Below are 56,034 nucleotides of genomic sequence, written 5' to 3'. Positions count from 1 at the left end.
CATCGACCGTTCGACCTTCCTGTTCAATTCGGACGGCAAGCTGTTCCGCAGTTGGCGGCGGGTGAAGGTACCGGGGCATGCGGTGGACGTGCTCGAATCGGTTCGGGCGATGATCGCGGCATGAAACTCCTCCCCGGAACGGGGAGGGGGACCGCCGCCGAAGGCGGTGGTGGAGGGGGCCCATCTAACCTCAGGCGAGGCGCTCGCGGATGGTGGGCCCCCTCCACCAGCCTGCGGCTGGTCCCCCTCCCCGTTCCGGGGAGGATTTGATGCACTCGATTGCCACCGCCTGCCGCCAGGTCCTGAAGACCCCGGACCCCCGCGCCAAGGTCATGGCCGCCCGCGCCGCTGCGCGCGACTGGCGCCTCGGCCGCCTCGCCCATGTCTTCGACACCTCCATGCCCGATCGCCCCGCGCGTCCGGCCGCGCCCGAGCTGCTGCCTCCCAACCGCATGCCCAAGCGCGGCAAGGGTGGCTCCGAGCGCGGCCGCATCGCCCTCATACACGCGCTCGCGCATATCGAATTCGCCGCGATCGACCTGGCCTTCGACATGGCAGGCCGATTCGGGGACCAGTTCCCGCGCGCGTTCGTCGACGATTGGCTCAAGGTCGGCGCCGACGAGGCAATGCATTTCGCGTTGCTCGACCGGCGCCTGCGCCAGCTCGGCAGCCATTATGGCGCGATGCCCGCGCATGACGGCCTGTGGGACGCCGCCGCCGCGACCGCGCACGATGTGCTCGCCCGATTGGCGGTCGTCCCGATGGTGCTCGAGGCCCGCGGGCTCGACATCACCCCGATCACGATCGAGCGCTTCGCGGCGGCGAAGGATGGCACGACCGTTTCGATCCTCACACGAATTCTGAAGGACGAGGTGCAGCACGTCCGCGCCGGGACATTTTGGTTCGAATCGGCCTGTGCACGCGACAGTTTCGAACCCGAAACCACCTGGGGGGCGCTCGTGAATCGCTATTTCCGGGGAATGATTAAGCCGCCGTTCAACGACTCGGCGCGCGACTCAGCCGGTCTGACGCGGGATTATTACCAAGCCCTTGCCGAGTCCTGACAAGTTAAGTCACACATCATCACGCGTCACGGCGCGGAGGGGCTGCTGTCGGGACATTAGGTAAAGGCAAGCGCCGGGGCTTCCCCGGTGGGCGTCTTTTTGGTTTTGCCGGGGATTCATGGCTAACGCTTCGAACACCAAGAACGCGACGCTGGGCGCCCGGTTCCGCAAATTTTTCACTGACCGCGATTTTATCTTCCATGACGGCCGTGACCTGCGCCGCTTCAGCGTCGCGGGCCGCACCCAGGCCGTCGTCGCGTGCGTCGCTGCGCTCACCGTCGCCTTTTCGGGCTATGGCGTCGTCCAGGCCGCGATGGGCGCCGTGGTCGTCACCGGCGTCGCCGGCAAGGACAGCTCGCCCGAGGCCCAGATGGCCGCGATGCGCCAGCAGGTCGATCAGATGCACAGCGATGTGCTCGCCGCCAAGGAAGCCGCCCGTATCCACGCCGCGCGCGTCGAAAAGCAGCAGGCGACAATCCAGGCCGCGATGGGCGGTGCCGTCGATCGCGCCAAGATCAATCAGCCGATCCCCGCCATCAACGACAAGACCAGCGCGATCACCGACGAAGTGATCGAGCCGCTCCGCCGCCTCGAGGCGCGCCAGGTCGCGATGGCCGGCCAGGCCCGCGCCGCCGCCGAGGCCCGCTACGAACAGACCGCCGCGCAGATCCGCCGCCTGGGTCTCAGCCCCGAGCGTTATGTCGGCGCAGGCGTCGTCGAGGGCGGCATGGGCGGTCCCTATGAAGCCGCCGACGACAATGACGAGGCGGGCAGCACCGCCGAGGCCGACGCCCAGTTCCGCTCGCTCTTCGTCACCTGGCAGCGGCTCGACAATCTCGAGCAGACCGTGGTCTCGATCCCGTCGATGCAGCCGGTCGACAATATCCAGTTCACCAGCACCTTCGGCGTCCGCTCGGATCCGTTCCGCGGCACCGCTGCGATGCACGCCGGCGTCGATATCCCCGGCGCGATCGGCACCCCGATCTATGCGACCGCCGACGGCGTGGTCAGCCATGCGGGCCGCCAGGGCGGCTATGGCAACATGATCCAGATCGATCACGGCCGCGGCATCCAGACCCGCTACGGCCATCTCTCGAAGATCCTGGTTCCCGAGAATACCCGGGTGAAGCGCGGCCAGCTGATCGGCCTGATGGGCTCGACCGGCCGCTCGACCGGCAGCCACCTCCATTACGAGGTCCGCGTCGACGGCAAGGCGGTCAACCCGATCCCCTTCCTGCAGAGCGGCGACTATCTCGTCCAGATCCAGGACCGCCAGACCGGCGCGCAGGGCGGACCCGCGACGGCCAACTGAGTTTCAGAGTCGGAGAGGAGAGGGGCTGCCTACTAAGGCGGCCCCCTTTCTCTTTTTGCTCCCCTCCCTGCAAGGGAGGGGCTGGGGGTGGGTTGCGAGCGTAGCGAGCCTCCTCCAGCCGAATACATCGCGACCCTGCGGGCCGCGCACCCACCCCCGACCCCTCCCTTGCAGGGAGGGGAGAAGAGAGGGCCGGTTGCCCTCACCCCTCGGCCCCACTATCTCCCCTTCATGGCCACCGCGCTCCAGCCCGAAATCAGCCTCACCCAAGCCGCCGCGGCGCGTGTGGCTGCCATTGCGGCCAAGACCGGCAAGCCCGCGATCCTGCGCCTTTCGGTCGAGGGCGGCGGCTGTTCGGGCTTCCAGTACAAGTTCGGCTTCGCGGACAGCGTCGCCGCGGAGGACAGCATCGCGGAGACCGACGGCGTGAAGCTCGTCGTTGACGATATCAGCCTCGATCTCGTCCGCGGCTGCAGTGTCGATTTCATCGACAATCTCGGCGGCGCCCATTTCACCGTGCAAAATCCCAACGCAGCCTCGGGCTGCGGCTGCGGCACCAGCTTCTCGGTCTGATCTTGCCCAAAATCGTCACCTACAACGTCAACGGCATCAAGGCGCGTCTCGAGCGTCTCGTCGAATATCTGAACGAGCAAAAGCCCGACATCGTCTGTCTCCAGGAGCTCAAATCCTCGGACGAGACGCTGCCGCTCAAGGAGATCGAGGCCGCGGGCTATGGCGGCGTCTGGCACGGGCAGAAGGGCTTCAACGGCGTCGCGGTGCTTGCGCGTGGGGCACAGCCCATCGAGCGGCAAAAGGGCCTCGCGGGCGATCCCGAGGACGAGCATAGCCGCTATGTCGAATGCGAGATCGGCGACCTGATCGTCGCCTCCATCTATCTCCCCAACGGCAATCCGCAGCCGGGGCCGAAATTCGATTTCAAGCTCAAATGGATGGAGCGCCTCGCCGACCGCGCCCGGGACCTGCTCGCCGAGGAGCGGACGGTGGTGCTCGCGGGCGATTACAACGTCATCCCCAATGACGACGATGTCTTCTCGGTCCGTGCCATGGCCGAGGACGCGCTGATGCAGCCCGAGAGCCGCCAGCGTTACCGGTCGCTGGTCGCCCAGGGCTGGACCGATGCCTTGCGCACGCGCTTCCCCGCGGGCGGCGTCTGGACCTTCTGGGACTATCAGGCGGGCGCGTGGCAGCGCGACGCGGGCTTCCGCATCGATCACCTCCTCCTCAGCCCGATCGCCGCCGACCGCATGACCGGCGCCGGGGTCGACAAGGATTATCGCGGCCGCGAAAAGGCCAGCGACCATGCGCCCACCTGGGTGACGCTGCGCTGATCCCTATCGGGCGGGGGCGCTCGCATTGGTAGCAATTGCCAGCGTGTCGATGACCGCCGAGAACAACGCGTCGCTCAGCGCCTGGTAGCGTGCCTGGTCTTCGCCTTCGAACCAGACATCGTTCCACGACCCCATCCCGCCGAAGACCCAAGCCTTGCCGGCGCATGCGAAGAGCTGACGCCAGGTCAGCGGCATCAGCGCCTCGGGGATCATGTCGGCGAAATAGAAGCCGGCAAGCGGGTCAGGGCCGTCCAGCGCCGCGCGAGCGGTTTGCAGGGTTTCGGTAAATCCCATCCCATGGTCGTCGCTGAATTGCGCCGCATCCTCGATCGCGGCCTGAAGCCTGTCGCGCACGCTCCCGTCCGATCGGGTAGGGATATCCGGGATGGCTACCGGAACGTTCCGATAGATCACCGACCATATCCGGCGTTCGGGATCATTCTCGCGCGTAACCTCCCACCCGCCATACGAGGATTCGGCCTCGGTCCCGATGATCGAGGCCAGGCACACGGGTCCGCCTCCGGTGAAGCCGACACTTTCCCGATCCGAGATGTTGGGATCGTTTCGCGGAAGTAGGGTGAGCTGCGCCCTTTGCGTCCCGGCAGGCAAGGTTTCCAGCCATTGATTGGGATCGCCGATGGTAAGCGGCCTTCCGAGGCCGAAAAGACGCCTGTCCTTGCGCCCCTCGAAACGCACCTCATTGCAGAAAACATAGGCGGAGCCTTCAGGCCAGCGGGGAAGGGCGATCCCGCGCAGGCGGGCGTTGACAGCCAGCACCAGTCCGATGGTTTGCGCGATTCCACCCTGCATTCGTAAAGCCCCATTCCCCCGGGCCGTCATGCTACATCAACAGGGCCTCTTGGGCACCCACTCGTCCCAATCTGCTCGATATTGCGTTTCGCAACATATGCCAACACTTGGTGTGTATTACTACACTATAGCACTCGTCTCGTTCCGCTACTGATCATAAGCTATTGAAATAAATGGATTCATGAAACTGGCACGCTCGATGCAATCGAAAAGGGGCGGGTGAAAGCCTGCCCCTAGTCAGGAAGCAGAGGAGTATCAGGGTATGAAGAATTTCCGGGCCAGCGGCGCTGCCGCCGTCGCCGCCGCGATCGCGCTGATCGCGACCTCCGCCATTCCGGCCGCCGCCGCCACGCGCGATCCCACCACCGATGCGCCCGCCAAGCAGGAGCGCGTCGCCCCCAAGCCCGCGCAGAAATATTGCATCAAGGACGACGTCACCGGCAGCCGCGTGCCCCGCACCGTGTGCAAGACCCGCGCGGACTGGATCGCCGAAGACGGTTTCGATCCGCTCGCCCAACGCTGAGCCCCAACCCGGTCCGCGGCGCCAGTCGCGTTCGCGCCGCGGACCGGCGTCCAGGTTCAAGTGATCGGCCAACGCCGATGGACGGCGCCGGTTCGCTCTGGCTGGGAGGCGGAGCGAGGCGGCGCCGTTTTTGCGTTAAATCCTCCCCCGGAGGGGGAGGGGGACCGGCCGTAGCTTTAGCGAAGGCTGGTGGAGGGGTAGTTTCCACAGGCGAACGACGGCGTTTGGGGCAACTACCCCTCCGTCAGCGCTGCGCGCTGCCACCTCCCCCTCCGGGGGAGGATTTCAGGCGTCCCTAAAGCCCCTTCTCATAGATGTTGTACTGCCGGTTCACCTTGCTCTCGATCGCATCGGCGATCGCGACCATTCCCTGGTTATCCTCCAGCACCCAGCCCACTTCGCCGCGCTGCGCACCATATTCGTCGACCGAGGCCGCGCGGATATATTCGATCATCATGAAGGCCAGCTGGCTCGCCAGCCGCGATCCCTGGAGCCGCTTCACCACCCCCATCAGCGGCACGCGCGCGCCCTTGGTCTTGGGCCTGCGCAGCCATAGCAGCAGCTTGAGCCAACCGAAGGGGAAGAGATTGCCCTTGAGCGGCATCAGCGCGTCGTTGAGATCGGGCAGCGCGATCATGAAGGCGACCGGCTCGCCCTCATATTCGGCGATGCGGATCATCTCGGTATAGACGAGCGGCTTGAGCTTGGTGCTGACATCGTCGAGCTCGGGCTGGGTCAGCGGCACGAAGCCCCAATTGTCGCTCCACGCATCGTTGAGGATATCGACGATGATCTTGGCCTCGCGCGCGAACTGGCTCTTGTCGACCTCGCGGACATGGATCTTGGGATTGCGCTCGCCCATCGCGACGATGCGCTGGATCAGCTCGGGGAAGGGCTTCGCGACGTTCAGGTCATAGGTGTAGAGCTTCTTGATCACGCCATAGCCCATCGCCTCGATCCAGCCCTGATATTCGGGCAGATGATGCCCCATCAGCACCATCGGCGGATGGTCGTGGCCCTTCACCAGCAGCCCGGGCTCTTCCCAGATCGACAGGCTCACCGGCCCGAGCGCGCGGGTCATCCCCTTGTTGCGCAGCCATTGCTCGGCGGCGTTGACCAGCGCCTTGGCGACATTCTCGTCCTCGGCTTCGAAAAAGCCCCAGAAGCCCGTGCCGGGGCCGAAGCCCTGTTCGGGCGGCTGTTCGAGCGCGAGGAAGTCGATATGCGCGCTGATCCGCCCCACCGGCCGCCCGCCCCGCTCGGCGAGGAACAGCTGCCCCTCGGCATGGCTGAACCAGCCATTCTTCTTGGGATCGATCGTCGAGGCGACGTCACTCTTGAGCGGCGGCACCCAGTTCGGGTCGCGCGCATTGAGGCGATAGGCGAGGTCGATGAACTTCTTGATGTCGCCCTTTGACGAATGCGAGATCGGGCGGATGGCGAGGGAAGACATGGGTGGCGCGCCTTTCTGGCGGACGGTGTGCGGGTGGTGAAGTCCCGCCTGGGCGGCATCCTGTCAAGCTGTTCCTAAGGGGGATTGCGGATGGCGGCGCACCTCGAAATGCCACCATCTAGCCACTATCTGTGTGCAAGGAAAAATGATGCAAAGCACAATTGCTCTTGAACGGCGCGATGCCGAAGGCGCGCCTGGTGCTGCCCGTCGCGCCGAAAAGATCGCCGACGACAAGGCGATGCTACGCGTCGCGGCCGAGATGGCGCGCGATCTCGCCGCGCATCGGCCGGGCGTCTATTGGGCCGATCTGCTCGCCTCGGTGATCGTCGGCTATGGCGCGCTGGCGTTGACGATCGTCTCGCAGAACCTGGCGGTTGAGCTGGCCGCCGGCCTGGTCGCGGCGCTCGCTTTGTATCGCGCGGTGAGCTTCATCCACGAGATTTCGCACATGAAGCCGGGCAATGTCCCGGGCTTCCGTATCGGCTGGAACCTTCTCGTCGGTATCCCGCTGATGGTGCCCTCGTTCATGTACGAGGACGTCCATGTCCATCACCATGCCCGGACGAAATACGGCACGATCGAGGACCCCGAATATCTCCCGCTCGCGCTGATGAAGCCCTGGACGCTGCCGATGTTCGTGCTCGTCGCGGTGCTCGCCCCGATCGGCCTGCTGATCCGCTATGGCGTGCTGACGCCGCTCTCGCTGGTCATCCCGCCGCTGCGCAAGGCAGTGATCGAGCGCTATTCGGGCCTCGTCATCAACCCCGCCTACCGCCGCCGTATGCCCGAGGGGCGTTTCCGCACCGAATGGCTGGCGATGGAGGCGGGCGCGAGCCTCTGGGCGATCACGCTGATCGCGCTGCTCGCGACCGGCACGATCCCGCTCAAGGCGTTCCTGATCTTCCTCGGCGTGGTCTCGGTCACCACCGTGATCAACCAGATCCGCACCCTTGTCGCGCATCTCTGGGAGAATGAAGGCGAGCCGATGACGGTGACCGCGCAATATCTCGACAGCGTCAACGTGCCCCCGCCTGCGCTGCTGCCCGCGCTCTGGGCGCCGGTGGGGCTGCGCTACCATGCGCTGCATCACCTGCTGCCGAGCGTGCCGTACCACAATCTCGGCGCCGCGCACCGCAAGCTGATCGCCACGCTCGATGCGGACTCGCCCTATCACAAGGGCAATTACACGGGGCTGCCGGGCTTGGTCGGCCGCCTTGCGCGGAGCACGATGTTGCCGCGCTGAGCATTGCCCGCGTGCCGGGCGCGTGATATAATGTCACATGCGTTTGCGTCTTGCCGTTTTGCTGCTCGCCGGTTGCTCCGGGGGCTGTTCGCAGCCGACCGCCGAGCAGAACGCCATCGCCGCCGATATCGAGGCGCGCGTAGTGCTGCCCAAGGGCGCGGGCAATCTCAAATGCTATGAGCGCTACTACGCCTTCGCGGGCGACGCCGACCAGAAGCGTCTGCTGAACTTCAATCTGCCCGGCAAGCGCGTGGTGTTCGGCAGCTATGTCGTTGGCAAGAAGCCTGGCGTGCACTGGGTCGCCAGCATCGACGATTTCCCGGATCTGCAGGACGCCGGATGCGACAAGCTCAACGTCTTCTACATTGAAGGGGACAAGACTCTGCCCATCGAGGCGAGCTGCTCGTTCACCTTCGCCGGGACCATCGATAATGCCGTGGAACCAGCCGTCACTTGCTGAGCAGGACCGCTACTCCTCGGTCCGGATCAGCACCGCCTCGCCGATCGCGAGGAACAGCAGGAACGGCCCCCCCGCGGCGAGCCAGGGCGGGTAGGCGCCCAGATTGCCCATCGCCAGCGCGAAATTGTCCGCGACGAAATAGAGGAAGCCCAGGGCCATCCCGATCACCGCGCGGATGAAGAGCTTGCCCGATCGCGCCAGCCCGAATGCCGCGACCGATCCGAGCAGGGGCATCAGGATGGAGGAGAGCGGCGCCGCCAGCTTGTGCCACAGCGACCCCTCGAGCGCCTTGGTCGGCCGGCCCGCCTCCTTCAGATCGTCGATCGCCTGCGCCAGCGCGAAGAAATCGAGCCCATCGGCATCGACCTTGGCCAGGGTGAACTGATCGGGCCGCACCCCGTCGCCGATATGCGCGGTGCCCAGATCGACCTGCTTGCCGCTCGCCACGTCGAAGCGCCGCGCGCCCGTCACCCGCCAGCCCTGGCCCTCGCGCGTTCCGCGCACGCCGGTGACGATCGAGACGAGCCGCTGCTGATTGTCGCGCTCGTGCACGGTCACGCCGTCGAGCACCGCGGCATTGCCGCGCCCGCTGATCAGTTCGACCTCGATCAGATTGTCGCCGGTGCGCACCCAGACGTTGCGGCGATTGCCGTTATCGGTGGGGACGTGGCGGTATTCGGCCTTCTTCCATGCGTCGAGCGACGCGGTCGCGCGCGCGACGATCCGCTCGTTGAAGGTGAACGAGATCGCCGCGACCGCGAACCCGGCCACAACCAAGGGCGCGAGCACCTGGTGCGCCGACAGTCCCGACGCCTTGAGCGAGATCACCTCGCTGTTCTGGTTGAGCTGCGAAAGGGTGATGATCGTCCCCATCAGCACCGAAAAGGGCAGGAAGGTCTGCACGATCTGCGGCAGCCGCAGCCCGACATATTGCCATATCTCGGCATCGCCGTTGCCCGGAATCGCCAGGATCTTGCCCGATTCGCTGAGCAGGTCAAGCGACTGGAGCACGACCATGAAGGTCGCGAGCACCGCGAAGGTGCGGATGATGAACATCTTGCCCATGTAGAGCGAGATCGTCCGGGACGGGAAGAATGCCAGCAGGTTCATGCCACGTCCTCGGCGCGCTTGCGCTTGAGCCCGGGGATGAGGCTCGCCACGGCCTTGACCGCCTTCGAGAACCATTTCTCCAGCGCCCCGATCGGCTGCCCGCCGGGGACATTGGCGACCTGATGGTACATCCAGAAGACGAGCCCCGCGAAGATCGCGAAGGGCACCCACATCGCGATGATCGGATCGATCTTGCCGAGGCTGCCAATCGATTGGCCGTACTCGTTGATCTTGTGATAGGTCACGATCATCACGATCGACAGGAATACGCCCAGCGCCGAGGTCGATCGCTTCGGCGGAATCCCCAGCGCCGCCGCGAGGAGGGGCAGCAGGAACATCGAGGCGATCTCGACGATGCGGTAATGGAACGCCGCGCGGCTGGTGATGCGCAATTCGGGCTTCTGCGCGCGGTCTCCCCCTATTCGGGCGAGTTCGGGCAGGGTCAGCTCGAGGTTGCGGCCTCCCCGAACCCGGAACGGCTCATATTTGGGTAGCGGAATCGGCAGGTTATGCGTGCTGAAGGTCAGCACCCGGGGAACGGGCGAATCCTTGCTCTTCTGGATCAGCGTGCCGTTGGTCAGCTGGAAGATGATCTCGTCGGGATTGTCGGTGCGCAGGAAGGTGCCGCGCTGCGCCGAGACCGAATACCAGCCGTCCTTGGTCGTCATATGGACGAAGATGCCGGAGAGCTCGCGCCCGCTGTTTCGGCTGTCCTCGATGCGCAGCGTCATGCGGTCGCCGAAATTGGTGAACTCGCCGACCTTGATCGAGGCGCCGAGCGCGCCGGTGCGCAGCTCGAAGCGCAATTGCTCGTAATTGTAGCGCGCCCAGGGCTGGAGGAAGCCGACAATGGCGAGGTTCAGCAGCGCCAGCGCGACGGCGTACATGAAGGGCACGCGCAGGAGCCTTGTGTAGCTCAGGCCGACGGCGCGCAGCACGTCGAGTTCGGACGAGGTGGCGAGGCGGCGGAAGGCGAGCAGGATGCCGAGCATCAGCCCGATCGGAATGCCCAGCCCCAGATATTCGGGGAGCAGGTTGGCGAGCATCCGCCACACCGCGCTGATCGGCCCGCCCTCGGTCGCGACGAACTCGAACAGGCGCAGCATGCGGTCGAGCACCAGCAGCATCGCCGAGATCACCAGGGTGGAGATCAGCGGCACCGCGATCAGCCGCGCCATATAGCGATCGATCGAATTCATGGCGCGCGCGCGGTGACCTTTATCATTCTTGCCGGCGGCGACCTGCCGCGGAGGGTAAGCGCAGCCGCTATACCGGTGGTTCCCGACTCCGTCACCGGCAAAGTTGCGGTCTGCATACGCTCAGCGACCGAGTCCGCATGTTCCCCGGCGAAGACCCGGGCCCAGTATCGGTGAACTCGCCCAAGGAGCGAGATCCGGGGAGCTTTCCCAACTGGGCCCCGGCCTTCGCCGAGGAACACCGGGCATGGAACCCGCTTCCTGGAACGCCAAGGTTTCCAATCGAACCAATTCCGTCATCCCGGCGAAAGCCGGGACCCAGGGCCAAGCAGCGCGTCGCCCGTGGCTCTGGGTCCCGGCTTTCGCCGGGATGACGATTCAACTTCAAACTGTCCTGCCCTGGAGGCGAAATTGACCTCAGGCGCGCGCGCCCTCCACCGCCTTTGCCAGCGCCGCCATGGTGAAGGGCTTGCGTAGCACCGGATAGCCGCCGAGCGCGTTCGCATCGGCCTCGCCGGCAAAGCCGGTCACGAACAGCACGCCGACCCCATCGAGCCGATGCGCGAGCGCGGTGATCATCTCGGGGCCGGTCTGGCCGGGCATGAGCACGTCGGAGACGATCAGGTCGAGCGCCTCGAGCCCGTCGATCAGCGCGGGGGCGGCGAGGGGATCGTCGCACGCCACCGGACGATGCCCCAGCTCGGTCAGCGCGCCGACGGTGGCGTTGAGCACGCGCGGGTCATCCTCGACCACGAGGATGTCGAGCGCGCGGACGGGCGCGTCCCCGGCGGGCGCCTCCGCATCGGTCACGGCCTCCGCCTCGCCGATATGGCGCGGCAGGAAAAGGGTGACGGTGGTGCCTTCGCCGACGACCGTGTCGATCGCGATCTCGCCGCCCGATTGGCGGACGAAGCCGAACAGCTGCGACAGCCCCAGCCCGGTACCCTTGCCGACCGGCTTGGTGGTGAAGAAGGGCTCGAACACGCGCTCGAGCACCTCGGGCGCCATGCCGCACCCGGTATCGCCCACCGCGATGCTGACATAGTCGCCCGCCGCGCACTCGCCGATCTCATTTGCGGCGAGCGCCCTGCCGCCTGTCGCGAAGCTCAGCGTGCCCCGCGCGTTCATCGCGTCGCGCGCGTTCACCGCGAGGTTGAGCAGCGCATTCTCCAGCTGGTGCCGGTCGGCCCAGATCACCCAGCCGAGCCCGTCGTCGCGCGTCTCCACCGTCACCGCGCCGCCCAGGGTGCGGTCGAGCAGGTTCGCCATCCCCTCGATCACCGCATGCGCCTCGATCGCGCTGGGCAGCAGCGCCTCTTCGCGCGAGAATGCGAGCAGCCGCCGGGTGAGCGCCGCGGCGCGGTTGGCGCCCTCCATCGCATTCTCGATATGCTTCTGCGCATCGGCGCCGCCGGTGTGGAGCCGCCGCTTGGCGAGTTCGAGTCCGCCAAGCACGACGGCCAGCATATTATTGAAATCATGCGCGATCCCGCCGGTGAGCTGGCCCACGGCGTCCATCTTCTGCGCCTGGCGGAGCTGTGCCTGGGCGGCCTCGCGCTCGCGCATCTCGGCGCGAAGCTGGGCGGTGGCGGCATCGACCGCCTCGGCCAGTTCGGCGGCGCGCAGCCGCTCGGCATCGGCATCGGCGTCCGCCAGCGCCTGCCCGCCGATCGCCTGCACGGTCATGTAGCCGAGCATCACCGCGCCGATCACCACGATCAGGCCGAAGATGCCGAGCACCCGCGTCGCGGTGCGCGAGCGGTCGGCGAGCGCCGCGGAGTCGCCCTTGCGTTCGAGCAGCAGCTTGCGCTGGTCGTCGATCACCCGCTGCACCATCGCCTCGGTCTCGGCGCGGGCGGGGGTGGCGCGGACCTGATAATAGCGGCCCAGCGCATCGCGGTCGCGCTTGAACACCGAATAGAGCGCGGTGTCGGTGAGTTCCTTGCCGCGCGCCTCGAACGCGGTCCGGAGCCGCTTGAGCGTCGCCTGCTGGCGCGGATCGCTGCGGGTCAGCGCCTCCAGCCGGGCGAGATGGTTCGCCGCCTCGCCCCATTGGTCGGAGAATTGCTGGCCTAGTTCCTTGTCGTCATTGCCGCTGACGACATAGCGGCCGAGCGACGCCTCCGCCTGCGCCATCGTCCCCGAGAGCAGGCCCGCGCGGATGATCACCTCATAGGTCTTCGCCTGCCGCTCCAGCGCGGCGTCGCGCTCGCGGTCGGTCGAGGTCTGGAGGTTGAGCAGCAGCACCAGCACGCCGACGCCCACCAATGCGAGCACGGCGAGCAGGATCATGCGCCAGTCGCGGTCGCGGACTGGGGCCTCGGGGCCGGGTTCCTCGCTCATGCGTAACGATTAGGCCAGCCGGGCCCCGCTGAGAAGATCAGGCGATCACTCCGACCGCCTTGCCCACGGCACGGAACATCTCTGTGACGCGGATCATCTGCTCGGTCGTATGCTCGGCGCACAGCGAGCAGCGCAGCAGGAAGGTGCCCGCCGGGGTCGCCGGCGGGCGCGCCATGTTGACGTAGAGCCCGGCCTCGAGAAGGCCCTGCCACATCATCACCGCCTGCTCCTGATCGTCGAGGATCACCGCGATGATCGCGCTGTCCGGATTCTCGGTGCCGAGCTTGAAGCCCATCGCCTTGAGCCCGCCATGGAGCTGGCGGGCGTTTTCCCAGAGGTGCGCGCGCTTGTTGTGCGCATGCATCAGCTTGCGGATCGAGGTCGCCGCGGTCGCGACCACGCTGGGCGGCAGGCTGGCGGTGAAGATATAGGGGCGGCAGGCGAGGCGGATCGCCTCGAACTTGGGATGGTTCGACACGCAGAAGCCGCCCACCGTACCGACCGACTTGGAGAAGGTGCCGACGATGAAGTCGACATCGCCCTCGACCCCCTGCGCCTCGTAGACGCCGCGGCCATTGGGGCCGAAAAAGCCCATCGAATGCGCCTCGTCGCTGAGCACCATCGCGCCATGCTTCTTGGCGACCGCGACCATCTGGTCGAGCGGGGCGATATCGCCGAGCATCGAATAGACGCCCTCGAGCACCACCAGCTTGCCCGCCTCGGGCGGCAGGCGGCCGAGGCGCTTGTCGAGATCCTCGACCGAGTTGTGGCGGAAGCGGACGATCTCGGCATAGCCCTGCTTGCAGCCGTCATAGATCGAGGCGTGGCTGTCCGCGTCGAGGATGATGTAATCGCCCTTGCCGGCAAGCGTGGAGATCATCCCGAGATTGGCCATATAGCCGGTCGAAAAGACGATCGCGCCGGTGGTGCCGTAGAATTCCCTCAGCGCCTCCTCGACCTCCATATGGTCGCGGAAGGTGCCGTTGAGCATCCGGCTGCCATTGGTGCCGCTGCCGAACTGATCGAGCGCGTCCTTGCCGGCCTGGATCACGTCCGGATCGAAGGTCATGCCCATATAGTTGTAGGTGCCGAGCAGGATCGTGTCCTTGCCCTTGATCACCGCCTCGGTGGGCGATTTCACCTCGTCCATCACGATCGCGAACGGATCGCGGACACCGCTGTCAAGCAATGCCTGGCGTTCGGCGATCAGCCCGTCGAATTTGGACATCAGGTCGCCGGGCACCGAGTCCTGGCCGGGCACAGGCACGTCGGAAGTCTGGATACTGTCGGTCATTTCAGCCCTTCAGCTTCTCGACCGCATCGATCAGCTGGCCGATATTCTCGATCTCGGCCTGCATGTTCATCGTGATGATGATGTCGAATTCATCCTCGATGGCGGCCACGAAATCCATCACCGTCAGGCTGTCCCATTCGAGATCGCCGGCGAAGGTGGTCGCGTCGGTCAGCGTCACGCCCTTCTTGTTGAAAGGCTGGATCAGGCCGGTGACGGTTTCGGTGATGGCTGCGCGGTCGCTCATGCGGGGTTCCCTTAACGTTGTCCCTCGCCAGTGCCAAGCGAATGCGGCGAGAACGCGCCCGTGGCGGGGCCGTGCTTGGCAGCGGCGGGGCGGCGTGCGACACTCATGGGGCAGGGGAGATGCCATGGCCGAACCGGACCCGCCAAAGCCGCTCACGCAGAATTTCGTCCATGTCGTGCGCACCACCCAGGCGATCCATCTGCAATTGAGCCAGATGGCCGACCAGAAGGCGTCGATCCTGATGGGCGCGACCTTCGTGATCTTCACCATCACGATCGGACAGGCGCATGGGGCGATGCCGCCGCTGCCGCTCGCGATCCTTGGCAGCTTCGCCTTTTTCTCGGCGATTCTGGCGATGCTGGTGGTGATGCCGGTGCTGAGACCGCGCAAGCGGCCGGACGAGGCGCCGCTCAACCTGCTCTTCTTCGGCTCGTTCACCCGGCTGGACGAGGACGAGTTCATCGAGCGGTTGTGCGATAAGCTCACCACCGATCGGGGCGCGCTCGAACTGATGGCGCGCGATCTCTACCAGAACGGACAGGTGCTCAGGCGGAAGAAATACCGCGTGCTCGGCTTGGCCTACCGGGTGTTCCTGGTGGGGCTGGTCGCGAGTTTCGCGGCGTTCCTGTGGGGAATGATCGCATGACCAATCGCGTGAAGCTCATGCTCGCGCTTGCCGCGACGATCACGCTTGGCGCGGCCCAGCAGGAGGCTCCGCCGATCCAGGTCGATTGCACGCCGGGGCCGTATATCGTGTTCTTCGATCCGGACTCCTCGGCGATCAAGAAGGACGCAGCCGAAATCCTCGACATCGCTGTTGAGAACCAGGGCAGTTGCGGTTCGGTCGCAGTGCTTGCGGGCCACGCCGACACCCGCGAGAAGCGTGGCGTTTCCGCTTTGCGGCTCAAAGCGGTGAGCAATTACCTCGCTAGCCGCGGCGTGTTCGTGAATCCGAGGAACATGCTGGATTTCGGTGCCAGAGAACTGCGTGTGAAGACGCCGCCGAACATATCCGAGCGCCAGAACCGGCGGATCGAGCTTACTTATGGGCCGGACAACTATGTTTACCCCCGCAGGAGGCAGACGAAATGATCGCGAGCCGGCCCAATTGCCGCCTCTAAAGCAGCCCCTGCTTGCGATACCACGCCGCCGTCGCGGCGAGCCCATCCTCGGTCTTCACCTGCGGCACCCACAGGTTCGCGGGCGGGCGCTTCGCCCCGTCGACCACCCAGTCCCGGTGGCAGAAATAGGCGACGCGGTCGGGCGTGAGCTTCGCCCGCTTGCCGCGCACCAGCCGGTCGAGATGCGCCCCTGCCATCAGCAGCGGGCGGGGCAGGGCGAACGACGCGATCCGCTTGTTCAGCGCCGCGCCGATCGCGCGGGCGAATTCGGGATGGCTCCAGCCGCCCTCGACCCCGTCATCGACGTCGAGCGTCATCCGGCAGCTGTCGCTCACCGCCAGCGCGAGCAGCAGCCGCGCGAGCTCCCCCACCTCGATCACCGAAATCCGCCCGCCGCGCGGCGACAGCGCCAGGCCCCATTTGGCGAGCTTGAACAGCTCGAGCATCTCCAGATCGCCCGGGCCGAAGATCGCCGGCGGGCGGACGATGCTCCAGTCGAGCGGCGATGCCTCGACCAGCCTGTCGCCCTCGGCCTTGGACCAGCCATAGACCGACAGGTCCGGCTCCCGCGCGGCGAGCGACGAGACATGGACGAAGCGCCTGACCCCCGCGCCCTCGGCGGCGGCGAGCATGTTCGCGGTGCCCTCGATATTGCCGAGCGCGAAGCCCGCGCGGTCGGGCGCGTTCACCACCCCCGCGACATGGATCACCGCATCGGCACCCTCGGCGAGGCGGGCGAGGGCGGGGCGGTCCTGCAGATCGCCTTGCACCCAGCTGATCCCCTCGCGCGCCGCCTGCTCGCGCCGGGTGAGCGCGCGCACCCGATGCCCGGCCTCCAGCGCCAGCGCGATCAGCCGCGACCCGACGAACCCGGTCCCCCCGGTGATGGCGAGGATGCTCACAGCAGCGCCATATGGCTGCGATGCACCAGCGCGGTGCGGGGCGCATAGCCGAGCAGTTCGGCCTGATCCTCGTTGCGGCGGCCGACGATCCGCGCGGCATCGTCGCTCGGATATTCGGCCAGCCCGCGTGCGATCGCCTTGCCGTCGGGCCCCGCGATCACCACCAGGTCGCCGCGCGCGAACGCGCCCTCGACGCGCGTCGCGCCCGCGGCGAGCAGGCTCTTGCCCTGGCCCAGCGCCCGCGCCGCACCGGCATCGACATGGATCGTCCCCCGCGCGGTGAGCCCGCCCGCGAGCCACGCCTTGCGCGCGGGCGCCGACTTCTCGGCGACGAACAGCGTGTGCCGCGCTTCCGCCGACAGCGGATGCTCGATCCGGCCCGAAGCGATCGCGAGATGCGCGCCCGCGGCATTGGCGATCCGCGCCGCCGCGATCTTCGACACCATGCCGCCCGATCCCATCCCCGATCCCGATCCGCGATCGGCCATCGCCTCGATCGCATCGTCGATCCGCTCGACGCGGGGGATGTGCCGCGCGCCCGGCTGGCCGGGGTTGCGGTCGTAGAGCCCATCGACATCGGAAAGGAGGATCACCCCCTGCGCCCCCGCCGCCTGCGCCACCCGCGCGGCGAGCCGGTCATTATCGCCGAAGCGGATCTCCTCGGTCGCGACGCTGTCATTCTCGTTGAGCACGGGCACCACGCCGAGCCCCAGCAGCCGGTCGAGCGTCGCCGCGGCGTTGAGGTAGCGCCGCCGGTCCTCGAGATCGTCGAGCGTCACGAGCATCTGCGCCGCGGTCAGCCCCTGCGCGCCGAGCAGCTCGGCCCAGATGCCCGCGAGCGCGATCTGCCCGGTCGCCGCCGCCGCCTGCGCATCCTCGAGGCTCGCGCGCCCGCCCTTGGCCAGCCCCAGCCGCCGCGCTCCCAGCGCGATCGCGCCCGAGGAAACGACCGCAACCTGCTGCCCCGCGCGTGCGCGTTCGGCGAGATCGGCGACCAGCGTGGTCAACCAGTCGCGCCGCACCTGTCCCTGCGCGTCGACGAGCAGCGCCGAGCCGACCTTGACGATCAGCCGCGGACAGGAGGCGGGGGCGAATTGTTTCACGCGGGCTGCGTTAGCGGGGGAGAAGCCGCGCGCCAATCAGGGTTCGCATTTAGCGAGAGCAATGCGGGCTATGTTCCCGGCATGAGCGCGGCTGGCGTCCGTTGCCCTCGGCGCGGGGCGCGTGCATCCTGCGCTCATCCACGGCGTGGCCCGCCCCATCCAGCGCGGCCGATCGGAAAGGCACGGAAGAATGACCGACGAGACCGCAGCGCTCACCGCTCGCATCGAACGGCTCGAGCATGAGCTCGGACGCCTCCAGGACGAAAGCGCGATCCGCAAGCTCCAATACAGCTACGGCTATTTCATCGATAAATCGCAGTACAATGAATGCGTCGATCTGTTCGCCGACGATGCCGAAGTCTGGTTTCTCGGCGGCATCTACAAGGGAAAGGCGGGGGTGCGGCGACTCTATATCGAGCGATTCCAGACCCAATTCACGCAGGGCCATAACGGCCCGCGCTATGGCTGGCTGCTCGATCATCCCCAGCTCCAGATGGTGATCGACGTCGCTCCCGACCGCAACACGGCCCAGGTCCGCGGCCGCTCGCAGATGCAGGCGGGTCTGCACGAGACCGCCGAGGGCCCGCAGCGCGCCTGGTGGGAAGGCGGAATCTACGAGAATGACTATATCCGGGGCGCCGACGGCATCTGGCGGATCAAGGCGCTGCGTTACTTCCCCTTCTGGCACGGCAGCTTCGCAGAGGGCTGGGCCAAGACCCCGATCGACTTCATCCCGATGGCCTCGACCTTCTATCCCGAAGACCCGCTCGGCCCCGACGCCCCGGTCGAACCGCGCCCGCGCCTGTGGCCGGCGACCGACACCATCCCGTTCCACTATCCCCATCCGGTGACCGGCAGGCCGATCGTGCTCGACAACAGCCGGGCGAGGGAGGGGTTCAAGGACTGAGCGGCGGCTAAGCCCGCTATGCGTTCGCCCCAGCCCGCCACGGGCGAGCGTCTTAGCTGTCGAACCTTTCTCGCCGAAAAGACAGAGCTCGATCACGGGCACTCTCGACGGACTCGCCATCCCAGCTGAATTCCAGAATACGCTGCTCATGGTCTTCGGGGCGGAGGCCACACCGGTCAAAGGATAGGTGCACGATATTTCGTTTGATACGAGCGGACGCCCAGCGAAATTCGAGCCGATCTTCGAGCACGAGGCCCCGAAAAAGCTCCTCGACCGCACGCTCGACCTGCCGTTCGACAGGGCGCCAGCTTTCATCGGCGGCAAAGCGCCGTATCTCGGCATTGTATTGCTCAGGATCGAAGTGGACCCGCCGGCCGCCGTAAAGCCAATCTATGGACGCAGCCGATCGCGCAATCGCCACGCGAACATCATCGCAACCCACGACCCCACAACCGCATCGTCCGATCAGTACCTCGCTGGCGGCCGTATCGGTCAGTTCGGCCACCAATTCAGGCGGATCGAGGCCCAGATGGTCCCGGCCGAGCCAATCCTGATCGTTGAGAAAAGGGCGTGCTTGGTAGTCGTTTGAAGAAGGGCTGGCAGATATCTCAATACGCAGGCGAGCCATGGCTAAACCGGCGACCACTCGATCGCATCCTCGCCATCATCGTCGTCGGTCACGCCCCCGCTCTCGGGCCCGATCGCCTCGAGCAATTTGTCGAGTGCCCAGTCGAGCCCGGTGCCCGCGGCCCCCGAGATCGGGATCACCTCCGCCCCGCTCGCTTCCTCCAGTTCGGCGGAGAGCGCCGCGATCAGCTCGTCGTCGAGCGTGTCGATCTTGTTGAGCGCGACCACCACCTTCTTGCTCGTAAGCCCCGCGCCGTAATTCTCCAGCTCGGCCTGGACGATCCGGTAGCTCTCGGCCACGTCGGGATCGTTCGCATCGACCAGATGGAGCAGCACCTTGCACCGCTCGATATGCCCCAGAAAGCGGTCGCCGATCCCCGCGCCTTCGGCGGCGCCCTCGATCAGGCCGGGGATGTCCGCGATCACGAACTCGCGCTGGCGGTGCCGCACCACGCCCAGCTGCGGCCGCGTGGTGGTGAAGGCATAGGCGCCGACCTTGGCCTGGGCGTTGGTCACCGCGTTGATGAAGGTCGATTTGCCGGCGTTGGGCAGCCCGACCAGCCCCGCATCGGCGAGCAGCTTGAGCCGCAGCCACACGAACATCTCCTCGCCCGGCCAGCCGGTGCCGTGCTGGCGCGGGGCGCGGTTGGTCGAGGTCTTGTAGCTGGCATTGCCGCGCCCGCCATCGCCGCCGCGCAGGAAGACCTTGCGCTCACCCACCTTGGTGAAATCGAGCAGCAGTGTGCGCTCCTCGTCGTCGGCGAGGATCTGCGTCCCCACCGGCACCTTGATCACCAGATCGTCGCCACCCGCGCCGGTGCGGTTCTGCCCCGCGCCGCCATGGCCGCGCTGCGCCCGGAAATGCTGGGTGTAGCGGAAGTCGATCAGTGTATTGAGCCCCGCCACCGCCTCGAAGATGATGTCGCCGCCCTTGCCGCCGTCGCCGCCGTCGGGGCCGCCATATTCGATATATTTCTCGCGCCGGAAGCCCACCGCGCCGGGGCCGCCGGTGCCCGAGCGGACGAAGATCTTGGCCTGATCGAGGAAATGCATGGGCGGGCACTTAAGGGTAGATGAGCGGGAACACCACCCTATCCCCGTTCGTGCTGAGTGGAGACTGAGTAGCCGCGTCAGCGGCGTATCGAAGGCTCGTATCGAAGCACCAAGCCGCCTGTCCTTCGATACGCCATTTCGATGCGCGGCTCCGCCGCTACTCAATGGCTATTTAGGACGAACGGGGTTGAATTGATCTCAAGGCTTCGGCGCCGCGGGTTCCTCGGGCAGTTTGCGCGCGGGGATGGGCTTCGCCGTCACGAAGCAGCGCTCGGGCGTGCATGCCGCCGGCCCCTCGAGCGCGGCCGCCAGCGTCTTCACCACCGCGCATTTGGCCATGCTCGCGTCGATCACCAGCAGGTCGCGGCCGTCGGCCATGTTGGCCCCGATCTCGGCCGCCGCGCGCTCGACCGTCATCAGCCGGCTGTTCCAGAATATCTGCTTGCCCTGGACATGGACCACATGGCGCTCCTGGTCGGCGGGCATGCTCGCGGGCAGCGTGGTGCCCCAGAGCCTGGAGACCGCGCACCCGCCCAGCATCGGCGCGGGGGGCGTGGCGGCAAAGGCCGCGCTGGCCAGAATAAGGGATCCGATCATATCAACTCGCTGTGTTGCGCCCTCCGGGGCGTCATAATCCACCGCATTAGCGCGCGCTACCTGTCTGGGAGCTGGCTATTTGAGGCGCGGATGCAGATGCGCCGTCAGCAGCGAATTGGTCGCCAGCTCGCGCGCCTTTTCGCGGGGCAGGCCGAGCGCCTTGGCCATCGGCGCGCCCAGCAGCGCGTCGCCCAGCGCGATCAGCACCAGCTGGAGCGTCTCCTCCTGCAGCGTGAGCCCCTCATGGTCATGATCCTTGGCGATCATATCGACCAGCCGATGGATCGCATCGAGGATCGGATCGAGCACGTCGTGATTGCCCGTCAGGATCATCCAGCTCGCCAGCGCGCCGGCGCCGCCCTTGTCGAAGGCGTCGAAGGTCAGATCGACCACCTCGCGCGGATTATGGTCGGTCTCGCGCGCGCGGATGATCGCCTCGCCGATCCGCCCGGTGACCTCTTCCGCCAGGCTCGCGACCAGCGCCTTTTGCAGCCCCGCGGCCGATCCGAAATGGTGGAGCAGATTGGCGTGGGTGCGCCCGATCTTGGCAGAGACGGCCTTGAGCGTCACCGCTTGGGGGCCGTCCTCGATCAGCAGCGTCCGCGCGGCTTCGAGCGCGGCATCGCGGGATTCTTCGGGAGAAAGGCGTCGGCGTGGCGTTATTGACATTATTGTAAGTAATTTATATGACCCTGGGGAAACTTGTGGCTTGTGGAGCAATCGCGCCGTGAAAGCAAAAACTCCCGCCGATCTGACCATCACCCCGCGCGACCGCCGCTTCGGGCGCGAGGCGAAGCAGGACCGCTGGTGGTTCGCGGGCGATCCCGTCGCGACCGCTTTTCACAACTCGCTCTCGATCACCTTTCCCAAGGGCGAGGCGATGTTCATCGAGAGCGTGAAGGCCTTCCGCGAGGGCACCCCGCCCAAGCTCGACGCCGAGATACGCGCCTTCGTCCAGCAGGAGGTGATGCACAGCCGCGAGCATGTCGCCTTCAACCGGCGCGTGACCGAGGCGGGCTATGATTTCGCCCCGCTCGAGGCGGTGGTCGACGAGATCCTCGCCATCATCAAGACGCGCCCGCCGATCGTGAACCTCGCCGCGACCATGGCGCTCGAACATTACACCGCGATCCTCGCCTCGGTGATCCTCGGCGACCGCGACTATTTCAAGGGCGTCGACCGCGAACAGGCCGATATGTGGCGCTGGCACGCGATCGAGGAGCTCGAGCACAAGGGCGTCGCCTACGACACCTGGCTCCACGCCACGAAGGACTGGAGCAAGTGGCGCCGCTGGAAGCTCAAATCGCTGATGATGCTCCTGGTGACGGTCAATTTCTGGAAGAAGCGCGTCGCCGGCGCGGCCGAGCTGCTACGGCAGGACGGCATCACCCGCTGGGGCCGCGCGCGCGTCTGGTGGTATCTGATCGCCAGTCCGGGGCTGCTGCGGAAGATCTTCTTCCCCTGGGTCGCCTATTTCCTCCCCGGCTTCCACCCCTGGAACCATGACGACCGTCACCTGATCGGCAAGGCCGAGAGCGACTATCAGGCAGCGGTGCTCGCCGCCGCCTGAGGTTCCGCCGTCCGCGCCACCCGGATCGCTGCGATCAGCGCCCAGACCGCGAAGGGCACGCTCGATCCGAACGCCGCAAGCGCGACCCACTGCGCATTGCCGAGATCGAGCCCCGCAAACCCCGCCGCGTTCGCGCCGATGCTCGCCACCGCCGCGCCCACCGCCCCGCCCGCGCCGCGAACTGCGGCGATCGCGCCCGATCCGCGCGCGGTCTCTGCCTCGGAAAACATCGTCAGCACGCGCCGCCCGAGGAATCCGTAGGACACGCCGAAGCCGCCGCCGAGCAGCAGCCCCGAGACCAGCACCAGCGGGATCGACCCCCCGGCGGTCACAAGCGCCTGCATCGTCACGCCCGCCAGGATCGCGGCGGGCCCGATTACCAGCCAGCGCCGCTGCCAGCGTTCGCCCGCGCCGCTCACCGCGATCGCGAGCAGCGTCCAGCCGACCGCCTCGCTCGCGACGATATAGCCCGCCTCCAGCCCGCTCAGCCCCATCGTCGTGCGCAGCAGGGTGGGGCCGTAGAGCGAGAAGCCGGTCGCGGCGGCGTTGGTCATGAAATAGACCAGATAGCCTGCGCGCAGCGGCGTCGCGGGCGCGCGCACCTGGCTGGGCAGCAGGCCATGGTCGCTGCGCATATCGGCGCGGATCGCAAAGGCCAGCAACGCGAGGCCGCCGATCAGCAGCACCGCCGCGAGCGCGGTGGAATTCACCACCCCCGCCGCCGAGACCGCGGCGATCGCGACCGTCAGCAGCGCGAGCGGCGCGACGGGAACGCGCTGGGCGCTGCTTTCCCCGGCGCGCACCGGGATCAGCCACAGCGCCGCCCCGGCGAACAACGCCGCCTGGCCCGCGAACAGCCAGAAGACCCCGCGCCACGATCCGAGATCGGCGAACAGCCCGCCGATCAGCGGCCCGAGCACGGTCGCGATCCCCCACACGCTGTTGGCGAGCGCGAACAGGCGCGGGAGCTGGGGGGAGGGGAAGCCCGTCGCCATCGCGACATAGACGAGCCCGAGCACCCAGCCGCCCGCCACGCCCTGCAGCACCCGCCCAGCCATGAACCAGACCATGTCGGGCGCCAGCGCCGAGAGCGCGCAGCCCAAAGCGAGCACCACGCCGGCGGCCACCATCGCCATGCGCAGCCCGATCCGCTCAGACAGCCAGCCTGCGCAGGCGCCCGCGACAACGGTGCCGGTCAGGAATGCCGAGGCGGTCCAGCCGAAATATTCATAGCCCGACAGCGACGCGCCGACGCTCGGCAGGATCGTGGTGGTCACCAGTGCATCCGCCGCGATCGTCCAGGTGCCGAGCAGCATCAGCGCGAGCAGCGGCCCGCGCCCCTCGCGCAGCAGGTCGCGCCAGCCATGGGCGGTTGGGGTAGGGGCGGTGGTCAAGTTCGGGTCTCCGATCGCGGGGTCCGCCCGGGGTCATGCAACCTCAAGTAAAGGTGAGGTCAAGCGCCTTTTTCAATCCTCCCCCGCCAGGGGGAGGTGGCGCCGAAGGCGTCGGAGGGGGAGGACACGAAACGGACGTGGCCGCTTACCTCCCCCTCCGTCAGCTTTGCTGACACCTCCCCCTGGCGGGGGAGGATCATGCTAAGCCGCCATTCGCGCGTCCGGGTCGTCGCCTACGCCGCCCGCGCAAAGATCCAGCTCGAACGTCGCGCACGGCGTCGCGTGTCCGCGTGCGCGGGATTCGCGCATCACCACGCGCCCCGTCGGACGGAAGCCGAGCTTGCGCAGCACCTTTCCCGAAGCAGGATTGTCGATGAAATGCCCCGAGACCAGCCGCTTGAGCCGCAGCGTGTCGCGCGCGGTGCGGATCACCGCGGCGCCCGCCTCGGTCGCATAGCCGCGCCCCCAGGCGTCCGGGGTCAGCCAATAGCCGAGCTCGGATTCACCCTCGTCGGTCGCATGGATGCCGATCCCGCCGATCAGGCGCGGCGCCATGCCCTCATGCGCGAACATGAAGAACATCGGCCTCCGGATCTCGGCCGGGCGCATCAGGAACGCCTCGGCATCGCCCAGCGTATAGGGCCAGGGCACCTGCGCGAGCTTCGAGCACACGTCCCAATGTCCGATCGCGCGCGCCACCTGGGGCGCATCCTCGATCCAGCCGGGCCGCAGCGTCAGTCTTTGCGTACGCACGAACATGACCATCTCCTCGGTCTTGCGGTGCCCCGTGACGCATCCCTGTGACGCGTTCGTTTCAACCGCATGTCGAGGGAGCAATAAAAAAGGGAGCCGGGGCGACCCGTCTCCCTTTTGCGTTGGTCCGTTTCCGGACCCGGGTCGCCCTGGTGGGCAACCCGGCTGGCTGCCCGATGTTATTCGGCTGCTTCCGCAATCATATCGACCGAACAGAATTTGCGGCCGAGCTTGCCCTCGCGGAACGACACGCGGCCGTCGGTGAGCGCGAAGAGGGTATGGTCCTTGCCGATGCCCACATTGACGCCCGGGTAGAATCGGGTCCCGCGCTGGCGCACGAGGATGTTGCCCGCGACGACGGCCTGGCCGCCGAACTTCTTCACGCCAAGGCGCTTCGACTCAGAGTCACGACCGTTGCGCGACGAGCCGCCTGCTTTCTTATGTGCCATGCTCGATTACTCCTGACTTACGCTTCGGCGGCCGGGGCTTCAGCCTCGGCAGCGGGAGCGGCGGCCTTCTTCGCCTTGGGCGCGGCCTTCTTCTTCTCTTCCTGGGCACCAATGGCGGTGATCTTCAGGATCGTGTGCTGCTGGCGATGGCCGTTCTTGCGGCGATAGTTATGCCGGCGGCGCTTCTTGAAGACGATGACCTTCTCGCCCTTCGCCTGCGCGATGATCTCGGCGGAGACGGTCAGGCCGTCGGTCGCCTTCAGGTCGCCGCCCTCGCCCGCGAGCAGGACGTCGCCCAGCGTGATCGCCTGGCCGGCCTCGCCGTCGAGCTTCTCGACGACGATCTTGTCTCCTGCGGCAACGCGATACTGCTTGCCGCCCGTGCGCACGATTGCGAACATGGGTCTCTTCTCTAACAAAAGCATGTGCCCGCCGGGGTGGCCCCGGCAGGAGGAAGGGCGCAGCTATGCGAAGGCATGCCCGTTGTCAACCGCTCAGGACGGCAATCGTGCGGGTGGCGCTTCCGCCCGCCGGCCCAGTAACGCACCCATAATATCGGTTTCATGTTCGAAACAATGCAGATACGCCAAGTCGGCGCGCTGCGCGGGGGCAGTCGTCGCATATGGGGGAGAAGATCATGCCAACACCAACGAGCAGCGGCGCAGGCACCAGCACTACCGACAAGGTCGCCAAGGCCGCGCAGGAGACCAGCGGCGTGATGTCCGCGCTGGGGACCGCGGGCAAGGTCTTCGGCGCGTTCAATTCCGCGGTGGCCGCGGTTGGTTCGGTCCAGACGCTGATTGCGCTCTTTTCGGGCACCAAGAGCGACACGCAGCTGATCCTCGATGCGATCGACAAGCTGAGCGACACCGTCACCAAGGGCTTTCAGGACCTGACCAACAAGATCTCCGAGGAGGAGGTCCAGACCGAATGGAATGCCTTCGCCAAGGAGATGCAGGGCTGGGCGACCCGGGCCAAGGCGCGCGGACAGCAATTGAAGACGGTGACCGGCGGGGGTGCCCCCACCGTCACGGTCGGCAGCAAGCAAATCCCGATCAGCCAATGGTGCGAGGGCGACACTGGCGTGCTGGCCGAACTGTCCGGCCTGCTCGAGACGATGGCCTCGACGCTGGATACCGATGTGGTCGGCGCGCCGAGCCCGCTCACGCTGTGGGGCAATCTGTGCCAGGCCCAGCTGACCGCGAAATCGGGAAGCATGACGGGCGAATCGCTCTATTCGGCGCTGTTCAGCTGGTATCAGTCGATGGGAACGCTGATCCAGTCGATCGTCTATGTCCATAACGCGGCGCTCTCGCTCTATCGGACCCAGCCGGGCTATGATCGGAGCATGGTCGATGTCGGCTATGTGCTCGACGATCTCGGCAGCACCGGCACCGCGGGCTCGACCTGGGCGTCGATCGCCGCGGTCTTCGAAAAGCACCGCGCGCCGGCGATCCTCGACGATCGCGGCATCTGCGCGCTGACCGCCTATGATCAGGCGCCGTCCAACCAGTTCATGCTGTCGGTCGAGCGGGATATTGACAATGAATGGGGCCATGCGGTCGGCAAGATGGACGGGGCGATCTTCTTCGCCCGGCCGCTGATCGCGCCGCTCAATTCCTATTTCACCGCGCTCAGCCTCGCCTACCAGTCCTATGGCGGGGGCTTCCCGCTCTGGTACCTTTCCGGCACCGTCGTCACGCTGAACGGCGATGGCAGCCGCACGGTGACGACCAACTATCATGATTATCGCGGCGCGCTGCGCCCGGATATGATCGTCCAGCCGGGCGACGCCTTCATCATGGTGGTGAAGAACGAGTTCGAATTCGGGATGGGCTATGCGCCCGAGCCCGATCTTTCGGGCAAATCGAGCAATTTCTCGTCCGTCGTGACCGGCGTGAAATTCGTCACGATGCCGGGCACCAACCGGCTCGTGCTCGCGCTCCAATATGGCGAGTTGCGCAACGTGGAGCATAGCGGGTGGATCGTCGCCCAGCCCGACGAGAGCTTCCGTCAGCCCGCCGCGGCCGATGTGGGCGGCGGGTACAAGCTCGGGATCGACGTCAACCAGGTCGATCTGGGAGTCGCGGGCACCAATTCGCTGATGCCGTTGACCAACGCGTCGCTGATGGCGATGGGCAACCGGATGTCGCTCGTCACGCGGCATGCCTGGACGGGCTATAACGCCGAGGTGCTGCAACCCCAGTCGCTCAAGCAGTTCTTCAAGATACCGGCCTGAGGCGCGGCAATCCTAGTGCCGGTGCGTGCGCTTCAGCATGTACCGGCCACGGGCATAACCATCGAACAGCCCGCCGATCGCCGGATGATCGACCGGCTCGTCGCTTTCGTCGGTCACCAGATTCTGCTGGCTGACATAGGCGATGTAGCTCGAATCCTCGTTTTCGGCGAGCAGGTGGTAATAGGGCTGGTCCTTGCTCGGGCGGACCTCCTCGGGGATCGCCTCATACCATTCCTCGCTATTGGCGAAGACCGGATCGACATCGAACACCACGCCGCGGAAGTCGAACAGCCGGTGGCGCACCACCTCGCCGATCGCGAAGCGTGCGGTCGCGACCGGGGGCATCGGCACCCCGGGCTCATACGGTTCGGCGGGGAGGGCAGGGCTGGTCATGCCCCTAATCTAAGGATTGCGGAGCGCCGCACAAGGCGGCAGCTGGGGTCCGGTTGTCCCAAAGCAGCGTAGAGGCGCTTGTGCGGCCCAAATCATTGCGCTAGAGGCCCCCGCTCGATCAGCCGGTACCGTCCCAGGACGGGGCAAATGACCTCGCGGAGAGGTGGCAGAGTGGTCGAATGTACCGCACTCGAAATGCGGCGTGCGGGTAACCGTACCGTGGGTTCGAATCCCACCCTCTCCGCCAGGGTCTTTTTTGATCTCACGGCTTATTCGCTTCGCGAACCCCTCCCACGGGGCGGCCTGACCGGCCGGCGGGCTTGCGAACCCCTGCGGGTTCGGACCCTCGCCACGTCCTCGCGGCCGTTGCAGCCCCGATATGAACCGCGGACTTTTGATCTATAGGTAGGTCATGCGGCTCGATATCTGCCTGGTGGTTCCGCCGTTCGCCCAAGTGGAAACACCCTCGCTGGGCCCTGCGATCCTGGCCGCCGCGTGCCGGGAACGCGGGTTCGCCACGCGTGTGCTGCACGCCAATCTGATGCTCGCCGCCCGGGTGGGGCATCCCCATTACAGAGCGGTGGCGAACAGCAATTTTGCCTCGATGCTGGGCGAGCGCCTGTTCGTGCCGCATGCCTATCCGCCCGGCACCGTCCTGGATGAGCCCAACCCCCTGTCCGCGGCGATCCGGGCCGAGCACGACGCCATCGCACCTGTGATCGCCCCGTTTCTCGACGCGGTCTGCGCGCAGATCGTCGCGTTGAACCCGCGCATCCTGGGTATTTCGTCGGTGTACCAGCAGACGCTTGCCGCGTCCGCGATCGCGCTTCGCGTGAAGCGTGCCGCACCCGGGATCCGTATCGTCCTGGGCGGCGCGAATGCAGCCTCGCCGATGGGGGAAGCGCTGGCCGGCATATTGCCCTGGATCGACCATTTCTTTTCGGGCGAGGCCGATATCGCCTTTCCCGACTTCTGCGCGGATCTGCTGCGCGACGGCGCCCCCGATGCGCCGCGCGTCATCCATTGCCCGCCTTTGGCCGACCTGCGCCACAGCCCGGCACCCGACTTCGACGATTATTTCGCCGATCTTCGCGCCGCCCAGGCGGAGGAGCGCCTGCCCGCGGCATTGCCGGACGCGCTCCCGGTCGAGACGTCGCGCGGCTGCTGGTGGGGCGCCAAGAATCATTGCACCTTTTGCGGGCTCAACGGTGCGACCATGGCATTCCGCGAAAAGCCCGCGCCGCGCGCGCTGGAGGAATTCGATGCGCTGGAGGCGCGGTGGGGCGTGGGCCGATATGCGGTTGCCGACAACATCATGCCGCTTCGCTATCTGGACGCGCTGTTGCCCGTGCTGGCCGCGCGCGAACGCCCGCCCGCGCTCTTCTATGAAGTGAAGGCCAATCTCACCGCCGCGCAACTCGCGCTGATGGCCCGCGCGGGAATCGGGGCGATCCAGCCCGGGATCGAATCGCTGTCCACACCGGTGCTGAAGCTGATGCGCAAGGGCGTGTCGGCGCACCAGAATCTGATGCTGCTGCGCGACTGCCGGTCGCTGGGCATCACGGTCGTGTGGAATTATCTCTATGGCTTCCCGGGCGAGCGTCTCGAGCATTACGACGCCGTGGTTCCCTGGATTTCCGCGATCGAGCATCTGCAGCCGCCCGAGGGCTTCAGCCCGTTGCTGATCGACCGTTACAGCCCCTATTTCAACACGCCCGGCGCGTTCGGCATCGCCGCGGTGGAGCCGATCCGCGACTATCGGGGCCTCTATCCGCGTGATGCCCCACTCGATGCCATCGCCTATCATTTTCGCGGCGACTACGCGACGCCGCTGTTCGACGATGCCGAGGCACGCCGGCCGATCGCGCGCGCCATCGGCGAATGGCGGCTCCAATGGATCGTCGGCGCGCCGCCCGAGCTGCGCATCGCCGCGACGGACACGGGCACGGCGGTCCTGGTGGATACCCGCCGCATCGCGCGCGAGCGATATCTGGAGCTTCCCGCCGATTGGGCGCTGGCGCTGCGATTGCTCGAACGGCCTAGAACGCGCGACGCGATCGATACGGTGACCGCCACGGTGCTCGAGGAGCTGCTCGCGCGCGGTTACGTCATCGAGCATGAAGGGAAGCTGCTCAGCGTCGTGACCCGCGAGCTGGCCGATTCCGATCGGGATGACCTCGCCCGGGGGGAGGGAGCGGCCGTATCCGCCGCACCCGAAATGCGCCCTGTGGCCAGCCGTACCGCGGATTCGAAGCCCGCCCTCTCCGCCACTCCCGATATCTTTGATATTACTTGATCTGCACCGGAAACGGCGCGAGAGTTGGCCGGCAACGTCGTGGCAACATTGGCTTTTCCGGACCGGCCAAAACGGACCCTTTGTTCAAATGCGCAACAATAACCCCAAAATGTTAGCGTAACATCGGTTCGAAGCCCGGATTATGCGGCAATTCGGCAACATTATAACAAATAACGCCATTTTGGCTATTTGTTTCATGTTGACAACGTTGGCGGTGGTGGTAGCGGTACCATCCGGAGCCGCATGAGACGACTCCAAGCGAAAAAGCCGGCAGCCGTAAGAAGCTCGCTGGCGAGGGAGAGGAAACCTATGAGAAGCTTTCGGCTATCGCCGGCGCTCGCGCGCACGGCGTCCGCACTTGCAGTTGCGGCATGTCTGGCTGTGCCCGGCATCGCCTATGCGCAGGATACCGAGGAACAACCCGAAATCGTCGTGAAGGGCATTCGCGGCGCGCTCGATCAGGCGATGAACATCAAGCGGAATTCGGACGGCGTCGTCGATTCGATTTCGTCGGAAGACATCGGCAAGTTCCCCGACACGAACCTCGCCGAGTCGCTCCAGCGCATTCCGGGCGTCTCGATCAACCGTGTCAACGGCGAGGGTTCGGAAGTCACCGCGCGCGGCTTCGCCGGCAGCTTCAACCTCGTCACGCTCAATGGCCGCCAGATGCCGGCCGCGAACGTCGTCGCCGTCGGCGGCGACCAGAATGTCGACTTCGGCCGCGGCACCAGCCGTTCGTTCGACTTCTCGAACCTCGCCGCGGAAGGCGTCAGCCGCCTCGAGGTCTACAAGACCGGCCGTTCGAACATCCCGACCGGCGGTCTGGGCGCGACGATCAACATCGTGACGGCACGTCCGCTCGCGGGCTCGGAATCGGGCTTCCGCGGGTCGATCGGTGCCAAGGCGGTGTGGGACACCGCCCGCGACGAGAAGTTCAGCGCGACCCCCGAAGTCTCGGGCATCGTCGCCTGGTCCGATCCGAACGACACGTTCGGCATCAGCCTGTTCGGCAGCTACCAGAAGCGCGAATCGGCCGCCGCCAGCGCGACCTCGAATGCCTGGAACATCCGCCGCCGCGACGACTTCACCAACCCCGGCAACGGCTTCGTGAACGCGCAGACGCAGATCACCAATCTGCCGACGACGAACCAGCTCGTCTCGATCCCGAACGACAGCCGCTATCACTGGTCGACCTCGGAGCGCGAGCGCATCAACGGATCGGCGGTCGTCCAATTCCGTCCGTGGGAGGGCGCGGAGATCACCGCCGACGCACTCTATGTGCGGAACCGCACCAGCGAGCAGCGTACCGACCAGACCAACTGGTTCAACCGTCCGTTCCGCCAGGTGCGCTTCGACCAGAACCCGATCGTCGCGACCACGGTGTTCCTCCAGGAGAACATCAACGGCGTGAAGGACGAGGGCTTCGAGCAGCAGTATCGCGCGACCCGCGACGAGCTGCATTCGTACGGCCTGAACGCGAAGTTCGATCTGAGCAACGCGTTCAGCGTCAGCCTCGACGGCCATATCTCGGAGGCGACGTCAGATCCCGATGCACCCAACGGCACCAGCTCGACGCTGGTCTCGATCGGCGCCCCGGTGATCGCGGCGCACTCGGTCGATTATTCGAACGGCTTCCCGGTGCAGAGCATCACCATCAACGATGCGCTGCGCGGCAATAACAATGGCGTCGTCGATGTGGGCGACCTGGGCACCCAGGTCGCGCGCACCAACGCGTCGAGCCAGAGCCAGCGCATCCACGAGGGCCGAATCGACTTCACCTACAAGATCGGCGACGAAGGCCGCTTCGATTTCGGTGGCGACTATATCGACTCGAAGATGACTTCGAAGCAGGTCCAGACCCAGCAGACGCTGGGCGACTGGGGCATCACCCACCCGGGCGACGTCAACCAGCTGGCCCCGGGCCTGGTCCAGCAGTTCTGCCTCGAGTGCAAGTTCGACCATTTCAACCCGGGTGCGACCGGTTCGTCGCTGATTGCCTTCCGGGCCAATGCGGTCGATCTCTACAACAAGCTGTCGCCGGCCTATGCCGCTGACGGCGATCCGGCGACCGCCGGTATCCAGCCCGGCCATCCGGTGAACATCAGCGGCAACAACTACAACGTCGTCAGCGAGAAGACCTGGGCGGTGTACGGCCAGTTCAGCTGGCGCGGCGATATCGGCGGCATGCCGTCGACCTTCCTCGCCGGCGTCCGCTACGAGAAGACCGACGTCGTCTCGACCGCGCTGGTGACGGTGCCGCAGGCGATCCTGTGGGTGTCGGACAACGACTTCACCCGCATCAGCTCGGCGACGGTTCAGCCGGTGAGCGCGACGGGCAACTATGACAACCTGCTCCCCTCGCTCGACTTCTCGATCGAGCCGGTTCAGGACGTCAAGCTGCGCGCCTCGTTCAGCCGGACCCTGGCCCGTGCGGACTATGCCAACCTGTTCGTCTCGGACACGGCCAATGCGCCGCCCCGACCGACCGCGATCGGCGGCGTCGCCACCGGCACCTCGGGTAACGCCGGTCTGCTTCCGCTCGTGTCCGATAACTTCGACGTCTCGGCCGAGTGGTATTTCGCACCGCACAGCTACATCTCGCTGGGCTTCTTCGAGAAGCGCGTCCGCAACTTCGTCGGCACCGGTCAGACCACGCGCAACCTGTTCGGTCTGCGTGACCCGTCCTCGGGTCAGGCCGGCACGCGGTCGGGTGCGGCCAAGACCGCGCTGACGGGCCTGGGCGCGGACATCAGCGACGTGAACCTGTTCACGATGACCGCGCTGATCGTCCAGACCGGCAGCGTCGCCGCGGCCACCGCGCAGTTCAACGCGCACTACACGCCCGGCACCGGGCTGGACCAGACCTTCGTCGACGCCACGCTGGCGGCGGTGGACATCACCGCCGACGCAAGCGACCCGCTGTTCCAGTTCCAGGTGACGCAACCGGTCAACAACCGCGAAGGCAAGATCCACGGCTTCGAACTGGCCGCCCAATACTTCCTGGGCGACACCGGCTTCGGGTTCGCGGGTTCGTACACCAAGGTCTATGGCGACGTGAAGATCGACATCGGCGCAGACCCGAGCGTCGACCAGTTCGCGCTTCTCGGTCTTTCGGACAGCTTCAACGCGACGCTGATCTTCGAGAAGTACGGCGTGTCGGCACGTGTGGCCTATAACTGGCGCGACAAGTATCTCGGCCAGACCAACCGTGGCGGCGGCGATCGCAACCCGGTGTTCTTCGCGCCGTTCGGCACGCTCGACATCAATGTCAGCTACGACCTCACGCAGAACATCCAGCTCTCGTTCGAAGGGATCAACCTGACGAGCGAGCCGGTGCGCAGCTATGGCCGCGACTCGACCAACCTGTGGTTCGCCCAGGAACTCAAGCCGCTCTTCCTGTTCGGTGCGCGCTTCAAGTTCTGAGGTTCGATCCATGTTCGCTTAAGGGAAAGGCCGCTGTTCGCAGCGGCCTTTTCTCTTGAATATCAACCGTCATCCCGGCGAAAGCCGGGACCCAGAGCCAGGTACGGCGTCGCTCGTAACCCTGGGTCCCGGCTTTCGCCGGGATGACGAGAGAGGGTTCAACCTGGACGCATCTCGCTCTAGGTATCGATGGCCCGGCATCCCGTCACCGGGCACGAAAGCCGTTCATGACCAACAATGTCCTCCTGAATAATGTCGATCATCACGATCTGCGCGTCACCTTCCGTCACGGCGCCGAGCATGGCGACAGCGTCAACCAGGCGCTGATCTTCCCCACCGAATATGAGGATGTGCAGCGCGAATATCCGATCCTGTTCCGCCAGGATGAGAGCGGCGCCTTCCAGTCGGTGGTGCTGCTCGGGCTCGATCGCGACGAGAATCTGTTCCTGGGCGAGAGCGGCTGGGCCGCGCGCTATGTCCCCGCCGTCCACCGCCGCGGCCCCTTCATGATCGGGCTCCAGGCGAGCAAGGACGATCCCGACACGCGCGAGCCGATGATCCATATCGATCTCGACGATCCGCGCGTGGGCCGCGAGGCCGGCGAGCCCCTGTTCCTGCCGCATGGCGGCAACGCCCCCTATCTCGAGCATGTCGCGGCGGTGCTCCGCACCCTCTATTCGGGGATCGAGCTCGCCCAGCCGATGTTCGCCGCCTTCGATGCGCTCGGCCTGATCCAGCCGATCGAGCTCCAGATCGCGCTCGACGAGGAGACGCAGTACGATCTCCCCGGCTTCTTCACCATCGCGCAGGACCGGCTCGCCGATCTGGGCGGGGAGCCGCTCGAGCAGCTCAACCGCGCGGGCTATCTGCGCCTTGCCTATCTGGCCGCGGCCTCGCTCGCCAATGTCGGGCGGCTGATCGACCTCAAGAACCGCAAGCGCGCCGGCTGATGGCCGCGATCGCCGCCCGCACCCGCGAAGTATTCGGGGTCGATCCGGCGGCGATCCCCTATGCCGAGCTGCTTGGTCGCCAGGAACCGGTGATCCTCAAGGGCGTCGCGCGCGATTGGCCGCTGGTGAAGGCGGGGCTCGAATCTCCCCGCGCGGCGATGGCGTACCTCAAGCGCTTCGACAGCGGCCGTCCGGTCACCGGCTATGCCGGCGCACCCGAGATCTGCGGCCGCTTCTTCTACAATGACGACGCCACCGCGATGAACTTCGAGGCCGGGCGGCTGCCGCTCGCCGAATTCCTCGCCAGCGTCGAGGCGCATCTCGGCGAGGCCGGGGCCCCGAGCTTCTATCTCGGCTCGACCGATCTCGACCTCTTCCTCCCCGGCCTGCGCGCCGAAAACGACCTCGCGCTCAACGACCCGATGTTCGCCGCCAACCCGGTGATCGTCAGCCTCTGGGCCGGCAACCGCACCACCGCGAGCGCGCATTACGACATGTCGAACAACATGGCGGTCTGCGTCGCCGGCCATCGCCGCTTCACCCTGTTCCCGCCCGATCAGGTCGCCAACCTCTATCCCGGCCCGCTCGAGCCCACGCCGGGCGGGCAGGTCGTCTCGATGGTCGATTTCCGCGACCCCGACCGCGCCCGCTACCCGCGCTTCGCCGAGGCCGAGGCGGCAGGGCAGGTGGCCGAGCTCGAGCCCGGCGACCTGCTCTTCTACCCGGCCTTGTGGTGGCACCATGTCGAGGCGCTCGACGATTTCAACCTGCTGATCAATTACTGGTGGAACACCTCGCCCGCCTTCATCGACACGCCGCAGAACACCTTGCTCCACGCGCTGCTCAGCCTGCGCGACCGCCCGGAGCCCGAAAAGGCCGCGTGGAAGGCGCTGTTCGACTATTACATCTTCGGCCCTGCCGATCTGCCAGCCGCGCACCTGCCCGAGGCCGCACGCGGCAATCTCGGCCCGCTCGACGAGATCAAGGCGCGGCGGCTGCGAGCGATGCTGCTCAACAAATTGAATCGATAGGGGAAACCGGCGTGGAATCGCAGAAGGTGAAACGCGTCGTCATCGCCGGGGGCGGCACTGCGGGCTGGAACGTCGCGGCGGCGCTGGGCAGCACGCTCGGCACGCTGCTCGACATCACTCTCGTTGAATCCGAGGAGATCGGCACGATCGGCGTCGGCGAATCGACCGTGCCGACGGTGCGCCGCTTCCACCAGCTGCTCGGGATCAAGGAGCAGGAGTTCATGCGCGACAACCGCGCGAGCTTCAAACTCGGCATCTCGTTCGAGGATTGGGCGCGGATCGGCGACCGCTACATCCACAGCTTCGGCGTGGTCGGCAAATCGACCTGGATGGGCGATTTCCACCATTTCTGGCTGCATGCGGTCGCGCAGGGCTATGGCGGGGAGGTCGGTCAATATTGTTTCGAGCATGAAGCGCTGCGGGCTGGCAAGTTCGCTTGCGGGCCCGAATCGACGATCAACTATGCCTATCATCTCGACGCCGCGCTCTACGCCCGCTTCCTGCGCAAGTTCAGCGAAGGCTTCGGCGTCAGGCGCGTCGAGGGGAAGATCACGAGCGTCGATCAGGACGGCGAGAGCGGCTTCGTCATCGCGATCAACCTCGAATCGGGCGCGCGGATCGAGGGCGACCTGTTCATCGATTGCACCGGTTTCCGCGGGCTGCTGATCGAGCAGGCGCTGGGAGCCGGGTTCGAGGATTGGGGCCAATGGCTCCCCTGCAACAGCGCGCTGCCGATCCAGACCAGGGCGGTCGGCCCCGCCGTCCCCTATACCCGCGCCATGGCGCACGAGGCCGGCTGGATGTGGCAGATCCCGCTCCAGCACCGCGTCGGCAACGGCTTCGTCTATTCGAGCGATCACATGAGCGACGAGGCCGCGCATGACGGGCTCCACGCCCGCATCGAGGGCGAGGTGGTGTTCGCGCCCAAGCCGATCCGCTTCCGCGCCGGGCGGCGGCTCAAGACCTGGGACAAGAATGTCGTCGCCTTCGGCCTCTCGTCGGGGTTCGTCGAGCCTTTGGAATCGACCAGCATCCACCTGATCCAGGTCGGGGTGACACGCCTGATCCAGTCCTTCCCCTTCGCCGGGATCAGCCAGGCGCAGGTCGATCGCTACAATGCGCGCGCGCAGGCCGAGATTGAGATGGTGCGCGATTTCGTCACCCTCCACTACAAGCTCACCGAGCGCGAGGATTCCGAATTCTGGCGCTATTGCAAGAACATGAGCATTCCTGATTCGCTCGCGGCGCGCATCGCGCTGTTCCGCGAATCGGGCATGGCCTATCAGGATCAGGACGAGCTTTTCCGCATCGACTCGTGGCTCCAGGTGATGATCGGCCAGCGGCTGGTGCCCCAGGCCTATCACCATATGGGCCGGCTGCTGACCGACGCTCAGCTCAAACAGGCGCTGACCGATCTCAAGACCAACATCGCGGGCGCCGTGGCGCGGATGCCGGCGCACCAGGACTTCGTCGACAGCTATTGCGGGGCCGAGGCGCTGGCTTGACCGTCCCCTCAATCGTCATCCCGGCGAAAGCCGGGACCCAGGAGTCACATGGGCCAGTCCTGCTTGGCTCTGGGTCCCGGCTTTCGCCGGGATGACGTATCGAGGAGGGTCAACCCCTTGAAATGTTGGATTTCCCCTGCTTCGCTCACCGCGCCCGGCGATCCGGACCGCTCTTTGACATCGCGACTCTTGGCTTCGAAAAACCGCGTCTTGGGCCGACTCTTGCTGACTTTCCGCTTCGCAATGTGATCGCCGCGGAATGGCCCGATCAGTGTAAAGTTAGTGTCAACTTTCACATGCTGGGACGGCGCGACTCACCCGCCCGGCTTCTGCTCCCGCCAGATCCAGCGCAGAATCTCGGGCAGCAACATGCCCCCATGCGCATCCGAGTGCGCGCCGTCGCCCCAGACGAACTTCACGTCATAGCGCGCGCCCGGCACGCCGTTCTTGTCTGCATTGGCATTGGCCCAGTTGAGCGCCGCCACCATCTGCTGGTTGGCGAGGAACCAGTTGCCATGCTCATTGTCGAGGTCGCCGCTGCCGTCCTGCAGGAAGATGCGGATGGGCCTGATGCTGCTCTTGCGGATCAGCCCGGGATAGAGGTCGCCGCCGGGGATCAGCGGGTGATCGGCCGTCGCGGGCTGATAGCCGATCGAGGTATAGCTGCCGATCATGCTGATCACGTTGCGGAAGGCGTCGGGCCGGTTCCACGCCACCGTCCAGGCGCAGATCGCCCCGCTGCTCGTCCCGCCGATCGCGCGATGGGTCGGGTCGCTGCTGAACTTGTAGCTTTTGGCGACCTCGGGCAGCAATTCGTCGATCAGCATGCGGGCGTAATTGTCGTTGAGCGCGTCATACTCTGGCGCGCGGTGGTCCGGGTTCCCGAAGCCGAGCGTGTCCGGATAATGCTCGCTGAGATTGCCGGGGGTGACGAACACCCCGATCGTCTGCGGGATGTCCCCCTTGGCGATCAGGTTATCGAGCACATTCTGGATGCGCAGCGACCCGTTGGGATTGGTCGCGCGCTGGCCGTCCTGAAAGACCAGCAGATTGGCGGGCCGGGCGGCACTGTACCCAACTGGCACATATATCCAGTAGCGGCGAACCGTTCCGGCAAAAACCTTGCTCCGAAACTCGAACGGCCCCTTGAGCTCGCCATGCGCGATCGCCGGATTGGCCAGCGATTCGGCGGTGAGCGGATAATCGCCCGGCTTGCGCTCCTGCGCGCTGGCGGCGTTCGCGGTCATCAGCGCGGCGGCCAGCGCCAGCGCGTGAAACATCGCCTTCATCCATCCTCTCCCGCTTGTCCGGGTAGAGACTAGGGCAGGCGAAAGGCCCGTCAATCCTAGACCTTGGCCTAGACCTTGGCCTCGGCCTCGGCATAGCGCCGCGCGATCACCGCGCAGGCGATCAGCTGGATCTGGTGGAACAGCATCAGCGGCAGGATCACCACGCCCACCTGCGCCGCCGGGAACAGCACCCCCGCCATCGGCACGCCCGCGACGATGCTCTTCTTCGAGCCGCAGAAGAGCAGCACGATCGCATCCTCGCGCGGCAGCTTCAGCAGCCGCCCGAGCGTGAGGGTAAGGCTCAGCCCGACGCCGAGCACCGCCGCGCAGAGCAGCACGATCAGGCCGAGATCGGCGGGGGGCAGCTTCGCCCACAACCCGCCCACCACCGCCGCGCCGAACGCGGTATAGACGACGAGCAGGATCGATCCGCGGTCGGTATAGCCCAGCAAGGCCCTGTTCCGCGCCGCCCAGCCGCCGATCCAGGGGCGCAGCAGATGCCCGGTGACGAAGGGCAGCAGCAGCTGGAGCAGGATCGTCTCGATCGAGGCGAACGAAATGCCGCCCATTCCGCCGGCGCCCCCCATCAGCAGCGCGACCAGCGCGGGGGTGAGCGCGATCCCGATCAGGTTCGAGAAGGACGCGCTGCACACCGCCGCCGCGACATTGCCCCGCGCGATCGAGGTAAAGGCGATCGAGCTCTGCACGGTCGAGGGGAGCAGGGTGAGGTACAGCATCCCCGCCGCGACCTGCGGGTTGAGCCCCGGGATCGCCGAGACGCCAAGCCCCAGCACCGGGAAGAGCAGGAAGGTGCAGCCGAGTACCGCGAGGTGCAGCCGCCAGTTGCCGATCCCCGCCAGGATCGCCTCGCGCGACAGCCGTGCACCCTGGAGGAAGAAGAGCAGCACGATTCCCGCATCGGCGGCGAAATCGAACACCCCCACCCAGATCCCGCGCGGCGGCAATAGCGTCGCGAGGACGACGGTGCCGAGCAGCGCAAGGATGTAAGGCTCGAAGACGGCGAAGAATCGGGCGAACATTACCCGGCCGATAGCCACGCGAAGCGCGCCACGAACAGTCCGGCGAGCAGCAGCAACAGCCAATCGGTCGCGCCGATCTTGCCGCGCAGCAGCTTGAGCAAAGCATGCGCGGTGATGCCGAAGGCGAGGCCGTTGGCGATCGAGAAGGTCAGCGGGATCATCGCCACGGTCAGGAAGGCGGGGATGGCGATCTCCGGATCGTCCCATTCGATGTCGATCAGCGGCGCCATCATCAGCGCGCCCACCAGGATCAATGCGGGCGCAGTCGCGGCGAGCGGCACCAGCTGGGCATAGGGTGCGATGAACATCGCCGCGAGGAAGAGCACGCCCGTCACTACCGCGGTCAGCCCGGTGCGCCCGCCGGCCTGCACCCCCGCGGCGCTTTCGACATAGCTCGTCACCGTGCTCGTGCCCGCCAGGCTGCCGGCGATCGTCGCGATCGAATCGGCGAACAGGATTCGGTTGAGCCGGGGCACGCGTCCCTGCGCGTCGATCAGCCCGGCACGGCGGGTGACGCCCACCAGCGTGCCGATATTGTCGAACAGATCGACGAACAGGAAGACGAACAATATCTCGAGCAGGCCGAGCCCATGGCTCCCCGAAAGGCCGAAGACGCCGGCAAGATCGAGCTTGAAGGCGGTCTGCGAGATCGCGGTCAGATCATAGGGCTGAGGCTTGAACGGGACGAGACCGAGCGCCGCCCCGGCGATGGTGGTCGCGACGATTCCGATCAGGATCGCCCCGCGCACCTTCCAGGCGGCGAGCACGGCGATCACGACCAGCCCGAACAACGCCAGCGCCGCCCCGGGCGCGTGCAGGTCGCCCAGGGCAACCGATGTCGCCGGATTGCTGACCACCACCCCCGCGTTCTTGAGGCCGATGAAACCGATGAACAGCCCGATCCCGCCCGCGACCGCGGCGAACAGATGGCGCGGAATCGCGGCGATGATCAGCTGGCGGATGCCCGCGAAGGTCAGCAGCAGGAAGGCGATGCCGGAGATGAACACGCAGCCGAGCGCGACCGGCCACGGCACGCCCATCCCCTGCACCACGGTGAAGGCGAAATAGGCGTTGAGACCCATCCCCGGCGCGAGCGCGAGCGGGACGTTGGCGGTCATTCCCATCAGGATGCTGGCGAAACCGGCGGCGAGGCAGGTCGCGGCGGCGACGGCGGCGACGTTCATCCCCGCCGCGCCCAGGATCGAGGGATTGACCAGGATGATATAGGCCATGGTGAGGAAGGTGGTGACGCCGGCGAGGACCTCGGTTCGGACGGTGGTGCCGCGCGCGCTGAGTTCGAAGTGGCGGTCGAGCGCGCCCGCCGGCTGGACGGTGGCTTCGGTCGGTTCGGTCATCACTGCCCCCCTGTTGAGCCCGGCCAGCATAGCGTGGGAGGCGGGGAGGGGAAGGGCCCGGAAACGGACGAGGGGCCCGCCACCCAGGTGACGGACCCCTCACACTCTCGGGCCGGAAGCTCAGTGCGCCGGCTGGCTGTCGTTGCCGTCGTCGCGGTTGACGCGCGAGGTCATGCCGGTGGCGTCGGCGTCGTCCTGCGTCGTCGTCGAATCGAACTCCTTGCCGGTGCTGGCGGGGGCGGGCGTCACGCTCGGCGAGGGGCTTGGCTCGGGCGTGGCCAGATTCTCCGCCTCGTTGACCGTGCCGATCTCCTCGACATTGGTCTCGATCGTGTTGGTGGTGGTGGTCTCCGAATTGCCGCCGCATGCCGACAAGGCGAGCGCCATCGAACCAACCGCGAGCAACGAAACAAGCTTCTTCATACCGTCTTCCCTCTTTTCTTAGCGTCCGGCGCGGCCCGCCTCGATGGCCGAGCGCCGCTCGATCCGGGCCGCGAGCGTCTTGTCCCAGCCATAGGGATCGCCGCGGAAATTCATCACGCCGCTCCCGCTGGCATAGGCGGTCCAATAGAGCAAATATACCGCCACCTGATCCTGAGGGCGCAGCTGGACGCGCACCGTCACCGCCTTGTCGACGGTCGATTGGATCGTTGCGGGCGGCCAGGCCGGATCGTTGCGGAGCAGCAGCCGCGCGAGCGCCGCGGGCTTTTCCAGGCGGATGCAGCCATGGCTGGCGAGGCGGTTGAACGAGGCGAAGGTCGCCTGGCTCGGCGTGTCATGCAGATAGACCGCATAAGGATTGTCGAAGTCGAACTTGTAGCGGCCGAGCGCGCTCTGCGTTCCCGCCTGTTGCTGGAGGCGCTTGTTCGGCCCGTCGCCGATCACCTTGAAGCCATGCGCGGCGAGATAGGCTGGGCCCTTGGGAAAGAGCTCGGCGGCGGCGATGCCCGGGGGCACGTTCCACGGCGGATTGAGCACGATCGAGTGGATGCGCGAGCTGAGCATCGGCGTCTCGCGACCGCCCGGCGCACCGGTCACCGCCTTCATCGACGCGATCGGGGCATCGCCCTCGAACACGGTGAGGACGGCGGCGGCGATGTTCACCTGGATGCGGTTGCGCGGCAGCTCCTGCGGCAGCCAGCGCCAGCGCTCCATGTTCGCCATGATCTGGCGGACGCGGTCGGCGGCGGGGACGTTGAGCGAGGCGCGGGTCTGCGCGGCGAGCACGCCGGTGGGATTGAGGCCATAGCGGCGCTGGGCGCGCTTGACCGCCTCGGTCAGCTCGGCATCGAACTTGTCGCCCGCGACTGCGACATCGGAATCCTCGACCGCGAGCCGGGCGCGCAGCGCAGCGACGCGTGGGCCGCTGGCGCCCTGGGCGAGGTCCGCGCCCGCGGCGAGCTGCGCCCAGCCGCCCGAGGCCTCGATCCGGCGATAGGTGTCGAGCCCGGCCTTGAGCCCGTCATAGCCCGAATAAGGCGGGGGCAGCCCGTCGATCCAGCGCTGGAGCCGGTCGGCTTTCACTGCGGCGGCGAAGGCGGGCAGGGGATCGTAAGGCGCGGGGCGCAGGCCCCAATCCTTCTGGAAATCCTCAGGGTCCAGGCGGCCCGAATGGACCGCGTGTGCATAATCGAGCGCGGCGCGCACCAACTCGTCATTGCTGGCGGGCGTCACCGGCGCCGCGCCGGCATGGACGAGGCCCTGGGCGAAGCGGGCCTCGCTGAGCAGGCTGATCAGCTGCGAGGCCTGGGTGGGCGAGAGCTGCGGCAGGGGCACCACCTGGGGCGGCGCCTGCACCATCGGCACGATCGTCGGAGTCGGCGAGGCGGCAGGCGTAGGGCTCGGCACATTCTGGGCGATGCCCGGCGCGGCGAGCATCACCGTCGCGGCCAGCAGCCACACCGCTTTGGGTCGATTGCGGGCAATCAGGTTTCGCATGGCCCCCTCATATCGTACGCGCAACATTTCGTCGCTGATAATACACGCTTCGTCGCCGGTCCGCCAGCCCGAATCAGTGACTCAACACCACTTCGGCGACGCGGCGCCGGCCGCCGGTGCGCGTCAGCTGGACGAACACATCGACCGTGGACCGCACATAGTGGCGGACATCGTCGCGGCCAAGCTGCGTTCCGGCCTGAAGCACGAGCAAAACGATCTGCTCGATCGCGCGCTCGGCCGAATCGGCATGGACCGAGGTCATCGATCCGGGATGGCCGGTGTTGATCGCGCGCAGGAACGCATAGGCCTCGGGCCCGCGCAGCTCGCCCAGGATGATCCGGTCGGGCCGCATCCGCAGCGACGCGGCGAGCAGATCGTTCATATCGACCTTGGCCTCGCCCAGCTCGCTGCGCGCGGCGAGCAGGCCGAGCGCATTGGCGTGGTGGAGATGGATCTCGGGGGTGTCCTCGATGAAGATCAGCCGCTCCTCCTGCGGGATCTCGCGGATCAGCGCGTTGAGGAAGGTGGTCTTGCCGGTCGAGGTGCCGCCCGAGACGAGGATGTTCTTGCGCGCGCGCACCGCCGCGGAGAGCATGCCGGCGATATCGCCATCGTCGAGCAGGGCAGCCAGCGCCTTGTCGATCTGCGATTCCTCTGGCGCATTGCGGCGCTTGGTGCCCTCGAACGCGCCGGCGCTGACATAATCGTCGAGCGTCAGGTCAGAAGTGACGTGCTTGCGGATCGCCAGCGCCATCCCGCTGCGGGTGGCCGGCGGCGCGATCATCTGGACGCGCGCGCCGTCGGGCAGGGTGGCGGAGAGCAGGGGATGTTCGCGGCTGATCCCCTGATGCGAGAGCGCGGCGATCTGTCGGGCGAGCCGCGCCATCGTGGCTTCGTCGAGCCCCGGCGCCTCGTGCCGCTCGATCGCGCCGCCGAGCGTTTCGATCCACAGCTCGCCGGGACGGTTGACATAGATGTCGGTGACGTCGGGCCGCGCGAGCATATCGTTGAGCGGCGCGAGATAGGAGCGGAGATAGACGCGGCCATCGTCATTCTTGGCCTCGGTCTCCGCGCTCATCTGCGGGCCCCGGCGCCGGTGAAATCAAGGTCGCGCGCGACGAAGATGGTGATGCTGGTGCCCGGTTTGACCGTCAGAGTCGGGGTGACCTGCTGGTTCTGCTGGAGCGGGCCGGTGACGTTCTGGACGGTGCCGGGCAGCGCCACGACGATGGGCGAGCCGCTGGTGCGCGAGGCGAGGTTGACGCCGACATCGAGCACCGACTGGAGGATCGCGCCGGTGAAGCGCGCGAAGAAATGGTTGTTGACGCTCGCGCCGATCCCGCCGCGGCCGAGCGGATCGCCCGCGGGCGAGCCGATCGCGATCGTCACGCCGTCCGGCCGGATCAGCCGGACCCAATTGACGAGGGCGCGCTTCTGTCCCGGTTGCGCCTCGGAGCGATATTCGCCGATCAGCCGGCTGCCGCGCGGGATCAGGATGCGGGTGCCGTCGAACCCGCGCACGTCGCGCGTCACCATCGCGCGGGCGAGGCCGGGGCGGGTCGAATCGAGCCCGGTTTCGAGTACTGCGGGGATCAGCGTCCCTTGCGGCACGGTGGTCGAGCGGTTGGCGAGCACGCCCGAACGCGCGCGGCTCCCCGCGACACTGGCGGCGGAGGTGCCGGGCGTAGTGCCCTCGGTTGCGCCTTCCTTGTCGGCGGTGGTGGGCGCGGCGGGGCCGGCATCGGCACCGGTGCCGTCAAAGACCAAGGCGGGTTCGGCGCTGGTCCGCGGCGGCGGCGCGGGCATTTCCACCGGCTGCTGCTGCACCGGCGCAGGCTGGGGCACATAGACGATCTGCGGCGGCGGCGGTGGCAGCTGGCGCACCGGCTCGGGCTGCACCGTCACCGCCGGCGCGGGCGGCGGCGGGGCGGGCGGGACATAGAGTGACGGCGGCGCAGCGCTTACGGCGCCCGCAGCACGGTCTGCGGAGCCTGCGCGCACCGCCGGCACCTCGGCGGCGCGGCGGCGTGAATCGAGCACGCTGAACAGCAGCACGCCGAGGATCGCCATGCCGATCGCGATCACGATCCAGGAAGGGCCACCGCGGGGAAGCGCGACCATGGGCGCGACGTTGCCGCCATTGCCGCTGGCCGCCACGCGCGGATCGCCGGGAGGGACGGTCGCCATCAGTTCGCCTTCGCCTGTTCGGTGACGCGCTCGGCGCGGGCGACCTGGCGGTCGAGCCGGAAGATCAGGCGCGGCATCACGCTGTCGATCACGAAGATGCCGTCGCGCATATTGCCGTTGACCAATGCCTCGCGCCCCTCGGCATCGACCGAATATACCGCAGGCAAGGTCGCGGACGCGGGCCATTCGATATAGGTCTTGCTGCCATCGTCATCGATCCCGCTCGGACGGATCGATGCGTCGCCGGTCAGGCGATAGCGGCCGCGCGGGGCATCGGCGGCGGCGGTTTCGGTGGTGGTGTCGGCCTGTGCAGTGCCGGGATAGGTGAAGCGCACCGTATAGGCCATGTCGCTCGCGGCGCCGTAGAGCGGGCGCAGCTCGAAGGCATAGGTGCGCGCGTCGGTGACCACGACCATGTTGGTCGCCACCGCCTGGATCGGCTTCACGAACAGCCGGTCGCCGCGCTTGTTGGGGGTCGCCTGCCACGCGCCGCTATCGCCGATCGCGACATTCTCGATCCGCTCGTCGGGCGCGAACTCGACCGCGACCTGATAGCCGGGCGCGGCCTGGAGCAGCACCACCTGATCGGCATTATACTCGACCGACTGGACGCGCGGATCGCCCGCACCGGGCTTGGGCATCACCTGCGCCTGGGCGGCCACCGGCGCCAGCAGCGCGATCAAGGCCAGCAACAGCCTCACAGGGTCAGCTCGACGCCATTGGGGCCGCGCGAAGGCTGGGGCGAAGGCTGCCCGTTCGGTTGTCCCTGGGGGATCGCCACGCCGCCAGGCGCGGCCTGTGCGGGCGCGGCGACGCCGGGCTCGGCATCGGGATCGGGCGCGGTATTGAGCGTCTCGGCGCTGCGCTGATAGCCGGTCACCATGAAGCCGAGCGGGTTCACATAGCGATCCTCGATCGACATCGGTTCGCCCGAATATTTATACTTCACCACCGCGACCCAGCTCTGCGCCGGATGCACCCCGCCATTGCCGTCGCGGCGGACGGTGTCGAAACGGATCATCGCGGTGTTGCCCGCCATCGGCGTCACGCTCTTCACGCGCGTCTCGACCACCGAGGAGCGCGGGATCAGGTTGATCGGGCTTTCGGGGTTCGAGGCCTGCATCCCCGCGATATATTGCGCGCGGTTCTGCCCCTCGGACCAGAGCGCGACCTTGCGGTAGTTTGCCTGCACCGCATTCACGTCATAGCTTTCGCGCGCGATGACGTACTGGACGAGGAAGCTCTGGGTCAGCGCGGTGTTGCCCGCGACCGCGCCCGGCTCGAGCGGCTTGAGCACCTGGACATAGCCCGTGTTCTTGTCGACCAGCAGCGTATAGGGCTCGACCGTCTTGAGCGGCATCATCTGCCACAGCGCCAGCGCCTCGATCACCGCGATCAGCGCCGCCACCGATGCCACGATCCAGGCGAGCTTGCGCGATCCGCGAAGCGAATCCTGCTGGTCCTTCCCCCAGCCCTCGGCTTGCTCGTAATAAGTGTCGAGCGCCTCGCGCGCCTTCATTTTCATGACGTCGAATCCCGTCTGCCGGCGCTGCCCGATGCCCGGTTGCGCGTGCGGCGGCTATAGCTTTGTCCCAGCGGCACCGGTGCCGGCGGGGGAAGATCGCGGGCCAGGCCTGTCGCGCTCGCCTGGCGCTGGGCGGCGTTCACGGTGATCTGCGCGGCCTCGCGGCGCTGGGTCGCGGCAACCGCTTCGGCCACCGAGGCGGCGCGCGAGCGCTGCTCGGCCGGGACCTGCGGGCCGGCAATGGCGGGGCGCTGGAAACCTTCGCCGCCGCGCAGGTTCGAGACGAGCTGCGACGAGACGGCGCGGATCGAGGCGGGCAAATGGAAGCCCATCGCCAGCCGTGTCACCGCCGCGAGCATCGCCGCGAGCGTGATCGCGAACGCAAGCGTGACGACGAGCATCTCGGTCGGTGCGCCGACCACCGAAAGCTGGACCGCGCGCCGTGCGAGCAGATTGGTGAGCCAGGGCTCGAGCAGCGACAGCTCGACCCCGAGCAGCACCGTCACACCGACCGCGCCGAGCGCCGCCGCGGCGAGCGCGCGGAGCCACCCCTCGAACAGCCCGCGCGTCGTGTCGAACAGCAGAAAGGCGATGAAGAAGGGCCCGAGCGCGAGCAGCAGTCCCGCGACCAGCCGCACCGACGCGAACCCGGCGATCGCGGTGGTGAGATAGAGGACGCGCGCCCAGCCTAGCGCCGTGGGTTCGAAATTGTCGGATTCGCGCGTCGGCTGGACCACGGTCTGCTGCTGGCCGTTGACCACCCGCGTCACCGTCTCCTTGTCGCGCTGGGCAAGCGTGCCCACGCCCGCCTTGTTGAGCGCGATGAGCGCCGCATCGACGCCCTGCAGCCGCGCGACGATCCCGCCATTCGCCCCCGGCAGTCCCGCCGGCGCGCCGACGCCGCTGGCGATCTCCGCCGGGCCATGGAGGGCGACGTCATAGAAGAGCGCGCGATAGGCGGGCCAGCTCGTGGCGAGCGCCAGCACGATGCCGATCTTGGCCATCGCCATCACACCATCGCGGATGCCGGGGGTCTGCCCGAACAGCATCCGATAGCCGTAAAAGGCGACGAACAAGGTGAGGAAACCGGTCAGCAGCAGCGACAGCGTCGATCCGGGCGCGGCGAGTGCCTGATAGCCTTGCGAGCCGATATTCTGCGCCTGGCAATCGACGAAGTTGAGCATGCCCGTGACGAAGCCGCTCTCATAGGTGAGGGGCTGGCACGCGGGCATCACGCGACCTCCAGCAGGCGCGGGATCCAGTCGGCGGGATCGTCGCCCTTTTCGGCGCGAATCTCGTCGAGCAGGCGCACCGTGCGCTCGCGGCCGGAAAGGATGGTGAGGATGTCGCGCTCACCGGTCAGGTTGAGCCGCGCGACCACGCTCTCGGCGCCATGCTTGATCAGGAAGCAATGCGCATTGTCGGGGAGCGAGCGGACCAGCTCATATTCGTGCGGGGTCAGGCCGAAGCCGTCGATATAGTCGGCGGCGCGCGCCTTGGGGTTCGCCATGAAGATCTGGGTCGCGGCCTGCTCGATGATCGCGCTGGCGATCTTGCTCTCGAGCGCGTCCTGCGCCGACTGGGTCGCGAAGCCGACGATGCCGTTGCGCTTGCGGATCGTCTTTTCCCAATCCTTGATCCGCCGGACGAACACCTCGTCGTCGAGCGCTTTCCAGCCCTCGTCGACCACGATGATCGCCGCGGTCCCGTCGAGCCGCTCCTCGACGCGGTGGAAGAGGTACATCATCGCCGGGGTGCGCAGCGTGGGATCGTCGAGGATCTGGGTCATGTCGAAGCCCACCGCATCGGCGGCGAGATCGGTCAGGTCGGTTTCGTTGTCGAACAGCCAGGCGCGCTCGCCCTCGCCCCACCAGGGCCGCAAGCGGGCCCAGAGATCGGCGGCGTGGGGGCGGTGGCCGCCGCGGAACAGCTCGGCAAGGTGGCGCAGGCGGCGGTGCCCGATCGGCTGCTGGAAATTCGCGTCGACCGCGTCCTTGATCTTCGCCATCTCGTCGATGTCCGCGCCGCCCGCGAGCAAGGCGACCCAGTCGATCAGGAACTGGCGGTTGATCGGCGTGTCGATCATCTGGAGCGGGTTGAGCCCGCTCTCGATGCCCGGACGCAGCTGGTCGTAGCGCCCGCCGATCGCGCGGATGAAGAGTTCCGCGCCGCGATCCTTGTCGAAGAAGATGATGCGCGGGCGATATTTGCGCGCCTGGGCGAGCAGGAAGTTGAGCACCACCGTCTTGCCCGAGCCCGAGGGCCCGATGACGGTGAAGTTGCCCAGATCGCCCTGGTGAAAGTTGAAATAATAGGGGCCCGCGGCAGTGGTCTCGAGCAGGGTCACCGCCTCGCCCCAATGATTGCCCGCAGCCTCGCCCATCGGGAAGTTGTGGCCGCTGGCGAGGCTCGCGAAATTGCTCGTCGAGACGAGGCCTCGACGCGCGATATATTTGAAATTTCCGGGGAACTGCGCCCAGAAGGCGGGCTCGAGCCCGATCTCCTCGCGCACCGCGATGATGCCGAGATCGGCGAGCGCGGCCTGGACTTCGGCGACGCCTTCATCGACGCCCTGGGGTGAATCGGCGCGGACCGCGATCGTCATGTGATGCTCGCCGAAGCCCGCACGGCCCGCCGCCACTTCGTCCTTCGCGTTCGACAGGTCCGCGCGCAGCGACACCGCCTCGTCTTCGGCCGATTTCATCCGCCTCAGCGCGAGGTTCATCTTGGACAGCGCCGCCTGGCGCTCGACGAAGCCGAAGCTCTGGGACACGGTCAGCTCGAAGGGTAGGCGGAGCAATTCGTCGAGCATGCCGGGCGCGGTCTGGCCCGGATAATCCTTGATCGAGACCAGCCCGAGAAAACTGCGCGGCGTCGCGCCCGCCTGGCCGAGCTCGACCGTCTCCTGCCCGAAGCTGACGCGGCGATAGGGGAGGTAGTTGCCCAGATCCTGCATCGGCAGCAGCACCGGGCGGACCTCGCCATTGTACAGCGCCGAGAGGAATTCGAGCGGCTCGGAGCAGGGCCCCTGCTCGGTCTGATAGACGCCGAGAACGCGCGGGCCGTAGCTGGCGAGCGCGGCGAGGATCGCATCGCGCGCTACGTCGAGCTGGCGGCGCTCATAGGCGCTCTCGCCCTCCCCGGCGCCCGAACCATTGGCGGGGCGCCCGAGCAATTCGCGCATCCGGTCCAGCATGCCGATCCGCCCCTGGAGCGGGCGGCGCACCAGCGTCAGGAACAGCTCGTTGACATAGAGCTGCTTGGTCGCCAGCCGCGCGCGCCAGGCATCATCGAGCTGCTTCGAGAAACGGTCGGGGAACTCCGCTGCCATCTCGGCATCCACCTTGCGGCGGACGATATGGTGGTAGACCGCGAACCGCGACGATCCCACCGCCTGCAGCATCGCGTCGCGCAGCCGCTTGCGGTAATTGATCTCGTCGGTGTCGGCGGTTTCGAACAGCAGCCCGCGCAGATGGATCACCTGCATCAGCAAGCCGTCGCGCGTCTCGATCGTATGGTCGTCGACATGGCGCGCATAGGGGAGATGCTTCCCCGCAGGAGCCTCGCGCGCGATGACCTTGGGGTCCTCTGTCAGGGGCGGCCCAATCATGGCCTGTACGAGTTGCATCGCCAGATCTTGTAATTCTTGATCCTGGGCGTGCGGCTGGCGCGCGTCATCCAGAGATCGAAGAAGCGCGGCTCGCGCAGGCATAGCAGCACGCCGATCAGGTGGATCACCAGCGCCGCGGCCAGCACCCAGGCCGATTTGAACAGCAGGAACAATTCGGTCGCGACGACCATGTTCATGATGAAATAGCTATAGGTCACGCCGGCGAACATCTGCGGGCGCGTGAGGGCCACGAACAGCGAATCGCGTTCCAGCCCATTCATGGCGTCACTGCGCCATCTGCGCGGTGGACTGGATCCCCGCAACGATGCTGGCCGCGCCGAACAGGATGAAGGTCCCGACGATCACAGTCGCGCCATAGCGCCAGTTGATCCGGCCCGTGAGCATCAAAAGGCCCACCGAGGCGACCGCGATCACCGCGACCACCGTGGCGATCGTGCCGAGCAAGGTCCCCTCGAGCCAGCGCACCGCCGAGACGATCACGCCCGAGCCCGCCGGATCGCCCAGCGACGCCTGTGCGGCGGTCGATCCGATGGTCGCCCAAGCTGCTCCGGCCCACGCCAACGGGCGCACGCGCTTCAAAATCCCCACAATCCTCGCCTTTTCCTGCTGATTCGGACCCCAGCGGATACTGCGCGGTCGCGCGCGCTTTGCCAATGGGGCCGGGGCCGTCCCGATCTCGGACGTGTTCGGGCGCAGGGTGTTGACCAGAAAGCCTTGCATTAACCATAGTTGCGGGATCGCGGCGCGAACAGCATATGGGCGCCGCAAACGGCAAGATTGGGTTTACGGTAACGATTGAATTAGCCGAACCGCCATGATAGTTCCCCACCTGAGATAAATCGTGGGGCTGAAAAGCATGACTTCTGTCGAAAAGACTCTTGAGACCGAAACCGTGGTTGAGACCCGCAACATCTGGGTGAAGCCGGAGATCGCTTCGTTCGAGCCGGTTTCGGCCACCCAGGCCGCTACTATCAACCCGGGCGATGCGCTCAGCAGCAACAGCTGAATCGACCGTCTGAGTTTTCAATATAGTTTTGGGGGGCTGCGGCTCGGTTCCAGCGCAGAGCTGGACCAGCTGCGGCCTTTTCGTGTGGGGTTGCCGCCGGCCAAGGCCGATGTGGCGCTCACCGTCGAAACGGGTCCGGCACCCCGAGCCGATCATATCCTCTTTGGCTGGGGCGGCCGCTACGGCCTGACGCTGGGCAGCTGCGGCAGCGATTGGCTGATGGCGTCCGCGCTCGACGGCGCCTTCCTGATCGAGCCGGGGCGGCACCGCGTGCGCTGTTTCGTCGAGCGGCCCAACGAGCCTGCCTGGCTCGACGTGCTGGTCCGCCGCGTGCTGCCGCGCGTCGCGATGCTTTATGGCGCGACCGCGGTCCATGCCGCCACCGCCGCGATCGATGGCGGCGCGCTGATGTTGCTCGGCGGTTCCGGCGCGGGCAAGTCGACGCTGTCGGCATCGCTCGGGGCGAACGGCTGGGATATATTGAGCGACGATATCTCGATCATCTGGGAGCCTGGAGCACCGGTGGTCACCCCGTCGACCACCGGCGTGTGCGTGTGGGAGGATTCGCGTGTCGGGCTCGAGCTGCCCGACCCGCTCTGCGTCCCCATGCCGGGTTATGAGGGCAAGGTCCGCTTCGCGCCCGGCGGCGAGCAGGATGGCGGCGCGGTACCGCTCAAGGCGCTGATCTTCCTCGCGCGTCTGCCCAATATCGAAATGCCCGAACTGCGGCCGCTGCCGGCGGGCGAGGGGCTAATCCGCGCCTCGCGCCAGCGCATTCGCTTCAATCCCGCCGACGCGAACCGGGAAACGGTCGACACGTTCGGGCGACTCGGCGAGATCGCGCGGGTGACGCCCTGCTACGGGTTGCGCTATCCCGCCGATTACGGAGCATTGCCGCAAGTCGCGGAGCTGCTGCGGGGCATTCTCAGGGCGTGACGATGGCGGACGGCCGCAAACCCTATGACCTGACCGGCGCGGCGCACGACTATCCCGAGCGCGAAGGGCCGCCGCGCCGCACGCTGCTGATCGCCACCCATCCGCGCTCCGGGAGCAGCTTGCTCGGCGAAGCGCTCTATTTCGCGGGCGGGCTCGGCTGCCCGCTCGAATATTTCCACCGGGGCTTCCTGCCCGGCCTCGCCGGGCGCTGGGGCACGCACGGGCTGCGCGAACAGATCGCGGCGGTGCACCGGCATCGCACCGATCCGTCGGGGACGCTCTCGGTCAAGATCTTCTGGCGCGACGTCGAGGATCTGGCGGCGGAACTCGATCCGGCACGCTTCGGCGAGCTGCGCGGGCGCGCGCCCGATGCGGTGACGCCCGACGACTATCGCGCCATCGCGGCCGTGCTCGCCCAAGCCTTCCCGAACCCCGAGCATGTCCATCTCGAGCGCATCGATCGGGTGCGTCAGGCGGTTTCGGGGCTCGCCGCGACCCAGACCGGCCAGTTCCGCATCGTCCCCGATATGGGCGAGCAGCCGGCCATCGGAACGGCCGCCTATGATTTCGACCGGATCGACGGCTATGTCGCCTATTCCGATTTCTGCCACGGCCATTGGCGCAACTATTTCGCCGCGACCGGCACGGCCCCGCTGGCGCTCACTTATGAACAGCTTGCCGCCGATTACGAAGGCAGCGTGCGCACCGTGCTCGGCCATTTCGGCAGCGCCGCCGCGGTGCCGCCGATGCGGATGCGGCGCCAGGCGGATGCGGGCAACGAGGCCTGGGTGCTGCGCTATCTTCGCGAGCGGACGGAGCGGGCGTGAGCGGAGCGCGGTCCCAGCATGTGAAAGTTGACACTAGCTTCACACTATCGCGCATGTTTTGCGCCGCGCGGTTCCCGGGAGGGAAACGCGTAGTTCGCAAGGTGAGGATCGATAGGGTCAAAGAGCGGCCGGAGCGCCCGGCTGCGCCAGCCAAGCAGGCGAAATCCTACATTGCAAGGCTTGGCCCCCGAAGCCCAAGCCAAAGCGAATGGCGTAAAGACCCTAGCGGATCGTCACGAGGCCCTTGTCGCGCATCAATTCGAGGAATTCGCCGACCTCGGCGCGGCAGGTCTGCGCGTCCACCTCGAACCTCGCCTTCAGCCGGGCGCAGATCTCGGCCAGCGCCATGGGCGTTTCCAGCTGCCCCCAGATCGCCGCGCCCGATTGGTTGAGCTGGAAATAATAGCCGCTCTCAATGTCCATGATCACGGTCTGCTCGCCCAGATCGGCGGCGACCTTGTTGTCCGCGCGGGCGGCGATGCTGGTGTCGGTGAGGGCGGACATGCGATTCTCTCGTGGCTCGCGCGGGGCTATAGCCCGAATGCGTGTTCGAGCCACAGGTCCATCGCGACGATGAACCAGACCGGCCCGATCCGCGTGCGGGTGAGCGGCCCGGGCGATCCCGCGCGCCGCCATTCGCGCGCCGGCGCGAACATCGCCTCGACCCGGTCGCCGTCGATCCAGCCCATTCGCGCCGGGATCAGCTGCTGCGGCGGACATTCGGCGAAGCGGTCCTCGATCGCATCGACCAGGCTGGTGATGAACACCGCCTTGTCCTGCCGCGTGCGGACCTTTTCGGTCAGCGTCCCGCGCATCGCCTCGCGCAATATGTATTTCTTCTCGCCGTTGCGCCGCAGCATCCAGCCCGGCACCCCCATGAAGAAATTGGCGAGGCGCAGATCGTGGAGCGGGTGACGCATTTCGACGCCGTGACGCTCCGCGGCGGCGAGGATCGTGTCGTGGGCGATGTGGCGCCGCGCATGGGTGAAGGTCGCGTAGCGCTGCTTCTGCGCGAAGCCCGGCGGATCGACCGGGGGCGGGGTGTTCGCCCAGCGATCGGCGAGCCCGATCCGCGCGGCCCAATCGGCGCGGATGAAATCGGGCATCGGCGGATCGAGAACGAGATGCGGCTTCAGGAACTTGGCGCGATAGGAGCGGCTGAACACCGGCGCCGCGGCGAGGAAGGCGGTGCGGCGCAGGCGCACATGGACGGGCTCGGCGGGGAATTGCGTCATCGCCTGGCGGAACAGCCCGACCAGGTCCCCGCGCATCAGCATGTCGGGCAGATAGCCGAAATTGCCCGCCATCCAGTCGTCGCCGCCCTCGCCGGTGAGCAGTACGCGCTCGCCGCCCTGCTGGAGCATGCGGAAGGCGGCGGTGGTGGTGTCATGGACATTGGGGCGCAGCGGCAGCTGGAACGTCTCGGCGGTCCAGCGCCGCGCGTCGTCCAGCGGATAGGGGTCGGCGGCGGTGACCCGCGCGGCGATGCCCAGATGCTTCTCGACCGCTTGGCTCCATTCGGTCTCGTCCTGGCTCTCGCCGGGGAAGCGCGCGGTGACGGCGTTGACCTGGCTCGCGACGCGTCCGGCACGGTGCAACTCGGTCAGCCGCGCGACGACGGTCGAGGAATCGAGCCCGCCCGAGAGATGCGAGCTGACCGCGGTATTGCTCCGCATCGCTGAGATCAACGCGGTGTCGAGCGTCTCGCGGAACTTGTCGATCAGGTCGGTCTCGGAAAGGTGCGACAGGTCCTCGAACGGCCCCGTGTGCCATTGCCAGGTCCGCACCGCGCCCTTCTCGAACGCGAGCGCGCCGCCCTGGCCGAGGCGCTGGACGCCGTCCCAGAAGGTCTCGGTATTGGTGACGAAGCGCGCCGCCATCATCTCGCCGATCGCGCCCTGGTTGAGCCGCCGCTCGAGCCCGAGCCCGACGACCAGCGCGCGCGGTTCGGTGGCGAAGCCGAAGGTCTTGCCGTCGAAGGTCCACAGGAACGGCCGCCAGCCGCCCGGCGAGCGCGCGCAGAAGAGGCGGCGCGGCTCCGGCTGCCAAATCGCCATCGCCCAGTCGCCGACCAGCGCCTGGACGAAATCCTCGCCGCGCGCCTCGAACAGGGCGAGCGCGATCGCGACGTCGGGCGCATCGGCCAGTCCGGCTCCGCGCGGCCCGAGCAAAGCGAGCAGATCAACCCGGTTATCGAGCCGCCCGTCGAACGCGATCACCGCGCCGGAAGGGCCTCGGAGCGGCTGAACCTCGCCCACCGCCTCGGGCGTCGCGGCATGATGGAACCGGATCATCCCCGCGGGGCCGTCATGCCAGTGGCTGATTCCGTCGAAGCCGCGCACCGGCATCGCCTCGGCCATCGAAGCGAGCAATGCCGGGGTCATGTCGCGCCCGTCCGCGAACACGGCGCCGGCGATCGCGCTCAAGCGGCGCGCTCCACCAGCAGCCCGCGCGCGAGCGCATCGGCGATGAAGGTGCGGACCGCGTCGGCGATCGCCTCGCGCGTCGCGTCGTGCGCGGCGGCGAGGGCATCGACGGTCTCCGCCTCGCCCTTGCCCGAAGCGAGCGCTCGCCAGATCGCCGCGCCGCTCGCATTGAGCGCGTGATAGGCGCCGCTGCGCGTATCGAAGAGCGCAAGCTCGCCCTCGACATTGTTCCAACTGATGTACGGCGCGACGCTGAGCAAGGGGGCGGTTCCGGTGCGAGGTGCCGGACGCCTAGCAAGGCCCGGCGGGCGCCACAATCGCGCGACAACCGCGCGCGCGGGAGGCGTTCCGGTAACATACCAGAAACATGGAAAACTCTTTGCTCGCTCGCCGCCCCCGTAACGACTATCCTGCCGCCGGCAAAAATTAACCAAGCCGGAGTTCGCGATGACCAAGATCAAGCTGATGACCACCGCCGCCGCGATGCTGGCGGGCGGATTGCTGGCCGCCTCGCCGGCTTGCGCGCAGGCGACGCGCACCTGGATGTCGGGTGTGGGCGACGACGCCAATCCGTGCAGCCGCACCGCGCCGTGCAAGACCCTCCAGGGCACGATCTCGAAGACCGCCGCAGGCGGCGAGATCAACTGCATCGATCCGGGCGGCTTCGGCGGCGTGACGATCACCAAGGCGATCTCGATCATCTGCGACGATGTCGAGGCGGGCGTGCTGGTTGCAAGCACGAGCGGGATCGTCGTCAATGCGGCTTCCACGGATGTGGTGACGATCAGCGGACTCGACATCTTCGGGCCGAGCACTGTTCCGGGCACGCACGGCATCAACTTCCTCAACGGCGGCGTGCTCAATGTGCGTAACACGACGATCAAGGGCTTTGCGACGAACGGCATCACCTTCCAGCCGCAAACGACCGCCGCGACGATGAATCTCGACGATGTGATCCTGATCGGCAACGGCACCGTGGGCGATGCCACCACCGGCACGATCCGCGTCACCCCGGCCGCCAACGTCACTGCCAACGTCATGCTCAACAATGTTCGCGCGTCGGGCAACGTCAATGTCGGGTTGCGTCTCGACATCACCGGCATCACCGGCGCCCGGATCAACGCCCAGGTGACCAACAGCCAGTTCACCAACAGCGGCGT

At 66.9% G+C, this 56,034-nt stretch carries 56 protein-coding genes and 1 tRNA gene (2 of these 57 cut by a window edge); 23 read left to right on the top strand and 34 right to left on the bottom strand.

The window, feature by feature from the left end; genetic code table 11:
• The 5 genes from OF829_RS13710 to xth form a co-directional block, all read left to right on the top strand.
• Nucleotides 1-124: the final stretch of a peroxiredoxin gene (locus tag OF829_RS13710; RefSeq protein ID WP_264940873.1), read on the top strand. It extends 350 nt beyond the left edge of the window; only the last 124 of its 474 coding nucleotides appear in the window; its start codon lies off the left edge, out of view; its stop codon occupies nt 122-124.
• Nucleotides 125-269: 145 nt separating this feature from the next.
• A complete protein-coding gene (locus OF829_RS13705) occupies nt 270-1,064 on the top strand; it encodes a ferritin-like domain-containing protein (RefSeq protein WP_264940645.1) in 795 nt (264 codons plus the stop codon).
• A 118-nt stretch (nt 1,065-1,182) separates the two neighbouring features.
• Nucleotides 1,183-2,376 carry a M23 family metallopeptidase gene (locus tag OF829_RS13700; RefSeq protein WP_264940644.1) on the top strand — a complete coding sequence of 398 codons (1,194 nt, stop codon included), beginning with the start codon at nt 1,183-1,185 and terminating at the stop codon, nt 2,374-2,376.
• A 231-nt stretch (nt 2,377-2,607) separates the two neighbouring features.
• Nucleotides 2,608-2,949: an iron-sulfur cluster insertion protein ErpA gene (erpA, locus tag OF829_RS13695; protein WP_264940643.1), complete on the top strand. Its 342-nt coding sequence runs from the start codon at nt 2,608-2,610 to the stop codon at nt 2,947-2,949.
• Nucleotides 2,949-3,725: an exodeoxyribonuclease III gene (gene xth, locus OF829_RS13690; protein ID WP_264940872.1), complete on the top strand. Its 777-nt coding sequence runs from the start codon at nt 2,949-2,951 to the stop codon at nt 3,723-3,725. The genes erpA and xth overlap by 1 nt, the downstream gene beginning before the upstream one ends.
• A gap of 3 nt (nt 3,726-3,728) precedes the next feature.
• On the opposite strand, the gene OF829_RS13685 is transcribed toward xth, so the two are convergent.
• Nucleotides 3,729-4,535 carry a hypothetical protein gene (locus OF829_RS13685; protein WP_264940642.1) on the bottom strand — a complete coding sequence of 269 codons (807 nt, stop codon included), beginning with the start codon at nt 4,533-4,535 and terminating at the stop codon, nt 3,729-3,731.
• Nucleotides 4,536-4,797: 262 nt separating this feature from the next.
• Between OF829_RS13685 and OF829_RS13680 the strand changes: the two genes are divergently transcribed.
• A complete protein-coding gene (locus OF829_RS13680) occupies nt 4,798-5,058 on the top strand; it encodes a hypothetical protein (RefSeq protein WP_264940641.1) in 261 nt (86 codons plus the stop codon).
• 295 nt (nt 5,059-5,353) lie between these two features.
• Here OF829_RS13680 and OF829_RS13675 read toward each other — a convergent pair whose 3' ends face one another.
• On the bottom strand, nt 5,354-6,511 hold the full coding sequence (locus OF829_RS13675) for a GNAT family N-acetyltransferase (protein WP_264940640.1): 1,158 nt from the start codon (nt 6,509-6,511) through the stop codon (nt 5,354-5,356).
• Nucleotides 6,512-6,659: 148 nt separating this feature from the next.
• Between OF829_RS13675 and OF829_RS13670 the strand changes: the two genes are divergently transcribed.
• Together OF829_RS13670 and OF829_RS13665 are read left to right on the top strand one after the other, a co-directional pair.
• Complete coding sequence (locus tag OF829_RS13670) at nt 6,660-7,754, top strand: fatty acid desaturase family protein (protein ID WP_264940870.1); 1,095 nt, start codon at nt 6,660-6,662, stop codon at nt 7,752-7,754.
• A 37-nt stretch (nt 7,755-7,791) separates the two neighbouring features.
• Nucleotides 7,792-8,214 carry a hypothetical protein gene (locus OF829_RS13665; protein WP_264940639.1) on the top strand — a complete coding sequence of 141 codons (423 nt, stop codon included), beginning with the start codon at nt 7,792-7,794 and terminating at the stop codon, nt 8,212-8,214.
• A 9-nt stretch (nt 8,215-8,223) separates the two neighbouring features.
• On the opposite strand, the gene lptG is transcribed toward OF829_RS13665, so the two are convergent.
• The 5 genes from lptG to OF829_RS13640 all read right to left on the bottom strand — a co-directional run bounded on the left by lptG (nt 8,224) and on the right by OF829_RS13640 (nt 14,401).
• A complete protein-coding gene (gene lptG / locus OF829_RS13660; RefSeq protein WP_264940637.1) occupies nt 8,224-9,324 on the bottom strand; it encodes an LPS export ABC transporter permease LptG in 1,101 nt (366 codons plus the stop codon).
• Entirely contained in the window at nt 9,321-10,523 is a 1,203-nt protein-coding gene (gene lptF, locus OF829_RS13655; RefSeq protein ID WP_264940636.1) for an LPS export ABC transporter permease LptF, read from the bottom strand. The genes lptG and lptF overlap by 4 nt, the downstream gene beginning before the upstream one ends.
• Before the next feature lie 414 nt (nt 10,524-10,937).
• Nucleotides 10,938-12,863 carry an ATP-binding protein gene (locus tag OF829_RS13650; RefSeq protein WP_264940635.1) on the bottom strand — a complete coding sequence of 642 codons (1,926 nt, stop codon included), beginning with the start codon at nt 12,861-12,863 and terminating at the stop codon, nt 10,938-10,940.
• A gap of 37 nt (nt 12,864-12,900) precedes the next feature.
• On the bottom strand, nt 12,901-14,157 hold the full coding sequence (gene spt, locus OF829_RS13645; protein ID WP_264940634.1) for a serine palmitoyltransferase: 1,257 nt from the start codon (nt 14,155-14,157) through the stop codon (nt 12,901-12,903).
• A 1-nt stretch (nt 14,158) separates the two neighbouring features.
• Nucleotides 14,159-14,401 (bottom strand): acyl carrier protein, encoded by a 243-nt coding sequence (locus tag OF829_RS13640; RefSeq protein WP_264940633.1) that lies wholly within the window; start codon nt 14,399-14,401, stop codon nt 14,159-14,161.
• Nucleotides 14,402-14,525: 124 nt separating this feature from the next.
• On the opposite strand from OF829_RS13640, the gene OF829_RS13635 reads away from it, so the two are divergent.
• Together OF829_RS13635 and OF829_RS13630 are read left to right on the top strand one after the other, a co-directional pair.
• Entirely contained in the window at nt 14,526-15,047 is a 522-nt protein-coding gene (locus tag OF829_RS13635) for a Pycsar system effector family protein (protein ID WP_264940632.1), read from the top strand.
• Nucleotides 15,044-15,493, top strand: a complete 450-nt coding sequence (locus OF829_RS13630; RefSeq protein WP_264940631.1) for an OmpA family protein — start codon at nt 15,044-15,046, stop codon at nt 15,491-15,493. The genes OF829_RS13635 and OF829_RS13630 overlap by 4 nt, the downstream gene beginning before the upstream one ends.
• Nucleotides 15,494-15,518: 25 nt before the next feature.
• Here the strand turns inward: OF829_RS13630 and OF829_RS13625 are convergent, their stop codons facing one another.
• Together OF829_RS13625 and proB are read right to left on the bottom strand one after the other, a co-directional pair.
• On the bottom strand, nt 15,519-16,424 hold the full coding sequence (locus OF829_RS13625) for an NAD-dependent epimerase/dehydratase family protein (protein WP_264940630.1): 906 nt from the start codon (nt 16,422-16,424) through the stop codon (nt 15,519-15,521).
• Nucleotides 16,421-17,527: a glutamate 5-kinase gene (proB, locus tag OF829_RS13620; protein ID WP_264940629.1), complete on the bottom strand. Its 1,107-nt coding sequence runs from the start codon at nt 17,525-17,527 to the stop codon at nt 16,421-16,423. Before proB ends, OF829_RS13625 begins: the two co-directional genes overlap by 4 nt.
• 190 nt (nt 17,528-17,717) lie before the next feature.
• Between proB and OF829_RS13615 the strand changes: the two genes are divergently transcribed.
• Entirely contained in the window at nt 17,718-18,434 is a 717-nt protein-coding gene (locus tag OF829_RS13615; protein WP_264940628.1) for a nuclear transport factor 2 family protein, read from the top strand.
• 52 nt (nt 18,435-18,486) lie between these two features.
• Here OF829_RS13615 and OF829_RS13610 read toward each other — a convergent pair whose 3' ends face one another.
• From OF829_RS13610 to OF829_RS13595, 4 genes are all read right to left on the bottom strand, one after another.
• A complete protein-coding gene (locus tag OF829_RS13610; protein WP_264940627.1) occupies nt 18,487-19,062 on the bottom strand; it encodes a hypothetical protein in 576 nt (191 codons plus the stop codon).
• Between the two features lie 2 nt (nt 19,063-19,064).
• Entirely contained in the window at nt 19,065-20,114 is a 1,050-nt protein-coding gene (gene obgE / locus OF829_RS13605) for a GTPase ObgE (protein ID WP_264940626.1), read from the bottom strand.
• Nucleotides 20,115-20,312: 198 nt separating this feature from the next.
• On the bottom strand, nt 20,313-20,711 hold the full coding sequence (locus OF829_RS13600; protein WP_264940625.1) for a hypothetical protein: 399 nt from the start codon (nt 20,709-20,711) through the stop codon (nt 20,313-20,315).
• A 75-nt stretch (nt 20,712-20,786) separates the two neighbouring features.
• Nucleotides 20,787-21,380, bottom strand: coding sequence for a TetR/AcrR family transcriptional regulator (locus OF829_RS13595; RefSeq protein ID WP_264940623.1), 594 nt, complete (start codon nt 21,378-21,380; stop codon nt 20,787-20,789).
• A gap of 58 nt (nt 21,381-21,438) precedes the next feature.
• Between OF829_RS13595 and OF829_RS13590 the strand changes: the two genes are divergently transcribed.
• Nucleotides 21,439-22,281: a metal-dependent hydrolase gene (locus OF829_RS13590; RefSeq protein ID WP_264940622.1), complete on the top strand. Its 843-nt coding sequence runs from the start codon at nt 21,439-21,441 to the stop codon at nt 22,279-22,281.
• Here the strand turns inward: OF829_RS13590 and OF829_RS13585 are convergent.
• The 4 genes from OF829_RS13585 to rplU all read right to left on the bottom strand — a co-directional run bounded on the left by OF829_RS13585 (nt 22,254) and on the right by rplU (nt 25,278).
• Entirely contained in the window at nt 22,254-23,675 is a 1,422-nt protein-coding gene (locus tag OF829_RS13585) for an MFS transporter (RefSeq protein WP_264940621.1), read from the bottom strand. The genes OF829_RS13590 and OF829_RS13585 overlap by 28 nt on opposite strands.
• Before the next feature lie 201 nt (nt 23,676-23,876).
• Nucleotides 23,877-24,434, bottom strand: coding sequence for a GNAT family N-acetyltransferase (locus OF829_RS13580; RefSeq protein ID WP_264940620.1), 558 nt, complete (start codon nt 24,432-24,434; stop codon nt 23,877-23,879).
• Between the two features lie 173 nt (nt 24,435-24,607).
• Nucleotides 24,608-24,877 (bottom strand): 50S ribosomal protein L27, encoded by a 270-nt coding sequence (rpmA, locus tag OF829_RS13575; RefSeq protein ID WP_264940619.1) that lies wholly within the window; start codon nt 24,875-24,877, stop codon nt 24,608-24,610.
• 17 nt (nt 24,878-24,894) lie between these two features.
• Nucleotides 24,895-25,278, bottom strand: a complete 384-nt coding sequence (gene rplU / locus OF829_RS13570; RefSeq protein WP_264940618.1) for a 50S ribosomal protein L21 — start codon at nt 25,276-25,278, stop codon at nt 24,895-24,897.
• Nucleotides 25,279-25,514: 236 nt separating this feature from the next.
• Between rplU and OF829_RS13565 the strand changes: the two genes are divergently transcribed.
• A complete protein-coding gene (locus OF829_RS13565) occupies nt 25,515-27,116 on the top strand; it encodes a hypothetical protein (protein WP_264940617.1) in 1,602 nt (533 codons plus the stop codon).
• Between the two features lie 12 nt (nt 27,117-27,128).
• Here the strand turns inward: OF829_RS13565 and hspQ are convergent, their stop codons facing one another.
• On the bottom strand, nt 27,129-27,509 hold the full coding sequence (gene hspQ / locus OF829_RS13560) for a heat shock protein HspQ (protein ID WP_264940616.1): 381 nt from the start codon (nt 27,507-27,509) through the stop codon (nt 27,129-27,131).
• Between the two features lie 157 nt (nt 27,510-27,666).
• On the opposite strand from hspQ, the gene OF829_RS13555 reads away from it, so the two are divergent.
• From OF829_RS13555 to OF829_RS13530, 6 genes are all read left to right on the top strand, one after another.
• A tRNA-Ser gene (locus tag OF829_RS13555) sits at nt 27,667-27,756 on the top strand.
• 165 nt (nt 27,757-27,921) lie between these two features.
• On the top strand, nt 27,922-29,805 hold the full coding sequence (locus OF829_RS13550; RefSeq protein ID WP_264940615.1) for a RiPP maturation radical SAM C-methyltransferase: 1,884 nt from the start codon (nt 27,922-27,924) through the stop codon (nt 29,803-29,805).
• 381 nt (nt 29,806-30,186) lie between these two features.
• Nucleotides 30,187-33,228, top strand: coding sequence for a TonB-dependent receptor (locus OF829_RS13545; protein ID WP_319951556.1), 3,042 nt, complete (start codon nt 30,187-30,189; stop codon nt 33,226-33,228).
• A gap of 227 nt (nt 33,229-33,455) precedes the next feature.
• Nucleotides 33,456-34,178, top strand: coding sequence for a SapC family protein (locus OF829_RS13540; RefSeq protein ID WP_264940613.1), 723 nt, complete (start codon nt 33,456-33,458; stop codon nt 34,176-34,178).
• Nucleotides 34,178-35,209: a cupin-like domain-containing protein gene (locus tag OF829_RS13535; protein WP_264940612.1), complete on the top strand. Its 1,032-nt coding sequence runs from the start codon at nt 34,178-34,180 to the stop codon at nt 35,207-35,209. The genes OF829_RS13540 and OF829_RS13535 overlap by 1 nt, the downstream gene beginning before the upstream one ends.
• Nucleotides 35,210-35,235: 26 nt before the next feature.
• Nucleotides 35,236-36,714 (top strand): tryptophan halogenase family protein, encoded by a 1,479-nt coding sequence (locus tag OF829_RS13530; RefSeq protein ID WP_264940611.1) that lies wholly within the window; start codon nt 35,236-35,238, stop codon nt 36,712-36,714.
• A 314-nt stretch (nt 36,715-37,028) separates the two neighbouring features.
• Here the strand turns inward: OF829_RS13530 and OF829_RS13525 are convergent, their stop codons facing one another.
• The 13 genes from OF829_RS13525 to OF829_RS13465 form a co-directional block, all read right to left on the bottom strand.
• The gene (locus tag OF829_RS13525; RefSeq protein ID WP_264940610.1) at nt 37,029-38,003 is read right to left on the bottom strand and encodes an alpha/beta hydrolase; all 975 of its coding nucleotides are present in this window, start codon (nt 38,001-38,003) and stop codon (nt 37,029-37,031) included.
• A 68-nt stretch (nt 38,004-38,071) separates the two neighbouring features.
• Nucleotides 38,072-39,043: a bile acid:sodium symporter family protein gene (locus OF829_RS13520; RefSeq protein WP_264940609.1), complete on the bottom strand. Its 972-nt coding sequence runs from the start codon at nt 39,041-39,043 to the stop codon at nt 38,072-38,074.
• Nucleotides 39,043-40,398, bottom strand: a complete 1,356-nt coding sequence (locus tag OF829_RS13515; RefSeq protein ID WP_264940608.1) for an NCS2 family permease — start codon at nt 40,396-40,398, stop codon at nt 39,043-39,045. Before OF829_RS13515 ends, OF829_RS13520 begins: the two co-directional genes overlap by 1 nt.
• 120 nt (nt 40,399-40,518) lie before the next feature.
• Entirely contained in the window at nt 40,519-40,821 is a 303-nt protein-coding gene (locus OF829_RS13510) for a hypothetical protein (RefSeq protein ID WP_264940607.1), read from the bottom strand.
• Nucleotides 40,822-40,839: 18 nt separating this feature from the next.
• Complete coding sequence (locus OF829_RS13505; RefSeq protein ID WP_264940606.1) at nt 40,840-42,336, bottom strand: L,D-transpeptidase family protein; 1,497 nt, start codon at nt 42,334-42,336, stop codon at nt 40,840-40,842.
• 73 nt (nt 42,337-42,409) lie between these two features.
• Nucleotides 42,410-43,414 (bottom strand): P-type DNA transfer ATPase VirB11, encoded by a 1,005-nt coding sequence (gene virB11, locus OF829_RS13500; RefSeq protein ID WP_264940605.1) that lies wholly within the window; start codon nt 43,412-43,414, stop codon nt 42,410-42,412.
• Nucleotides 43,411-44,523 carry a TrbI/VirB10 family protein gene (locus tag OF829_RS13495; RefSeq protein ID WP_264940604.1) on the bottom strand — a complete coding sequence of 371 codons (1,113 nt, stop codon included), beginning with the start codon at nt 44,521-44,523 and terminating at the stop codon, nt 43,411-43,413. Before OF829_RS13495 ends, virB11 begins: the two co-directional genes overlap by 4 nt.
• Nucleotides 44,523-45,224, bottom strand: coding sequence for a TrbG/VirB9 family P-type conjugative transfer protein (locus OF829_RS13490; RefSeq protein ID WP_264940603.1), 702 nt, complete (start codon nt 45,222-45,224; stop codon nt 44,523-44,525). The genes OF829_RS13495 and OF829_RS13490 overlap by 1 nt, the downstream gene beginning before the upstream one ends.
• The gene (locus OF829_RS13485; RefSeq protein WP_264940602.1) at nt 45,221-46,048 is read right to left on the bottom strand and encodes a virB8 family protein; all 828 of its coding nucleotides are present in this window, start codon (nt 46,046-46,048) and stop codon (nt 45,221-45,223) included. Before OF829_RS13485 ends, OF829_RS13490 begins: the two co-directional genes overlap by 4 nt.
• Nucleotides 46,045-47,280: a type IV secretion system protein gene (locus tag OF829_RS13480; protein WP_264940869.1), complete on the bottom strand. Its 1,236-nt coding sequence runs from the start codon at nt 47,278-47,280 to the stop codon at nt 46,045-46,047. Before OF829_RS13480 ends, OF829_RS13485 begins: the two co-directional genes overlap by 4 nt.
• Complete coding sequence (locus OF829_RS13475; protein ID WP_406701431.1) at nt 47,280-49,658, bottom strand: VirB4 family type IV secretion/conjugal transfer ATPase; 2,379 nt, start codon at nt 49,656-49,658, stop codon at nt 47,280-47,282. The genes OF829_RS13480 and OF829_RS13475 overlap by 1 nt, the downstream gene beginning before the upstream one ends.
• Complete coding sequence (locus OF829_RS13470) at nt 49,655-49,939, bottom strand: type IV secretion system protein VirB3 (RefSeq protein ID WP_264940600.1); 285 nt, start codon at nt 49,937-49,939, stop codon at nt 49,655-49,657. Before OF829_RS13470 ends, OF829_RS13475 begins: the two co-directional genes overlap by 4 nt.
• A 4-nt stretch (nt 49,940-49,943) precedes the next feature.
• The gene (locus tag OF829_RS13465; RefSeq protein WP_406701435.1) at nt 49,944-50,240 is read right to left on the bottom strand and encodes a TrbC/VirB2 family protein; all 297 of its coding nucleotides are present in this window, start codon (nt 50,238-50,240) and stop codon (nt 49,944-49,946) included.
• A gap of 295 nt (nt 50,241-50,535) precedes the next feature.
• On the opposite strand from OF829_RS13465, the gene OF829_RS13460 reads away from it, so the two are divergent.
• The 3 genes from OF829_RS13460 to OF829_RS13450 all read left to right on the top strand — a co-directional run bounded on the left by OF829_RS13460 (nt 50,536) and on the right by OF829_RS13450 (nt 52,448).
• On the top strand, nt 50,536-50,685 hold the full coding sequence (locus tag OF829_RS13460) for a hypothetical protein (protein WP_264940598.1): 150 nt from the start codon (nt 50,536-50,538) through the stop codon (nt 50,683-50,685).
• Between the two features lie 84 nt (nt 50,686-50,769).
• Complete coding sequence (locus tag OF829_RS13455) at nt 50,770-51,621, top strand: hypothetical protein (RefSeq protein WP_264940597.1); 852 nt, start codon at nt 50,770-50,772, stop codon at nt 51,619-51,621.
• 2 nt (nt 51,622-51,623) lie between these two features.
• Nucleotides 51,624-52,448 (top strand): Stf0 family sulfotransferase, encoded by an 825-nt coding sequence (locus tag OF829_RS13450; protein ID WP_264940596.1) that lies wholly within the window; start codon nt 51,624-51,626, stop codon nt 52,446-52,448.
• Nucleotides 52,449-52,670: 222 nt separating this feature from the next.
• On the opposite strand, the gene OF829_RS13445 is transcribed toward OF829_RS13450, so the two are convergent.
• Genes OF829_RS13445 through OF829_RS13435 form a run of 3 tightly spaced genes read right to left on the bottom strand, consistent with a single transcriptional unit; the run spans nt 52,671 to nt 55,134 of the window.
• Complete coding sequence (locus OF829_RS13445; protein WP_264940595.1) at nt 52,671-52,952, bottom strand: PqqD family protein; 282 nt, start codon at nt 52,950-52,952, stop codon at nt 52,671-52,673.
• Between the two features lie 26 nt (nt 52,953-52,978).
• Nucleotides 52,979-54,874 (bottom strand): asparagine synthetase B family protein, encoded by a 1,896-nt coding sequence (locus tag OF829_RS13440; protein ID WP_264940594.1) that lies wholly within the window; start codon nt 54,872-54,874, stop codon nt 52,979-52,981.
• Entirely contained in the window at nt 54,871-55,134 is a 264-nt protein-coding gene (locus OF829_RS13435; protein ID WP_264940593.1) for an HPr-rel-A system PqqD family peptide chaperone, read from the bottom strand. The genes OF829_RS13440 and OF829_RS13435 overlap by 4 nt, the downstream gene beginning before the upstream one ends.
• Nucleotides 55,135-55,321: 187 nt before the next feature.
• Between OF829_RS13435 and OF829_RS13430 the strand changes: the two genes are divergently transcribed.
• A protein-coding gene (locus OF829_RS13430; RefSeq protein WP_264940592.1) for a hypothetical protein crosses the window boundary here: on the top strand, nt 55,322-56,034 show its 5' portion. Its footprint extends 298 nt past the window's final position; the window shows 713 of its 1,011 coding nt (coding positions 1-713); its start codon is at nt 55,322-55,324; its stop codon lies off the right edge, out of view.

The sequence above is a fragment of the Sphingomonas caeni genome, from assembly GCF_026013415.1.
Classification (GTDB): Bacteria; Pseudomonadota; Alphaproteobacteria; order Sphingomonadales; family Sphingomonadaceae; genus Sphingomonas; species Sphingomonas caeni.
The sequence above is the reverse complement of the archived record's forward strand: the minus strand, read 5'-3'. Positions and strand labels throughout refer to the sequence as shown.

Coding starts and splice junctions, on each gene's coding strand:
- OF829_RS13705 (WP_264940645.1), top strand. CDS start 270: ATGCACTCGATTGCCACCGCCTGCCGCCAGGTCCTGAAGACCCCGGAC.
- OF829_RS13700 (WP_264940644.1), top strand. CDS start 1,183: ATGGCTAACGCTTCGAACACCAAGAACGCGACGCTGGGCGCCCGGTTC.
- erpA (WP_264940643.1), top strand. CDS start 2,608: ATGGCCACCGCGCTCCAGCCCGAAATCAGCCTCACCCAAGCCGCCGCG.
- OF829_RS13685 (WP_264940642.1), bottom strand. CDS start 4,535: ATGCAGGGTGGAATCGCGCAAACCATCGGACTGGTGCTGGCTGTCAAC.
- OF829_RS13680 (WP_264940641.1), top strand. CDS start 4,798: ATGAAGAATTTCCGGGCCAGCGGCGCTGCCGCCGTCGCCGCCGCGATC.
- OF829_RS13675 (WP_264940640.1), bottom strand. CDS start 6,511: ATGTCTTCCCTCGCCATCCGCCCGATCTCGCATTCGTCAAAGGGCGAC.
- OF829_RS13670 (WP_264940870.1), top strand. CDS start 6,660: ATGCAAAGCACAATTGCTCTTGAACGGCGCGATGCCGAAGGCGCGCCT.
- OF829_RS13665 (WP_264940639.1), top strand. CDS start 7,792: ATGCGTTTGCGTCTTGCCGTTTTGCTGCTCGCCGGTTGCTCCGGGGGC.
- lptG (WP_264940637.1), bottom strand. CDS start 9,324: ATGAACCTGCTGGCATTCTTCCCGTCCCGGACGATCTCGCTCTACATG.
- lptF (WP_264940636.1), bottom strand. CDS start 10,523: ATGAATTCGATCGATCGCTATATGGCGCGGCTGATCGCGGTGCCGCTG.
- OF829_RS13650 (WP_264940635.1), bottom strand. CDS start 12,863: ATGAGCGAGGAACCCGGCCCCGAGGCCCCAGTCCGCGACCGCGACTGG.
- spt (WP_264940634.1), bottom strand. CDS start 14,157: ATGACCGACAGTATCCAGACTTCCGACGTGCCTGTGCCCGGCCAGGAC.
- OF829_RS13640 (WP_264940633.1), bottom strand. CDS start 14,401: ATGAGCGACCGCGCAGCCATCACCGAAACCGTCACCGGCCTGATCCAG.
- OF829_RS13635 (WP_264940632.1), top strand. CDS start 14,526: ATGGCCGAACCGGACCCGCCAAAGCCGCTCACGCAGAATTTCGTCCAT.
- OF829_RS13630 (WP_264940631.1), top strand. CDS start 15,044: ATGACCAATCGCGTGAAGCTCATGCTCGCGCTTGCCGCGACGATCACG.
- OF829_RS13615 (WP_264940628.1), top strand. CDS start 17,718: ATGACCGACGAGACCGCAGCGCTCACCGCTCGCATCGAACGGCTCGAG.
- OF829_RS13610 (WP_264940627.1), bottom strand. CDS start 19,062: ATGGCTCGCCTGCGTATTGAGATATCTGCCAGCCCTTCTTCAAACGAC.
- obgE (WP_264940626.1), bottom strand. CDS start 20,114: ATGCATTTCCTCGATCAGGCCAAGATCTTCGTCCGCTCGGGCACCGGC.
- OF829_RS13600 (WP_264940625.1), bottom strand. CDS start 20,711: ATGATCGGATCCCTTATTCTGGCCAGCGCGGCCTTTGCCGCCACGCCC.
- OF829_RS13595 (WP_264940623.1), bottom strand. CDS start 21,380: ATGTCAATAACGCCACGCCGACGCCTTTCTCCCGAAGAATCCCGCGAT.
- OF829_RS13580 (WP_264940620.1), bottom strand. CDS start 24,434: ATGTTCGTGCGTACGCAAAGACTGACGCTGCGGCCCGGCTGGATCGAG.
- rpmA (WP_264940619.1), bottom strand. CDS start 24,877: ATGGCACATAAGAAAGCAGGCGGCTCGTCGCGCAACGGTCGTGACTCT.
- rplU (WP_264940618.1), bottom strand. CDS start 25,278: ATGTTCGCAATCGTGCGCACGGGCGGCAAGCAGTATCGCGTTGCCGCA.
- OF829_RS13565 (WP_264940617.1), top strand. CDS start 25,515: ATGCCAACACCAACGAGCAGCGGCGCAGGCACCAGCACTACCGACAAG.
- hspQ (WP_264940616.1), bottom strand. CDS start 27,509: ATGACCAGCCCTGCCCTCCCCGCCGAACCGTATGAGCCCGGGGTGCCG.
- OF829_RS13550 (WP_264940615.1), top strand. CDS start 27,922: ATGCGGCTCGATATCTGCCTGGTGGTTCCGCCGTTCGCCCAAGTGGAA.
- OF829_RS13540 (WP_264940613.1), top strand. CDS start 33,456: ATGACCAACAATGTCCTCCTGAATAATGTCGATCATCACGATCTGCGC.
- OF829_RS13535 (WP_264940612.1), top strand. CDS start 34,178: ATGGCCGCGATCGCCGCCCGCACCCGCGAAGTATTCGGGGTCGATCCG.
- OF829_RS13525 (WP_264940610.1), bottom strand. CDS start 38,003: ATGAAGGCGATGTTTCACGCGCTGGCGCTGGCCGCCGCGCTGATGACC.
- OF829_RS13520 (WP_264940609.1), bottom strand. CDS start 39,043: ATGTTCGCCCGATTCTTCGCCGTCTTCGAGCCTTACATCCTTGCGCTG.
- OF829_RS13515 (WP_264940608.1), bottom strand. CDS start 40,398: ATGACCGAACCGACCGAAGCCACCGTCCAGCCGGCGGGCGCGCTCGAC.
- OF829_RS13510 (WP_264940607.1), bottom strand. CDS start 40,821: ATGAAGAAGCTTGTTTCGTTGCTCGCGGTTGGTTCGATGGCGCTCGCC.
- OF829_RS13505 (WP_264940606.1), bottom strand. CDS start 42,336: ATGCGAAACCTGATTGCCCGCAATCGACCCAAAGCGGTGTGGCTGCTG.
- virB11 (WP_264940605.1), bottom strand. CDS start 43,414: ATGAGCGCGGAGACCGAGGCCAAGAATGACGATGGCCGCGTCTATCTC.
- OF829_RS13495 (WP_264940604.1), bottom strand. CDS start 44,523: ATGGCGACCGTCCCTCCCGGCGATCCGCGCGTGGCGGCCAGCGGCAAT.
- OF829_RS13485 (WP_264940602.1), bottom strand. CDS start 46,048: ATGAAAATGAAGGCGCGCGAGGCGCTCGACACTTATTACGAGCAAGCC.
- OF829_RS13480 (WP_264940869.1), bottom strand. CDS start 47,280: ATGCCCGCGTGCCAGCCCCTCACCTATGAGAGCGGCTTCGTCACGGGC.
- OF829_RS13475 (WP_406701431.1), bottom strand. CDS start 49,658: ATGATTGGGCCGCCCCTGACAGAGGACCCCAAGGTCATCGCGCGCGAG.
- OF829_RS13470 (WP_264940600.1), bottom strand. CDS start 49,939: ATGAATGGGCTGGAACGCGATTCGCTGTTCGTGGCCCTCACGCGCCCG.
- OF829_RS13460 (WP_264940598.1), top strand. CDS start 50,536: ATGACTTCTGTCGAAAAGACTCTTGAGACCGAAACCGTGGTTGAGACC.
- OF829_RS13450 (WP_264940596.1), top strand. CDS start 51,624: ATGGCGGACGGCCGCAAACCCTATGACCTGACCGGCGCGGCGCACGAC.
- OF829_RS13445 (WP_264940595.1), bottom strand. CDS start 52,952: ATGTCCGCCCTCACCGACACCAGCATCGCCGCCCGCGCGGACAACAAG.